Raw genomic sequence first — 57,671 nt, 5'->3', positions numbered from 1 at the left:
TGATGCTGACGGTAGTGACGCGTCACGGTGCCGTGCGCAGCTTCGGCCTCAACGGTCTTGCCGTCAGGGCTCATGAGCACGCTGGTCATCAAACCAAGTGAACCGAAGCCCTGGGCAATCGTGTCGGACTGGACGTCGCCGTCGTAGTTCTTGCAGGCCCAGACGTAGCCGCCTTCCCACTTCATTGCGGCAGCAACCATGTCGTCGATCAAGCGGTGCTCGTACTCAATACCAGCAGCCTCGAACTCTGACTTGAACTCGGTCTCGTACACGTCGGCGAAGATGTCCTTGAACTGACCGTCATAGGCCTTCAGGATGGTGTTCTTCGTTGAGAGGTACACCGGGTAGTTGCGGTTGAGGCCATAGCGCATCGAAGCGCGCGCGAAGTCACGAATCGACTCATCAAGGTTGTACATGCCCATCGCAACTCCGGCGCCCGGAAAGTCGAAGACATCGAACTCCATCGGTGCAGAGCCATCGCTTGGCGTGAAGGTCATCGTCAGCGAGCCGGCACCAGGAACCTTGAAGTCGGTTGCCTTGTACTGGTCGCCGAATGCGTGACGGCCAACAACGATCGGCTTGGTCCAACCCGGCACCAGGCGCGGGATGTTCGAAATGATGATCGGCTCGCGGAAGATGACGCCGCCAAGGATGTTGCGGATCGTGCCGTTTGGCGATTTCCACATCTTCTTCAGACCGAACTCTTCAACGCGGGCCTCATCTGGCGTGATGGTCGCGCACTTCACACCGACGCCGTACTTCAAAATGGCATTGGCAGAGTCGATCGTGACCTGATCATCTGTCGCGTCGCGGTACTCAATGCCCAGGTCGTAGTACTTCAGGTCGACATCGAGGTACTTCAGGATCAGTTCGTCCTTGATGAACTGCCAGATGATGCGAGTCATTTCGTCGCCATCGAGTTCAACGACCGGGTTGGCTACCTTGATCTTGCTCAACGCTTGCTCCTTGTGGGTCGGTGCAATAGAAAGTGTTCCGCCGGATCGCAGCGGTTCAGTGGGCTAGTTGTGACGAGCGATCTCGCAGTCTAGAGATCCCTGACGTCGGCTTGCTTGGTTTTCACTGCCTCATAGGCCTCAACGAGCAGCGCCTGCTCAGCAGCGGTCAACGGGGTTTCCACGATCTTGCGGATACCGCCAGCGCCCAACTGGGCCTCCACGCCGAGATAGGCACCTGAAAGGCCGTACTCGCCATCGACCCATGCGCAGACCGGCATGACGGCACCTGAGTCTTCGTGCACAGCCTTGGCCATACGCGAGGCAGCAGCCGAAGGCGCGTAGTAGGCCGAGCCGGTCTTCAGCAGGGCCACTACCTCGGCTCCGCCATTGCGGGTGCGCACAACGAGCTCTTCGATCTTGTCAGCTGACAACAGGTCGGACAGCGGCTTGCCATCAACGGTGCACGCTGAAGCGACCGGCACCATCGTGTCGCCGTGCGAGCCCAGAGTCAGGGTGGTGACCGATGCGACCGGCACGTTGAGTTCTTCGGCCACGAAGTGGGTGAAGCGTGCAGTGTCCAGCATGCCTGCCTGACCAATGACGCGTGCATACGGAAAGCCAGTGACGATCTGTGCAAGCGCGGTCATCTCATCGAGTGGGTTTGCAACGTTGATGACTACGGTCTCGGGCGCGTGCTTGGCAATGTTCTCGGCTACCTGACGCATGATGCGGGCATTGGTCTCGATGAGATCCATGCGGCTCATGCCCGGCTTGCGAGGAAGCCCCGCGGTGATCACGACAATGTCGGAGCCTGCGATGGCTTCGTAGCCCTCGCCATTGGGTCCGGTGGTCTGTCCGACAACCTTGGTCTCGAATCCTTCGATCCAGCGCGACTGGTTGAGGTCCAGGGCCAAGCCCTCAGCCTTGCCATCCACGACGTCAGTCAGCACGACGGTCTCGAAGATGTCGTACTCCGCGAGCCTCATTGCCGTGGTTGAACCATAGAAACCTGCACCGATGACGGCGACCTTGCCACTGCGAGCCATGAACTGCCTTCCAAGGGGATGGGGGGTCAAATCAAAGGCTCAAGGTACTCCAGCAAATGGGGTGCAACGGCGAGAGATGCAGGCCATGTGATGCAACGCTCACTTGCCGGGTTTCGAGCAGCGGAACGGTGTCCGCTATGGCCGAGTTCGGCGCCACTGCGTGGCAGTTTCGATGAAGCGATCATTGGCCTCGGGAAGCCCCACGCTCACCCGGACTCCCTCGCCGGTGAAGGGTCGAACGGCCAGGCCGACCGATTCGCATGCTTGCGCGAAGTCAGAAGTCAGGTCCAAAAGGCGCAGCCAGATGAAGTTCGACTCGGACTCGGCGGGGGCGAAGCCGGCCGCTTTGAGGCTCGCCTGTACGCGTTCGCGCTCTCCTACGAGAAGGTGGACACGATCAAGTGCTTCGTCTTCGGCGGCAAGGGCGGCGACCGCTGCTGCCTGCGCGACCGAGGAGACCCCGAAGGGGGTCTGCACCTTGCGCAGAGCCTCTGCTACCGGCTCGTGAGCGACGCAGAAGCCAACCCGCAGACCCGCCAGGCCATAGGCCTTGGAGAAGGTGCGCAGGACAGCAACATTGCTTCTTTCCCTGTACAGGTCCAGACCATCGGGGATGCTGCCCGGATTGACGAACTCGCGATAGGCCTCGTCGATGACGATCAGCACGTCAGACGGGACGGCATCCACGAAGTGCTCAAGCGCTTCACGGCCAACTGCAGTGCCCGTCGGATTGTTCGGATTGCAGACGAAGATCAACCTGGTGCTGCCATCGATCGAATTGAGCATGGCATTCAGGTCGTGTCGATCTTCGGAGTCAAGCGCCACTTGCACAGGAGTGGCGCCGCCGATCATCGTCACGATCGGGTAGGACTCAAATGAGCGCCAGGCGAACACCACTGCGTCGCCCGGACCACTGGTGATGTTGACCAGTTGTTGAGTCAGCGCAACGCTGCCCGAGGCCACTGCGAGATGTGAAGTGGGAACCGAAAAACGCGTGGATAACGCTTCAACAAGCTCCGCAGAAGCGAAATCCGGATAGAGCTGCATGGAGCCGGCCGCAGTACGGACTGCTTGGAGCACCGATGGCAGCGGCGGGAATGGGTTCTCATTGCTCGACAGTTTGTGAGGCGTGACGCCTCCGTGCACAGGTGCGGCCTGCCCAGCCTTGTAGGCAGGGATCTGGCTCAGGATTGATCGCAGACGGGGACCTGACTGTGTGCTCACTGGTGAACTATGGCAAAAGAACCTTGCTCGGTGCGCGCGCTGGTCGCACGGGTCCACCGGAGCCCGGCAGGATTGGCCAGCTGTTGAGTTCGGCAAGCCTGGTGAGATGGCGATCCGGATTGACCACGACCGGGTGGCCCACGCTTGCCAGTAGCGGAAGATCATGCACCGAGTCCGTGAAGGCCCAGCTATCCTGAGCAGTCCATTGCTGCTGCGCCATCAGCGCCTGCACTCGACGCGCCTTCTGCAGACCATGCGCAATTGGCGATCCGAGCAGCCCTGTGTACTTGCCGTCTCGAACCTCGGCAATCGTGCCGACCGCTCCAGCAAGACCCAGTTCTGCGGCGATGGCATCTGCAAGGTCCTGTGGGCTTGCGGTGGCCAGGACGACAGGAATACCGCGAAACTGGAATGCCATCACTTCAGCCAACGCAGAGGCAACGAGATGCTCTCGCAAGTGCATGCTCACGAAGGTACGTGCGTGCGAACGAAGCTCAGACTGAGAACGTCCACGCACAAGCTGCAGCATGCGCTTGGCGATGTCCGTTGGCATGCCTTCGCGTTCTCCCCCTTGATGCACGTACACCAGTTGCTTGCCTAGGTGGCGGAGAACGTGAATGGGATTGATGACACCGGCACGACTGAGATACATCCCGAAGTGAAACAGCGAGGAACCGCGGACCAATGTGTTGTCGAGATCAAAGAACGCAGCTGCGACCATGTCTGCACGCTAAGTCCACGTGCACCAAGGCCGGGCATCTTGAGTTCGCCAAAGTTGTTTGTTCGCCAAGGGTTTTCCAACACGTTGCATTACGCATTGCCTCTCATCTTGTCCATCAGGCTTGATAAGGCTATGCGCGTTGCAATCGCTGCCGAGTCCTTCAGTCCTCGAGTCAATGGCGTAGCAAATTCAGTCGTGCAGGTCGCGCGCGAATTGCACAAACGAGCCATTCCCAGTCTGATCATCGCCCCCGACAGCTATCCCACAGATGATTTCGAGGGCATCCCTGTACATCGGGTTCGCTCCTTTGAATTGCCAGGAGCAGAGATCGACATCGCACTGCCGCGCACGCATCACATAGCGAGCGTGCTCGAGGAGTTCGGCGCGACTGTTGTGCACCTTGCGTCACCGATGGCGCTCGGAAGAAAGGTGCTGAACGCCGCACGAATGCTGCACATCCCGAGCGTTGCGATCTTCCAAACCCACATTTCTGGATTCGCAAATCACTACCGACTTGGATCTGTCTCTTTTCTGGCCGACGGGGTGATCCGACGCATTCATCAGCATGCCGATCTCACTCTGGCCCCCTCTCGCGCCTCGGAGTTGTACCTCAAGAGCCTGCAAGTCGACCGCATTCGCCTGTGGGGCCGCGGGGTCGATCTCACTCAGTTCTCGCCCTTGCGGCATGTTCACTCGGCACTTGTGCCGGCGCGCTCGGCAGGAATGCCTCGGGTTGGCTTTGTGGGTCGTTTGGCGCCGGAGAAGAACGTGCATATCTTGGCCGAACTTGCGGCAGCCGGAGAGCTTGAAGTTCTTGTCGTTGGTGACGGGCCAAGTCGCGAAGAGCTCCAACGGCTGATGCCCCGGGCGCAGTTCACGGGGCGCTTGCTCGGTTTGGATCTGGCGGCTGCCTTCGCCAGTCTGGACGTGCTCGTGGCATCCGGCGAGTTGGAGACCTTCTGCCAGGTGATTCAAGAGGCCATGGCCTCAGGAGTGCCAGTTGTCGCCCCGCGCACTGGTGGTCCGCTCGACCTGATCGAGGATGGCCGGACGGGCTTGCTCTACACGCCAGGCAGTCGGGCATCCATGAAGGAGCAGGTCTGTCGACTTCTGGGCGACGAACCCCTTCGCAACGCGATTGTGGAAGCTGCCCAGCAACAGGTCGCTGAACGCAGTTGGCACAAGCTCACGGACGAACTGATCGGGCACTACGCCGACGCATCGATGGCCTACCGCCTGAATGTGGCTGCCTGACATGGCCACCGTCGCGCACTTGGCCAACTTCTACGGACCGCGCAGCGGTGGTCTGCGCACAACCGTGAATGCATTGGCACTTGAGTACGAGCGAATCGGGCACAGCGCGCACATCATCATTCCTTCGGATCGCAGTCACACTTCCACCAAGGGAAATGTCACGACCCATGAGATTCTCAGCCCGCAAATACCAAGCTCGGGTGGCTATCGTCTGATCTGGCGCCTGCGTCGGGTACGCGAGTTGCTGCAGCACATCAATCCCGACGCCATAGAACTCTCTGATCGTACGACGCTCATTCCGATCACGGATTGGGCGCGCAAGCGTGACGTGCAGACAACACTTGTGGCTCACGAGCGCATAGACGGAGTCATCCGAGCCTTTGCTGGCGCACTCAACGACATCGAACTGGCCGATCGCCTCAATCGGCGGGCGGCCAATCGCGTCGATCATCTTGTGTGCACAACCAGGTTCGCTGGCGAAGAGTTCGACCGCTTGGATATCCCGTACACGCGAATACCGCTCGGCGTTGATCTGGCCGCATTCCACCCAAGACGCTGGAGCGGGGTGTGGCGAGATCAGTTCAACGCCCAGATGATCTTGGTTCTTTGCAGCCGACTGAGCAAGGAGAAGCAGCCGGAGTTCGCACTCGATGCACTGAAAGCTCTCTGCGAACTCGGTGTCGATGCGCACCTGGTCATCGCCGGTAGCGGACCTCTCGAGCAGGTGTTGCAACGACGCAGCGAAGCCCTGCCTGCGAGCATGTTGGGCTTCATCACCAATAGAGATGCGCTCGCTCGCGTCCTGGCCAGCGCCGATGTCCTGCTGGCACCCGGGCCGATCGAGACGTTTGGACTGGCCGCGCTGGAGTCACTGGCCAGTGGCACCCCAGTGATATCAAATCAAGCTTCCGCAGTTCCAGAAGTGTGCGGTGTGCTTGGCGGCAGGGCTCTGCCCCTGGATGCCCGAGCGTGGGCCGAGGGCATCTTGGAACTCACTTCACGTGTTGGCATCCGTGAGCTAGCGCGTGAGCGGGCACGTGAATTCACATGGCGACGTTCCGCGGCAAGCATGTTGGCGCTTCAAGGATTGACCACGCGAATCGATGAGTTCGCATGACGACCATCGTTGCCTTGGGCGACAGCATCTCCTTTGGAGTCGGAGATGTGCGCGGTGCGGGCGTTGGCCCGGGTTGGTCTGGACGGCTGGCGACTGCCATCGGCAGTGCTCACCATCAGCGCCTGGCGTGGCCAGGAGCTCGACTGAGCGAGATGGCAAAGAGCCAAGTGGGCGCGACAGTCATCGCAAAGCCCGATATCGCGCTGGTCAGCATCGGCGGCAATGACGCAATCTGTCGAGGCTTTGACGCCACGCAGTTCTCCACTGAACTTCGCAAGTCACTCAGCACTCTGCAAGCCGCGGCCTCAAGTGTGGTCGTGGCCACATTGCCCGATATTTCTCGCACTTGCCAGATACCACGAGTGTTGCGTCCACATCTGCGGCAGCGAATAGAACTACTCAACTGCGCAATCGTTCAGGCCGCACACGACAGCGAGGTCTGCATCCTTGATCGGTGGAACGACGAAGGTGCCTATCTGGCCAGGCATCTGGCTTCAGATCGCGTTCATCCCTCTCCGTGCGGATACCAAGCACTCGCAGAGCAGACTGCCGTCCTGCTTGGCATTCCTGTTATCGGTGCCGCCAAGCAGCCTTCGGTAGAGCAGGCGCGCCCAGGCTGGTGGCTGGCAGCCCATGGAGTGCCGTGGGCGCTGAAGAGATCAGCACGACTCCTACCGACAGTGGTCTCGATGCTGCGACACGATTCGGCGTCCGGCTTCTCGCGCTGACTACGAAGGATTCGGTACCCAGAAGGACATCACTGTGAGGCCGACAGCCAGCACGGCCAAAGTCGCCACGTCAATCTTCTTGCTTCGCACGACCAACCACCCCGCCTCAGAGTCGGAGAGGATCAAGCGCAAGAAGAGCGCAAGGGTGACGAAGGCCGACAGCATGATCGAACCGCGTCGGAAGGAGACGAAGGCGACCACAATCAACGACAGGCCAACGCCGATCAAGACAACGGTGATCGGCCATTGCGTGAGATTGAGTCGCTTGCGACGCCGTGCAGCGATTGGGTGCACAGATGCAAGCGGCTCTTCGCTGTTGGCGGACATCGCGTTCAGCCTAATGTGCCGCGAACTAGTGTTGACCGTTCAACCACTTGCCAGATTGCGATGAGGCTCCTATGACTGTCCTGTTCACTCCATTGACCATTCGCGGCGTCGAGTTTCCCAACCGGGCCTGGCTCGCTCCGATGTGCCAGTACTCAGCGGTGGACGGCATCGTCGGTGATTGGCATCTGGTCACTCTCGGTGCGTACGCCACAGGCAAGGCAGGCCTGGTGATGGCCGAGGCAACCGGAGTGCTTCCGGAGGCTCGGATCAGCCCCGACTGCCCCGGCATCTGGAACCAGGAGCAGGTCACAGCCTGGGCACGCATTGTGGACTTCATTCATTCCCAGGACGTCAAGGCCGGAATTCAACTCGCCCATGCCGGGCGCAAGGCCTCGATGGCTGCATCGTGGAACGGCGGAAAGCACGTCTCCATTGCCGACGGTGGCTGGATCGCCCAGGCTCCATCTGCGGTGGCTTTTCAAGGTTACGAAGTGCCGCATGAGATGACGGTCGATGAGATTCATGCCACTGCTCAGGCCTTTGCCGAGGCTGCCATTCGGGCTGACGCTGCCGGCTTTGACGTGGTGGAGATCCACGCCGCTCACGGCTATTTACTGCATCAGTTCCTCTCACCACTCAGCAATTTCCGCACCGACGAGTACGGCGGAACACTTGCGAACCGAATGCGCTTCCCACTTGCAGTCGCCTCTGCTGTGCGCGAAGCATTTCCGCAGGACAAGCCGGTATTCGTTCGCATCTCGGCAACCGATTGGGTTGACGGTGCATGGGATATTGACCAGAGCGTGCAGTTCGTCAAGGAGCTCGATCAACTCGGCATTGACTTCATTGACACCTCATCTGGCGGCAGTGCAGCGGACGCGGTGATCCCGGATGAAGTGAACTATCAAATCGATCTCGCCGAGCAGGTGCGCAAGCACACCGGAATTCTCACGGGAGCCGTCGGACGCATCACGTCGCCAGAGCAGGCCGAGCACATTCTCGAATCTGGCAAAGCAGACGCGGTCTTCCTGGGCCGTCAGATGCTGCGCGATCCACACTGGCCATTGCGTGCCGCGCACGAATTAGGTGTGCGCGTGCAGTGGTCCAAGCAGATGGGCCGCGGCGCCAGCTGGGTTTCATAGCCGAAGATTGAGCAATGCGCTCAATGCGGGCCCAGCTTCACCTCGCTCACCGAGAATGCCCGGCGTATTGCGCGCAATCGCCATTGCTGCAGCAAGTGAATCCTCTGGTCGATACTGCACACTCACGCAATTGCTGATCAGCTCGACAGCCAATTCGCCTGGGCTCAGCTGCCGAAAACTCAGCGGATCGCCATCAGGTGCACCTGGCTCAACGAAGCGAAGGACCGCCACCAATGTCACATGCAGCGGACCTGACTGGCGATCGATTGCCTCCTTGCGCCAAGCCCCCTGCGTGCGAATGCGCATGTCTCGAGACCAGGTCGAGATGAAACCTGTTGATGGATTGACCAGGACATATTCGTCGCCAAGCACTTCATGCCCTGCCTGACGAGCCGCTACACACAGAGAGGTCTTGCCCGACAGCGACGGCGCCGGCAGCATCACCAGCTGGTCACCGGCACGAATCAATGCGGAGTGAATTGCTACGTCATCCTGCAGATGCGATGCAGCGAAGTGCCCAAGCGATGACTCCAGGTAGGCCTTGCCGATGTCTGACACCAGTTCGAGGTCAAGCGTGATTTCGGGTTCAGTCTCAGTGTCGATCCCCGACTCGAGAAGCCCTCGTGCTGGGAGGTAGTCGATCAGTGAATCCGGGGCCCCGCTTTGCACCAGCACGCGAATGCTGGCGCCATCTTCGGCTATGGCGCGAAACTCCACCGTGGGTTCCGTGGACATCGGTGCTACTTGCCTGCGCCGCCACTGCCGTAGCTCTTTCCGTAGTACGAGCCATAGTTGTAGCCGTATCCATATCCAAGGTGCTTGGACATCCCGACTGCATTGACAACTGCACCGATGAGTGGCGCATTGACACGTCGCATGCTCTCCACCGCAGCCTTCAGTCCGTGGCGGGTGACACTGCCGGCTCGGGCAACGAGCAAAGTTGCGTCGACCATCGACGAGATGACCAAGGCATCGCTCAAGCCAAGGATCGGCGGACTGTCCACGATCACGATGTCGAAGCTGTGGCCGAGAACTTCGATCAGTTCGCGGGCGCCGCCACTCTCGAGCAACTCTGCGGGGTGGTCGGGAATGGGGCCTGAGGGGAGGAGCGAAAGACCATTCACTTCTTCCACATTCGTGATGGCATCGTTCCAGATGTCGCGATTGCCGACCAGTGAGGTGAACCCAGCACCGTTGTTCTTGCCAAAGAACTCGTGCAGACGTGGCCGACGCAGGTCCAGATCCACGAGCAGAACCCGTCGCCCGGTAAGTGCCAGGGCAACGGCGAGGTTGGCCGCCGTTGTGGTCTTGCCATCCTGTGCGTCGGGGCTGGTGATCTGTAGCAGTCGGATGGGGTCATCCACGCGCACATACTGCAAGGCGGTGCGCAGAGTCCGATAGGACTCCGCCTGATTGGTAGCCGGGGCCTCCAGCATCACCAGATGGGTATCAGAAGCCGAACCCCACTCTGCGTCCAGCGGCACGCTGCCCAGGATCGGCAAACCACTTGACGCGTCATCGAAGTCTTCTGCGTTGGCGATGGCGCGATCAAGCACCTGACGAATCACGATGATGCCGAAACCGATCAGCAGGCCAAGCAAGGCTCCAAATCCAGCCGAGCGCCTCGGGGCAGGTGCATACGGCCCCGATGGCGCAACCGCGGAATCAAGGATCGAAACGCGGCCCTGCGCGATGAATGCGGCCTGATCCTGCAAGTTGACGATCTGCTGCTCGTAGGTCCGCACTTGTGTACGCAGGGCGGCGATGTCTTCGTCAGTCTTCTGGGTTGGCTCGGGATTCTTTCGCTGGATCGCTGCGATCTGCGCATTCAAGTCGTTCATCCGGGACTCAATGACGGTGATCGCCGTCTGGTTCCGAGAACTGTCGGCGTCCTTGACGATGTCGCCGAACGCGGATGCATAGGCATTGGCGATGCGTGCAGCATCCTCGGCTGACTGTGCGGTGCCCGTGATCGTGATGTTCGCCGTGCCGCCATAGCTTGCAGATGCCGAGGCCGGGCCAATGTCACCGAGCTTAGCCCGCACGAGTTCGGCTGTCTGACCCGAGTTGAGCACGTCGATGTTGGACTGCATCTCGTAGCTGCTCACCACATTGAATTCAGGGCTAGCACTGGCCAGCGCTTCAAGCGTGACCGTGGCCGAGGCTTGATACATCGGCGTCTCCTGCGCCGCGTAGCCATAGCCGGCCGCGCCACCCAGGATCAGCGTGATCAGCGGGATCCACCACCACCGCCGCAGGGCGAGCAGGAACTGCCCGAAACTCAGGGATTGACCGTCAGTTGCCATGCGCGCACACGTTCTGTTCGCTCTTTTCGTCGGTGGGCAATTCAGGCGACCTCTCGGATGATGATGATGCCAGCACGGCCAGCGCCTGCCGCTGTGAACGAGGCGCCGCCGGTACCCCCACCGCCGCTGCCTGGGTTGACTCCGGCGATTCCCGCGGCGGCATTGGTGCCGCCGGTGCCGCCACCATCGGTTGCCGCACCTGCCGTTGTCGTTCCGTAGCCGCCGCCGCCGCCCGCCACCTTCACGGTGTAGCCGAAGTTCGTGGGCGCGTCGTAGCCAGATCCACCGGTACCGCCAGTGGTGCTGTTGGCGGGCACCCCGCCGGCGCTGCCCTGGCCACCGCCACCGCCACTTGGTCGCTGGTTCGTCGCGCCAACGATGGCGTTTCCACCGGCCTGGGCGCTGGTGACGTCACCGCCAGTAGCCGTTCCCGCAGCCAGGCCAGCAGTCAAGGTTCCGTTGTTGTTGTATCCGCCACCGCCAGAGCCACGAACGGTGATGCCGGGATCTGTGGGAGCGGTCCGACCCCGACCGCCCGTGCCCGGATAGGCCGTGCGCGTGCCAGTGGTGGCGTTGGTCCAAATGGTTGATGTCGAGGGCGTGTTGTTCGCTTTGGTGGTGCCGGTTCCACCGCTGCCACCAACGCCGATCTGGGTGAGCGTGACGGCCTGACCGCCTGGAATCGTCACTCCTGCCGCCGCCGACACATAGACGCCGCCAGCACCACCACCGCCGCCGGCCCTATTGGCATTCAGGCCGCCGGTACCTCCGCCGCCGCCGCCGGCCACCAGGAGGTAGCGGATCTTGCGGCTCTTGCCAGTGATAGGTGTCCAAGTGGTGCTTGCCCCGCCTTGCAGGAACCACCAGGCGGCGAAATTGCCGATCGCGTAGAAGCCCCAGTTGGTGTTGAAGGTGCCGGCATTTGCCACCGCCACGGTGTTGAACGAGGCACCCGCAGCAGCTGCTGGCAGCGCAGTTGCAGTCAGGCCCACCGCCAGTGCGGCCATGCCGGCCCCGCCGACCGCGCCCAGCTGCAGGGCCCGGCGTCGAGAGAAGGCAAAGGCCGGCGGTGCCTCAACCCGAAGGATCATCCCGTGATCCAGCAGCACGTCTGCGGCTCGCCACAGTTCTTCAGGCAGCTCGCGGGGGCCATCCTGCAGCAGGCGCACGACCTCGGCCACCTCATCAGTCAGCCGGTACACCGCATCCGTCGAAAGGCACAGTGTCAGCCACTCCCGGCCGATGCGCTCGGGCTTGACCTGCGGATCCAGCATGAACACCTGGAGTGCGCTCGCAGACATGCGTACCCCTCAACCTCGTGTTCGCAATTGACCCAGGCAGGGCGCAACAGCCCCAACAATACGGCGTGGTGAATAAATCTCAGGCTACCGCGGCCTGAGATTCGCGGCTTTGCTCAGCGCTCACGACACCTCGCGGATGATGATGATGCCAGCAGAGCCAGCGCCGCCAGCAGATGTGCCGCCGTTGCCACCACCGCCACCACCGCCGCTGCCCGGATTCACGCCAGCAGTGCCAGCGGTACCCAGCTTCCCGCCCGTTCCGCCGCCATCGGTGGCAACACCTGACGTGTTGCGGCCATACCCACCGCCACCGCCAGCCACCTTGACGGTGTAGCCAAAGTCGGTCACCGCGTCATAGCCCGTTCCCCCGGAGCCACCTGTGGTGCTGTTTGCTGCGGTGCCGCCACCGCCTCCGGCGCCGCCGCCGCCACCGCCGGGGCGGTTGGTGTTCGAGCCCGCGATGGAGGCGCCACCTGCCTGACCCTGGATGGTCAGATCCTGTCCACTGGCCGTGCTGGCCGAGACCGGGGCGGTCAGGGTGCCGCTGGAGTTGTAACCGCCGCCACCGGAGCCACGCGCAGTAGCAGCGGGATCGGTCGGATTGCTGACGCCGCGACCACCGGTGCCGGGGTACCCAGTGCGCGTGCCAGTGGTGGCGTTGGTCCAGATCGTGGACGTCGAGGCGGTGTTGTTCGCTGCTGTGGTGCCGCTGCCACCACTGCCGCCAGTGCCGATCTGGGTGAGGGTGACCGCTTGCCCGCCGGGGATGGTGACACCCGCCGCCGCAGAGACGTAGACGCCGCCGGCGCCGCCGCCGCCGCCGGAGCGATTGGTGCTGTTGTTGCCGGTGCCACCGCCACCGCCGCCGCCGACCAACAGAAAGCGGATCTTCCGGCTCTTGCCCGTGATGGGAGTCCAGGTGGTCGTGGCCCCGCCCTGCTTGAACCACCATGCAGCGAAGGTGCCAATGGCGTAGAAGCCCCAGTTGGTGTTGAAGGTGCCGGCATTGGCCACGGCCACCGTGTTGAACGAGGCAGCGGCAGCTGCCGCTGGCAGCGCCGTGGCAGTCAGCCCCACCGCCATGGCCGCCATACCTGCACCACCCACAGCACCCAGCTGCAGGACCTTGCGACGCGAGAACACGAAGGCCGGCGGCGCCTCAACTCGCAGGATCATCCCGTGATCCAGCAGCACATTGGCAGCAGGCAGGAGCTCGCCGGGCAGCTCACGCGGGCCGTCCTGCAACAGCCGAACAACCTCGGCCACCTCGTTGGTCATCCGATACACCGCATCGGTGGGCAGGCACAGGGCCAGCCACTCACGGCCCACCCGCTCGATCTTCACTTGCGGGTCAAGCATGAACACCTGGAGGAAGGGGGTGGTCATGCCGCTCCTTCACCTGAATATTCGACAGCACCCAAACAAGGTCTAGATTACAAGAATAGGCTGTGGTGAAGAAATTTCACGAACGGTAGTCGGGAATGGCAGCAATCCCTACGAAATCACGATCACGAGACCTCGCGGATGATGATGATGCCTGCTGAACCGGCGGCGCCCGCTGAAAAGCCATTGTTGTAGCCACCGCCACCGCCACCGCTGCCCGGGTTCACACCTGCAAGCGGCGAAACCGAGGCACTTCCTCCAGTGCCGCCGCCGTCGGTCGCGGTACCTTCGGTGTTGCGGCCAAAGCCACCGCCACCGCCAGCAACCTTGACGGTGTAGCCGAAATCTGTCACCGCGTCGTAGCCCGTTCCGCCGGCGCCACCCGTGGTGCTGTTTGCTGCGGTGCCGCCGGCACCACCAGCGCCGCCGCCGCCGCCGCCAGGGCGGTTGTTGTTGGAGCCGGTGATCGAGGCTCCACCGCCCAGCCCCTGGACTGACAGATCCTGCCCACTTGCCGTGCTAGCCGTGACGCCCGCGGTGAGCGTCCCACTGGAGTTGTAGCCGCCACCGCCGGCGCCACGGGCAGTCGCTGCCGGATCGGTCGGATTGCTGACGCCACGGCCTCCGGTGCCCGGATAGGCCGTTTTTGTGCCAGTGGTGGTGTTGGTCCAGATCGTGGATGTCGAGGCGGTGTTGTTGGCCGCGGTAGTGCCGGTGCCGCCACTGCCACCTACGCCGATCTGCGTGAAGGTCACAGCCTGACCGCCTGGGATCGTGACACCCGCGACTTCTGAGACGTAGACGCCGCCGGCGCCGCCACCTCCGCCGGAGCGGTTCCGATTCTCGTTGCCGGTACCACCACCACCACCGCCACCTACCAGGAGGAAGCGGATCTTGCGGCTCTTGCCGGTGATCGGAGTCCAGGTGGTGGTGGCACCGCCCACCTTGAACCACCACGCAGCAAAGTCGCCGATCGAGTAGAAACCCCAATCCGTGTTGAAGGTGCCAGCGTTGGCCACCGCCACCGTGTTGAACGAGCCGCCAGCCGCCGCCGCGGGCAGAGCAGTGGCCGTCAAGCCGACGGCCATCGCCGCCATTCCAGCGCCGCCGACCGCTCCCATTTGCAAGGCACGCCTGCGCGAGAACACAAACGCCGGCGGCGCCTCAACGCGCAGGATCATCCCGTGATCCAGCAGCACATCGGCAGCCTGAAGCAACTCGGGCGGCAACTCGTGGGGACCGTCCTGCAACAGCCGAACAACCTCGGCAACCTCATCGGTCAACCGATACACCGCCTCGGTCGACAGGCACAGCGCCAACCACTCCCGACCAATGCGCTCGGCCTTGATCCTCGGGTCAAGCATGAACACCTGCATCGGGAGGTGGGTCATGTCCTTACCCCCGTGCCCTCAAGTGAATTCAGATTGCCTGCGTCGTCCTAGGCTCGTTGCATGACACCTCATGCAAGGGGCCTTGACCCTGCGCAAGTGCGTTCACTAGTGAACTGTATTCACTCTCACTTCTCATATCCAGCCAATAAGGATCCCAAATCCATTGAGTTTGCCGAATCAGACGATCCGCAACTGGAATCTGGGTCATTCCTGGAAGCCGTTGAGGCACACCGGGTTGCGACACTCGTGGACGATTGCTCGAGCGCTCTGGGACTTGCCGAGCCGGTGGCGCAGCAACTTCATGCGCTGGCCATAAACGATGCCCTGCTTGCCATGACCTTGGCCAAAGAGACAGTCAAAGCCTGGAGTCTTCTGGAGTCAGCAGGCGTTGCCGCGCTTGCATTCAAGGGAGTCGCACTGAGTGTGCAGTCGACTGGCACGGTCACGGCACGCGGCAATGGTGACGTCGATCTACTTGTCCAGCCAGTTGACGTGCTCAGAGCCGTGAAGGTGCTGACAGCAGGAGGTTGGCAGCTCGCTGAGATTTCGCTTGCCCGTCTTGAACGAGAGTGGCGCAGGATCGCGTGGAGCGGGCGAGAACTCGTCATGACGGGTCCTCGCTCGCAGATTGATCTGCATTGGCAGCTCGCCAAAGAACGCGGTCTGCTGCCAACAGCCGACGAGTTCCTGGCCAGGTCGACTCACATCGAGCTCCTGAACGATCGCATCACAACATTCGCGCCGAGCGACGCACTGCTGGCAGCCTGCTATCACCTCAGCCACGATGGCTTCAGGTCACTGCGGCAGTGCGTGGATGTGATCCGCCTGCTGCGGCTTCAGGAAGAAGTCGTCAACTGGAGCGGCGATGAACGTCGCATGGGCTTGGAGGCGGCCAACTTCGCAGTGCATCTGCTTGGTGGTGTGACAAAGGAGCGACTCGCGGCCATCGGGATCCCGTGGCAGGAAACCCCATACGCGGACCGTCGCTGGGCGCAATTGCAATGTCACCCCGAGTTCGGCTACCACAGACCAGGATTGCCCGGTCTGCTTGATCGGATTGCCGACAACACGCGTTACGGCTCTGCCGCAGTTGAGATCGCCCGTCGAGGTGTTCTGCGCCTTGCCACAGGTTCGGGCACCAATGCCTAGCCGATCGGCATGCTGGGCATTGGCTGCCGTGGGGCCTACCCTTTCCTTGCGATGAGTGGATTTGGAGCTGGAAGCCCGCTGCTGGTCATCACCGTGCTGCTTTTGCTTGGCATTGCTGTCACCGTCTGGGTCGGCAGACTCACCGGCACCTTGGGACCGTGCCTGACCAGCCTGGGCATCCACGTCGCCCTCAGCATGTATCTCTTGTACTCCTTCGGCCTGACTGCGCTGGGCAGTGACGCCGACGCCTATCACCAGCTCGCCGCGGCAGTAGCGGACTCCATTGCTGGCACTGGCAGCAGCGTGAGCTACAGCGAGGGCAAGGAGGGCTGGATACTCGTCTTGGGTGTCCTGTACTACATCTTTGGCACCCACGCCGAGGTCGGCTTGCTCGTCATTTCCACGTTCATGGCCCTGCTACCTGCGATCCTGGCCACCGCTTCGCGCCAACTGGGCTGGGAGTCAAGCGCGAACACCACGGCATGGCTGGCAGTGCTCCTGCCATCACTGATCATCTGGCCCAGCAGCATTCTTCGCGAAGGCCCGTCCATCTTCCTGCTGAGCTTGATGGTGCTGTCGGTCGGCTTCTATCACTCGCGGCGGCTGCTGACCGCAGGCACCCTGCTGCTTGGTGCCACGGCCGGCATGATGTGGATCCGCCCGCCCATTGGGGCCGCTGCCTTGCTCGGCATCGCCATCGGGGTGCTGTTCACATCGCTGCGCAAGACGACCGGCCCACTTGGCATGCTCGTATTTCTGGCCCCGTCGGCCCTCGCCCTGCCCTTTGGCCTGCTGCGTGGCAATCAGTTCGACCTCAGCGCGGCTGGCACCCTGCGCGAGAGCCTGGCCCTGGGTGCCACGACCAGCACCGGCGCAACCGGCCAAGGATTCGACACCTTCGGTGGAGCCATCCGAGGTATGTTTCTGGACCTCCCAGGTGCCACCTTTGGGCCATTCATCTGGGAGGCAGGCGGGCAACCTTGGCAATTGCTGATCGATGGGCTGACCTTCGTCATGCTCGCCGTGCTCTCGTTCTTCGTATTGAAGAATCGCGCTACGCGCAGCGAGGGCCTTGTCCTGATCCTGCCCGCCATCGCAGTGCTGCTCGTGGTCTCCGCAGCATTTGGCAACTACGGCTTCGTTGTTCGACAGCGCAGTCAGGCTGCTGCATTTCTTGTCCCCGTCGCAGCAGCTGGTTGGGTGCTGCGACAGCAGCGGCGCACCACGCTGACGTTCCCTGAACGCTCCCCCGCAGATGAGCGACTCATTGTCTGACCTCTATCCACTAGGGCTCACGACATGAACCGCGTCCTGATTCTCGTGATGGCCACTTCACGAGAGCCCTGGGCTCAGTTTCAACGAGTCCAACTGGAGACCTGGGGCACAGCGTTACCCGCGAACGTGTCTGTGCTGCGCTACTTCAAGACCGGTCCAACACACCCCTGGGCGACGCGGACCTCCTCCTGGCGTGAAGCCCTGCGCTTTGGGCGCCGAGGTCGAATCCAGCGTTTCGCTGACCACGCGTTCAACCGCCGAGCCCGAAGAATGCGCGTCACTGCCACCTTGGATGCGCGCGGCGACCTTGAAGTGCCGGTTCCCGATTTCATTCATTGGAACGGGGTAGCAACGATCGCCGCCTTGAAATGGGTGCTTGCCAATGGGGAGTACGACTTCATCCTGCGCGTCAATAGCAGCGCCTACGTCAATACACCGGCCTTGCTGCAATTCATCGCGACACAGGATGCGAGCGCCGATGTCTACGCTGGATCGATTGAATCGGGCCAGCTCTTCTGGGGCACGGATTTCGCAAATGGCGCAGCCGTGCTGCTGAGTCGCAATCTGGCAATGCGCATCGTTGACCATGCCGACACATGGGACCACCGCTTCACCGATGACGTCTCACTCGGAGTGATGGCAGCGGACCTTGGAACATCCCCGGTTGCAATGCCTGTCATGCGCATCTCGACCTCTGCTGAACTGGAGAACTTGACCGCAGATACTGCTCGGAGTCAGGTGGCAATCCGACTGAAGAGCACCGAACTGCCGCGTGACGAGGAAGCTCGAATGCGCCGGATCCAGCAGTTGCTGCCTGAACCTGCCTGACTAACTGCAGGCCGTGTCGGGATCAATGGTGATCGTCGGGTCGATGACCATGCTCTGCATCAGCACCTGCGGGGCCACGCCGTCAACCACGGGCTGCTGAAACTTGATCTCAATAGTTCGCGTCTGCTTGCGATCGATCGGCAGGTAGACGTACCAGACATCGCGACCGTCCTCTCGGCCCAGATACAGCGAGGCAGGGTCACCATCGATCGTCACCGAATTGAATCTGGCATTCAGTGGCGCAAAGACATACAGCACCGTGCTGGTGGATCCCTTAGCGGCTTTCGGATCATCTGATCGGTCGTAGATGCCGAGCCCGAACGGCAGATTTGTCGGCGAGTCGTTCGTCAGACTCACGCGCAGATTCGAGTCCATGACTGCCGCATCGCAGCTGCCAGGCTGGTAGTCAACGGCGGTCTTCATGAAGGCGTCCATCTTGCTCGCAGCTGAGTTGTTCAACGCCAAAGCGATCACCGGGCCCGGCGCGTTGGGCACATCGCCACCTGCGTTCTTCTCAACGAGCCAAGCCTCTTCCTCAGGTCTGGCACTCCACACGCGCGCATGACCTTGCGAAACTGGACCGCTCAACGCATCAACCAGAGCAACCGGGTCCCAGCCGCCCGACAGCAGGCGCGTGATCATCGCCTGAACCAAGGCCATCGAGACTTCGTCACGCTTGCCGGGATCGCGGTACTGGGAGTAGACGTCTACTGTGAAGAAGCGCTCTGCATTCTCGGCGTTGATTGTCTCTCCGTTGGCGGTGACTGGTCCGGTGACCTGCAGGATCGCCGCGACCACTCGTGGGTCGATGGCGATCACGCCGTTGACAGGAGTGCCTCGGGCAGCCATTCCGTCGGCTGCAAGTCGAGCGACTATTGGGAAGTTCGGGGAATGACTGAAGGTGTTCCAGTTCTTCAGTCGGCTTCCCCAGAGCGCCTTGCTGTCTGCGGAAGCTGACTTGGTCGGGATCGGCACATTCACCAGATCTGCACTCGTGCCGGTGGAAGCAACCTTCACCAGCCCATCATCAGCAGTCACGACTGCGAAGCCACCAGGGAATCCGCCGGAGCCTCGCGCTTCAGCTGGGTTCTGCAGTAGCACCAGCCAAGTCCGCTTGCCATCGGCACCGATGAGCGATGGGCCCCAGGTGACCAACTCGCTGAGCACACGCACAGATCGCCAGGACTGCGATGTCAGGTCGCGCATCTGCACGATCCCATCGGACACCTGCGGCAACAACTGCGAGGTCTGGATCGCCTCGAGGCGATTGGCTGCTGCCTCGAGGACATCTGCAAGGGTCACCAGATCCGGGGCGGCCCGGTTCAATCCCGACAGATCGAAGCGGCCGTCAGCATCACGAAGCCCGGTCGTGACAAATCGCTGACCATAGGGCAGCAGTGGCTCGGCAGCGGTCAACACGTCATTTAGCGACACAGCAAGATCAGACACTCCGCCAGCCGATGCCCCAACAAACGGAACCATCGTCAGCAATCGCCAAGGCAGCGACTGAGTTGACTCAGCCAGCTCCTGGGCCTGCGGGCGCATAGTGGTGAACAGGGTCGGCAGTTGATCCCACTGCTGCGCAATGGCCGCCGACTTCAACGTGGTCGCCGAACTCTGCACGGTGCGTGCCTGCTGATAGGTCGCATTCCAGGAATTCGCCAGCCATGCCACCAGCGCGGCCAGAATCAGGAAGCCCAAGCCCACCCACAGCAGAATGCGCCGCCGCTTGCCGGCCTTGGCGGGAACGTCGGCGCTCATTGCGTGATTCTCGCATCGACCCCCGCTGAACTTGCTAGCTGCACTCAGGCAAGCGTCAGCAACATTGGACTGGGCTAGGAGCTACGACTGGCGTGATCCCTTGAGGATTTGCCTTCCCAGGGCACGGGTTTGGGTTCGAGCCACGCTCAACCCCAAGGATCTGAGACTCTCACGCTCGTACCCGCGTTCGACGAACTGCTGCGCAAGGCCATCTGTACGGCGGCGCGAGATGAGCACGAAGTTGACTCTGCCAGGTGCCACCAGGATGTCGTGGTGCACTCGCAAGGCGAACTCAAGCACCGCACGCTTGATCGGCGGATGCGCCCAATCATCGCCCGCGATGATTCCGCGCGCACTGAGAATGGACCTTGCGAATCTCAAGTCATTCGCCACTGCGTAGTGGTCGTGGTTCGCGTCAACGTACACGGCATCGGCTTGGATCCCCTGCGCACGCAAGTACTCACTTCCGCATTCTGAAGTCGCTCGCAATGGCGAGATTTTCGATCCGAAACCCTGGACAAGAACCGCATTGCGAAAAGTGTTGATCAGGGTGGGTTCGCCTTGGGACAGGCGCAAGTGGTCCTGGCTCCACTCAGTGTCAGGCAGAGCATTTCTCCAATGCTCCGGAGAACCCAGCCAGGTATCAATGCAGATGATCTTGGTTTCGATATTGCGATCGCGCGCTTCGCGCGCCCACGCGAGCGCTGAGGCTCCCTCCCAAGACCCGAATTCAACAAGAACCTTCGGGCGTAGCACTTCAATCACATCGGAGAAGAGTTGGTGTTCGCGAGCTTCAATGACTGGCCACGGCCCGTCATCAGTTGGCGCAGTCGTTTCCCATAAGTCGGCTGGATTCACGCGCGCAGAATATCCAAGCCGCAACAATTCACTGGGTGCGTGACTAGGCGAGACAGTTCCGACTACTGATGCGCGCTCAACCAAGCGAGCACCGATGCGATGCCAGCGGCCAGTGCGACGGGCTGGAGGTCAGGGAACAGTCGGCTGAGCAACTCCGGGTCACTTAGTGAATTGCGAATCTCACCTGCACGCGCCGCCCGATGCTCCTGCTTGAGATGCTTTCCCGTTTGCGCCTCGATTGCCGCAATCACATCGTTGATGCTGACACTTCTCCCGAAGGCCAGATTCACAGGCCGAGGCCATGTCAATCGTTGATCAACTGATCGCACAATCACGTCCACCACCGACGCGACGTGCGTGAAATCGCGAGTCTGATAGCCATCGCTGTGCACTTCCACGGTGCGATCCAGCAGCGCGCTCTGGGCGAAACGCGGGATCGCTGCCGCGTATTGATGGTCGGGTCGCTGCCATGGTCCGTAGACGTTGAACAGGCGAAGTACGAGGACGTCCATCGCGAAGACTTCGCGAAAAGCCAGCGCATATGACTCAGCAGCCATCTTGCTCGCCCCATATGGCGACAAGGGCTGCATCCACATCTCCTCATGCTGTGGCAGCTCAGTGTTGGCGCCATAGACAGATGACGACGAAGTGAAGACCACGTGCGCTCCAGTGTCACGGGCAGCGAGCAATACGTTCAGTGTGCCGGTGGCGTTGACTTCGTGGGTTGCTGCTGGATCAGCTATCGACCGCGCGACTGCGCCTCGCGCTGCAAGGTGCACCACCGCATCAACTCCAGAAACAGCCGAGGCAACTGTGGTGGCGTCAACCACCGAACCCTCGAGCATCTGCACTGGCAGTCCCTCAAGGTTGCTCGTTACGCCAGTCGACAGATCATCCAGCACCGTGACGTCATGCTGGCGCTGGCACAGTTCGCGCACAAGATTGGCACCGATGAATCCCGCGCCGCCGGTCACCAGGATTCTCACAATCGGCCATCATGCCGCCTGCGGCGCGTGACTTGCAGCCGGACTGTCAACACAGACAGCTGCACGTATGACATGCGAGACTTCCCGCAATGTCACTGGCCAGCGTTCTTGATTTGAACAGAGTCAAGCAAGTGAGTTCAGCCCGCTTGGCTCGTCTGCCTCGCAAGCGCGACGCTTTTGCCAATCCGACGATGAATCCAATCACCCCGGTGCAGACCGACGACGTCAATGCACTCCTATCGCGGATACCGCAGGGACAGCACGCCGATTGGGATCTGCAATTTCCAATTGCGCAGGACATCATTGATGCGGTGCAATGCTGCTTCAGCGAGCAGGGGATCTGGCCGATCTCGTTCAGCTACCCCAAGCCACCCCTGTCAATGGCAGCGGCGAAGACCGAGTTGATCAGCGCGATTCGGCCGGGCGCGGCGTACTCCTTCGACGATGAAGATGAGTACCTGCGCACCTACGCCAGCGCACACTTCAGCGTGACGCACCGCAAGGCGGGCTGGGACTGCTTTCGGCACCTGGAGATTCTCGCGGCGGGCTCCCTGCCACTCATGGTCGATGCTCATGACATTCCGCGACATTCGCTTGTCCACTATCCGAAGGCTGCAATGCGAGGAGTACTGGATCATGTCTCCCATTCGGGTGACATCGCACCTGCGTGGGTCGGCATGGCCTTCCGCGAACACTTCACATCGCATCTGACTTCTGAGGCGATGGCTCGCTATCTCTTGGAGGCGAGCGGCCTGCAGGGAGCCGAGCGCGTGCTCTTTGTTGATGCCCAGCTTCCACTCTCACCTGACTACCAGAGCGTGCTTGCTTTGATCGGTCTCAAGCAGCTGCTCGGCGCGAATTGCCAGTCCATGTATCCGGCTTCATACATATATGAGGGCAACGCCTACAGCCGTGACTTGTATGGCCGAGGATTCGGCTATACCTCTGTCGTACCAATGACTTCGCGCTCAAGCCAGGAGCGCCAATCACACAGCCGTTCGTTGAAGCGAGAGCTACGAGCCGGCCGTTTTGACGCAGTGGTGATCGGCAGCATCGCGCGCAACTGCCCACTGGCTCTGCGCATACTCAAGGACTTTCCAGCCGAGCAAACGGTATGGATACACGGCGAGGACGCGCCGCCCAGCGAATCGCAGATGGAATTCCTTCGCAACTCAGGCCCTAAGACCTTCGTGCGGTCAGTACCGGGTGTATAGAGTTCACTCGCAACATCACCGGAGTTGCGCAGCACTTACGTCAGGCGAGAGTTGAGGACGATCGTGAGAACGCTCGTCACTGGTGGCGCCGGCTTCATCGGATCCCATCTGGTTGACCGACTCGTCCAAGACGGGGATTCGGTCGTGATCCTCGATGATCTGTCGACAGGTCGCCACGAGAACATCCGTCAACACGCGAACAATCCAGATGTCGAGTTCGTCAACGGCTCGATCCTGAAAGCCGCTCTGGTCGATGAGGTGGTGCAAGGCGTTGATCGTGTCTTCCACCTGGCCGCCGCGGTCGGTGTCAATCTCATCGTGCAGCGTCCCCTAGAGAGTCTGGCCATCAACGTGCGCGGCAGCGACATCGTGCTGGAGAAGTGCCACAAGTACGGCCGCAAGGTGCTGGTGACCTCCACGAGTGAGATCTACGGCAAGAACACATCCGATGCGCTGGGCGAAGAGGACGACCGAATTCTGGGCTCACCTTTGAAGTCGCGATGGTCCTACAGCGCCGCGAAGTCCATCGAGGAAGTCCTGGCCTATGGCTACTGGGCCGAGAAGGGGCTGCCGACCGTCATCGCCCGGCTGTTCAACACTGTTGGACCTCGCCAAGTTGGGCAGTACGGCATGGTCGTGCCCAGATTCGTTGAGCAGGCACTGCGCAATGCTCCGATCACGGTCTACGGCGACGGCACTCAGAGTCGATGCTTCTGCCACGTCAGCGATGCAGTCCAAGCCCTGATGGGCCTGATGGACAATCGCGACGCTGAGGGCAAGGCCTTCAACGTCGGAAATGCCGATGAGATCAGCATGCTGGGTCTTGCTGAGGCTATTCGCTCCCAATTGCACTCATCCAGTGAGATCTCGCTCATCCCCTACGAGCAGGCATACGAGCATGGCTTCGAGGATATGCAGCGTCGACGGCCCGACACCACGCGCATTCACGAGCTTCTTGGCTGGACACCCACCAAGACTCTTGAAGAGATCATCAGCGATGTCTCCACAGATTTGCGGGCGCGGTCGGTCTAGTGGACGACCTGGCCCCCGCCTTTGCGCTGTTGGCCTTTTTCGGTGCACTTGCCCTGAGCGCTGCACTGGTCTGGTTGAGCATTGCCATTGCTCATCGTTATGACATCGTGGATCACCCAGACGGCGGTCGCAAGGTGCAGGCCTATGCCATCCCCAAGCTCGGCGGCGTCGCCATCGCTATCGCCTTCTCCGCTTCTGCGCTGCTGGTGCTCTCGCGAGGCGATGAGCCCGTCGTACTCGAAGAAGCACTTGGCATTCTGTTGCCCGCGATCGCTGCCGCGGCGATCGGATATGTCGATGACAAACGTGGGCTGAGCCCGGCGATTCGACTGCTGCTGCAAGGGCTTGTCGGATTGTCCATCGCATTTGCTCTGCGCAACACAGTCATGATCACTGACAACCAGTGGATCAATGGCGTGATCGTGATTCTTTGGGTGATGGCGCTGATTAACGGCGTGAACCTGCTCGACAATTCCGATGGGTTAGCCGGGGCAACTGTGCTGGTTTCAGCATTGATCGCATCTGCAGTGGCTGCCGCCTGCGGACAGATTCTCATCGCATTGCTCGGCTTCGCACTGGCTGGAACTGCAGCTGGCTTCCTTGTGTACAACTGGAATCCAGCACGCGTCTACATGGGCGACTCCGGCGCCTATTTTCTTGGCACCTTGCTCGCCGCACTGACTCTGCAGTTGAAGGTTGCCTACGCCGATGTTCCGGTGACTCTTCTCATCCCGATTCTGGTCGCAGCACTGCCACTGCTGGACACCACGTTTGTGATCGTCAGCCGAATGCGCCGAGGGATCCATCCCTTCACTGCCGGTCGCGACCACCTGAGTCATCGCCTGCAAGGCGCCGGCATGAGCGTTCGTTCCTCAGTCTTCACTTTGGAGGCAATCATGCTGGCCGCGGGGATCGGCGCCTTCGCGCTCACTCTTGTCTACCGATGACAGACTGCGCCTATGACAAGGCGCATCCGGGTTATGCGCATCATCGCCCGAATGAATGTCGGGGGCCCGGCTGTCGAGGTGGTCGGCCTGATGCGGCATCTGGATGCCGAGCGCTTCGATCACCAGCTGTACACCGGCTGGTGCGCGCCGGATGAGGCCGACTATCTGCTGACTCAGGCCCCTGACGTGCCCGTGCACCGTGTTGATGGGCTCGGACGAGCCGTGCGACTGGGCGACGACATTCTTGTCGTCAATCGTCTACGAAAGGCCATTCGCGATTTTCGTCCAGACATCATTCACACGCACACTGCGAAAGCCGGTGTCATAGGTCGCACTGCGGCGATGCTCGCTGGAACCAATGCTGCGCTCGTCCACACTTTCCACGGCCACTTGCTGCACGGATACTTCTCACCCAACAAGACAAAGGCAGTCATCGCACTCGAGAAGTATCTTGCAAGCAGATCTTCGAGATTGGTCGCTGTCGGAACACAAGTCCGCGATGACCTCTTGGCCGTCGGCGTGGGAAGCCCCGAGAAGTTCGCTGTCATTCCACCCGGGCTGGACTTCACACCTCGATTCGATGGCACTCGAGTTCGAGCAACGCTGGGGATCCCCGAGGATGCGATTGTTATCGCACTCATTGGTCGCCTGACGGGCATCAAACGTGCCGATCGATTTGCCGAGGCCGTCGCAATTCTTCAGGCGCGAAATCCCGATGCGCCACTCAGGTTCATCGTGGCCGGTGGTGGGGATACGGCCGAAGATCTGAACGCACGCATTGCGGGATCGCAGCTGCCCATCCAGATGCTTGGCTGGAGATCTGATGTGGACGAATTACTGGCAGCCACCGACGTCCTGGTGCTGACCAGCGACAACGAAGGCACGCCTGTGAGCCTGATTCAGGCTGCCCTGTCGGGCAAGCCGGTGGTCGCGACCAACGTCGGCTCGGTCAAGGATGTGGTGATCAACGAGCTCACTGGCCTACTGTGCGAGCCGACAGCCACCAGTGTTGCCAACGCCCTTGAGCGCCTGATCAATGACGCATCGCTGCGCACCTCCTTGGGTGCCAATGCCGCCTCCTGGGCAGAGGGCAAGTTCACCTCAGAGCGACTCGCTGATGATCACGCCCGGCTGTACCTGGAAGCCCTGCACGACAAGAGGGCGTCAACGTGAGCCAGGACCAGAATTCGATTCGCATCGTCGAAGTGGTCAACGGGATCGGCTTTGGAGGAGCGGAGCTCGCGCTCATCCGGCGACTGCGGCATCAGCCAGCCAATGTGCGCACCACAGTGATCTCCACCGACCCCGAACTCAATGAACTCTCCGGCCAGGTGGCCGCTCTGGTGGATCGCTTGATCGAACAGTCACCTGACCGCAATGGATCTGGATCATTGGCAGCCATGGTCGCAGCCGAGCAGCCTGATCTGATCATCATTCACACTCCGCGAGGAGCCTTCACTTTGCTGCGCAGCCCGCTTGCTCGCAGGGTGCCGTGCGTTGTCGTCGTGCATGCGACATTCAGCAGTCCCAATCATGTCCTGCAGCCGATCGTCAGTGCGCTGCTGACCAGCGTCAATCATCGAGCAGCCATGCACATTGCAGTGTCGACTGCGGCCGCTGCTGGATCACAGGCCAAGCGAGCCGGCAATATGCACATCTGCCCCCTGGGCGGAGATCTGGAGCCGGCACCTCCCACAACGGACCTGTGGCCAAGCACCGCGCGCTTGCGACTTCTGGCGCTGAGTCGACTCACGGCATCCAAGAACCTGGCTGCGCTGGTTGAGGCCGCCCACTTGGAAGCAGAAACTGTGCGGGAAAGAGGAGCCTTCCTGGCCATCGTCGGCGACGGGCCAATGCTCGAACTGCTGTCCGAGCTCATCGAGCAGCGTGGACTCTCCGACATCGTGCGCACACATCCGGCGATCGTGCCGGCATCGGCGCTGCTTGCAGAGGCCGACGAGCTCATCGTCAGCTCCACATCTGAAGGCGGTCCGATCACCATCTTCGAAGCGCTGCTTGCCGGCACCCGTGTGACCAGCACGCCTGTCGGCGTCGCGCCTGACGTCCTGGTGGACGACGCGGGACTGCATGTGCTCAATGACGCCTCCACTGCATCACTGCGCATAGGGCTCCGGCTCTCGCTGAAGCGTGATGCAGTTGACCTCAGCGAGCGTCGACAGCGAGCAGAACGCGGCAGCCGTTGGTCGGCGGCGCACTCCGCAGAGCAGTTCTACGCACTGGCACTCAGCGCCCGCATGTGAGCGCTCGTTGCTTGGCGGCGGACCGGCCACCTCACCGCTGCTCGTTACGATGACACTGCGATGAACCTTCCCCAGACTGCGCCGACAATCGTGGTCGGCATCTGCGCCTACAAGAAGGCCGAGGGTCTGCACACGCTGCTCACCGCCCTGGCGGCTCAGGAGACATCCAGACCTTGGCGATTGGTCCTCGTCGACAACGACCCCGAAGGCAGTGCCAAAGAGATCTTCGATCGTCGCCGCGGGGAATTCTCAGTGCCAACGGAGTACATCTACGAGAACGCCGGAAGGCTGGTAGCCGCCCGCAATGCCATTCTCGACAAAGCAGCGCCGCATGAATCCGTGCTGTACATCGATGACGACTGCGCACCGGACTCTGGCTGGCTTGAGGCATTCGCCTGCGCTGCTGAGAAGTTCCCCGATGCGGTGCTTGCTGGTCCGCTCACCGCCACCCTCATGCCCGGTGTCACTCCACCGGAGTGGTCAAGCAACATGTGGTTCTTCAATGTGCAGCCATACAGCGATGGCGACCTTGTCGGCATGGCTGCAGATGGCAATGCCCTACTCCCGCCGAAGCTGATTCACGTGTTCGGGCTGCGCTTTGAACCATATTTCGATGCCGGGCGCGGGCAGGACACGGATCTGTTTCTGCGCTGGAAGGCTCAAGGTGGAGAAATCCGCTGGGTGAGTGGCGGTCATGCCATTGAGTGGATCCCCCAAGATCGCACGACGACCAAATACCTGCGCGCGCGGTCACTGGCTGCCGGCTACGGCTTCACCCGCATCAACCTGTACCGGCGTACCGGGCGAGCAAGGCGGCTTGCCACAACCGGTGTCGACCTTGTCGCTGGAACAGCGAGATACATCGCCGGCGCTGCGCGCAGGGATGCAAATGCGCGCGGCCGTGCCGTGTACGACCTTTCCATTGGCGTTGGCAGTGTGCGGGCCTTTGCCGAACAGGGGCGCGAAATATTCGCACGAAGGGGTCGACGTGGGTGATCGTGGGCTGCAGTCGACTTCGCGCGAAAGAGGGCCGAAGCAATGAACGCTGTCTGTCGAAATTGCGGTTCAACCTCGGTGATTGAGGTCGACCAGGGATTCCTTGCTCCCTTCTTCGCCAAGCGCGTGCACGGGATTGACGTCTCCACCTTCGGACACGACCTGCAAAGCGCTGTCGAAAACACGCCACACTCCTTCAAGCGCACCGTCGGCATCAGAGTGCAGAAGTACTTGCGGAGATTTGCGTCAGCTCGACGTGCGCTCGAGCACCGTTCGTCGATGAAGGTTCCCCTGCAGGTGTGCCAGGACTGCACCTTTGTTGGTCCTCGCCGCGCGTACAGAGCCGAAGAACTCCTGCCCCTGTACGAGGACTACCGATCCGCCACCTACAACGCTGATCGATCGGCATACGAGCCCAACTACTCCGTCATCCAGGACTTGGTTGGCAAGAGTGCTGGCGAAGTCCAATCACGCCTGGACAACATCGCTTCGCTCTTGGCCGACGTGCTGGATCCGACATCGGTGCGAACCGTCATCGACTGGGGAGGTGGCGATGGCCGTTTCGTGCCGCTGGCTCTGCGCAAGAGCAGGGTGCTGATCGTCGAGGTCTCTGATGAACCACTCGTTGACCCCAGTTTTGTTCGGCTTGCCATGGCCCCCGATGGCACCAAGGCCGAGTACATCCAGGTGTGTCACCTACTGGAGCACGTCTCCTCACCGAGAGCGCTGCTCGCGCAAGTGCTGCGTCACGCCAGCGATGAAGCGATCATCTATCTGGAAGTTCCTCTGGACAGAAGCACAGAGGAGATCGTCCGTTTCCAGGAGCAGGATGGCTCGGTTCGCCATGGCATACATGAGCACTTGAACCTGTTCTCCATTGAGTCACTTCGACGATTGGGGACGAGCCAGGGGCTGTCTGAACTCGATGTTCGAGAGGTGGTGCTCGATCTTGGCTGGACGCAGCTCACGGTGCTGTGCGGGCTGTTCCGGTTTCCAGGAGCAACAGGTGCAGGCCCTTCGCCGAGAACCTAGCTTGGCCAGCTAGAGCAATCCCTTTGACTGCATCAGTTCGCCAAGCCTGGTTCGCAGCCGTATCCATGCGGATCGAGCTCAGAGACCTTCAGCAGCCCCAGCGGAATCGGTTGTTAGTTCGGTGGGTCCCGATTCCTTGGCCTTCCTAGTCTTGGCCTTCCAACGAGCCCCCAGTGCCAAGAAGGCCGTGAGCAGAACAAATGGGAGCATCACCCGAGCCGCCTCGAATCCACTGTGCGCCAGCAAAGTGGTGATGATGCCTATGAAGAGGAAGAGCAATCCCAACAAGCTGCGCCTATCGACCTTGAGTGAGAGGAACGCAAGCACGTAGAAGCCCACGATGCTCAGCCGAGTGAATATCTCAACCGTGTAGTAGACAAGCGACGACCCGAAATCCACATCTTGCCAATTGGGATTCGGGGTCAAGATGATCGCCAATCGCTTCGGTGTGAACAGGCTGAGTATCGCGCTCGGGTCCTTCAGAAGGGCTGCTCGAATCTCCGCCGCTGCCTCATTGGAGCAGGTAGCCATCGCCAGACTGTCGAGTTCGCGCCGAGCGAACTCTGGTAGGCAATCACGTCCAATGTGGATCGCCTCATACAGATTCGAGCCGCTAAAAGTCGTGAGCGCGATCGTGTGGAACTGCGTCCATTGCATGATGTGAAAGGGAAGCAGGAGCACAGCGGAGCCCACGAAAAGAATCCAGCGATTGCATTTGAACCAGAAGAGTCCAAATATCAACGCTGGAATGACGATGAGAGAGCCCGTCGGGCGGCTCATGTCCACCAGAAAGAGTGCGAGAACTAGTACGACTATGGGTAGCTTGGAAACCTGTCTGGGCAGTTCCGACAACAAAATCAGGGTGACTATCAGACCTAAGGCGAATGTGATGTCATACAGAGGTCCGGCCCACGAGGATAGATAGATAACGATGCTCAAGGGAGCGAGCATGATCCAGAACAATCGCTCGTTGCCCAGGCGCAGCGCTTCACGATAGAACAGCGCCAGTACCAAGAATGCAACAAGTGCATAGGCCAGACTCGAACTCAGCCACAGGTTCCCGGTCAAGGCGTAGTCGAGTCTTTCAACTGGAACCCAGGGTCTCAGCACGGGGATCCCAGTGAAGAGTTGCGGAAACTCAGGCGGGGCGTAGACCGACATCCACCCTGAATTTGGAGTCTTCGGGGTTGTGGAAATCAGAATCACGCATCCAGCCAGCATGCCGAGCAGCGATAGACCATGCCGTCTTTGCAACTTCGGGAAATACGCTGACATGAGCCGACGAGTAATAGGAGTGGCGTTCAATCGGTTCATTCAGATCAACTCCCGCTCCCGCAGGATCTCCCCTAGCCGAGCGCGAACCCGAATAAGCGAGGGGCTTTTCTTCAGGATTGCCTGACTGGCCATTCGATCAATTTCCTGAGAATCCGCGTTGAGTTCGCCCACCGCTTCAACAAGCTTGTCGATGCTGGCGTGTTGAGCAAGATTGAGCACGGCCGATTCATTTACATAGCCTTGACTGTCCCACCCGTTCCAAATGGGTATGCATCCACCTGCCCAGGCATCAAAGACCTTTTCGGTGACATATCCAGGATGCACGTCATTCTCGAAGCAGATGCAGAAGCGGTAATTGCGCAGCACCTCATCCTTGGTGCTAACTACTCGGCCAGAGAAACTTCCGAAGACATCCACCGGACCGATAGTTTCCAGCGCACTGATGGCAGACAGGCGTTGGTGTTCGCCGTTGTTGATGATCGCGCATGCAAAACCGGGCCTTTGGGATGCATTGCCAATGCGAGGCGCCATGAGTTCCTTGATTGTTACTTCACGCCCAAGCCTGTTCTCCGGACTGCGCTCGACTCGCATGGGCGCCAGGAGTTCAGGCAGGAGCATCCACCACTGAGGAAAGTACAGATTGCCCATCAGTTCCGAATCTGGATCGAACGAGAGGGTGAGATCCCAACCAGCCGAAGGTGGAGGGGGGCGGAAGTTCTCACCTGTGAACCAAACCGACACTCGTGCATCATTGCTTGGCTGCGCTGGGATTGAAGGCAAGCGACCAATGTGAGCCCGCGCGTGCAGTTCACGACGAGCACGCGCGCCTACCCGCTCAACTAAGGATGGCCAAGGAATCACAGTGGAGACGAACTCCAGATCCACTGGGCCGTGATCGCGGCGTTCGACTTGTACGTCTGGAGCAATACCCTCGATAAGAGGGATGAAGAAGTCTTGCGCATCAAATCCATGCCAGAAGTTCCTGAAGCGAGCAGTGACTTTCACCCGCGAATGATAGATGCCTTTGCTGGTCGGTCTGGGTGAAGACGGAAAGCTCGCAATTCGCTTCTATAGTTGCCACGTGTCTCCCTCAGGCAAGCAGACAATTACTGTCGTCTCCTGCCATTTCGGAGATCCGTTCTGGATCAGCCACATGTGCAGGCAACTTGATCGATTCAGCGATGAGCGCCTCGAGCAGATCGTCCTCGTTGACCAGTCACGGAACTCGCGCGAAGCACTGGTCTGTCTCCCGCGCGTATCGCAGGTGCTGAGCTTTCCGGTGGACCAGGAGGAGATGGCACTTGTGGGGCACGATCACCCCGCATCAGTGAATCGCGCGCTGAGATCAATCGACTTCACGACTTCCCACGTGCTGGTGCTGGATTCCGACTGCTTTCCCATCGCCCCTGACTGGCTTGACCATTTGCATGACGTCAGTCTTGCCAGCGATCCCCGCCACGGAGACCTGTCGCATCCGTGTTTCATGCTCTTCCCAGCTGGTATCGCCTCACAATTGGATTTCGCCGAGGATATGCGGAGCAACCACACGGACACCGGCAGGCATGTTGGAGCACAGATTGCGCGCCTGGGACTGGAAGTACGGTTCAATCGACCTCAGGTGGCGTTCAGCGGATACCGCGGGCATTTCATGCTGAATCGACGCATCTATCACCATGGCTCGGCCTCCTTCGCCAGCTCCCCAGACAGTCGACTCAATGGGCAGATTGATCGCACGAATGAAGCGCGGCTGCGTGAACTTGCGGAGTCCGGCAATTTCGAATTGACGCGCAAGGATCTGATGGAGTTCGAATTACAGGGGGCCAGGCGACGACTCACCAGTATGACCGGCAGCCGATGACCGATGACACTCGTAGATCCACAGGCATGCTGAGTGTGGCCTTCGACAGCGAGATCTTCGTTCGTCAACAGCGGGGTGGCATCAGCCGCTACTTCGCAGAGTTGATCGGCGAGTACACAAGGCATGAGGATCTAGGAATCAGAGCTTCGCTGCTCTTCTCACGAAGCAGCAACCAACACCTTCGCGAGTCCGTTCCTTCACTCACCGCGCAGATGCCTGCACTTCGCGCTGTACCGCGCGGAGTTCCACGCATGCTGCATCTAGGAGATGCGTTCAAGGATGCCTTTGTGAACTACCGGGCTTCCAGCGATCAGGGCGGCCACGGCTTCGACTGGGTGCATGCCACCTATTTCCGGCCCAAGAGAGTTGATGTCGCGCGAGGCCAACGACTAGCGGTCACCTTGTACGACATGACTCCTGAGCTGCTTGGGGTCGACATGCAACACGGCCCCCACCGTGGCAAGCACGAGACTCTGGCTCGCGCTGACCTCATCCTGTCGATCTCGCAGGCATCAGCCGACCAACTGGCAGCGCTCATGCCGGCAGCAGCGAGCAAGACAGTGGTCGTTCCACTAGGGGTGTCGGACGTATTCCTGCAAGCTGCGCCACAAGAAGCAGCGGTTGTGGATTTTCCCTACCTGCTCTTTGTCGGTTCCCGGCTGCCCTACAAGCGATTTGACCTCTTGCTGGCGGCACTGGCTCAGCTGCGAGGCCATGGCCTCGATCTTGGGCTCGTGATAGCCGGTGAACCACTGTCCGAGATTGAGGTCAGGCAAGTTGCGCAACAATTGCCAACTGACCGCTTCGCTGAATTCACCCCCAGCGACCCGAAGCTGGCCGGGCTGTACTCGCACGCATCTGCATTCGTCTTTCCCTCGGAGATGGAGGGCTTCGGGCTGCCCCTGCTTGAGGCGATGGCGTGCAACTGTCCGGTCATTGCCTCTGCCATTCCGGTGTTTCACGAGGTAGCAGGGGCCGCCGCCCACTACTTCGAGCCTGGCAACTCTGAACATCTGGCTGAGGTGATTGTGGAGGTGCTGAGCAACGACGATGCTCGCGTGCAGTTGCAATCTCTGGGCAGGCAACTCGCACTGCAGTCCACCTGGCATGCAACTGCGCTTGCCACCGCAAATGCCTATCGCGCGTTCAACTGAGCCGAACTACTGCTTGTTACCTCGCGCCTGGAGTCTGGTCAGGATGCGTCGAGCCCGACCCAGTGACCAAGGCGGGGTTGCCTGGTAAGGATCGATCGGCCAGATCTGAACCGGCAAGCGCGCCAGCTCACCGCGGCTCTGCAAGTCTTCGCAGGCGATGTCTGTGTAGCGGTGAAAGACATTGAATTCATTGAGCACTTTGTCACGGCTTGCCCGAAGCAGCGGAAGGGCATTCACGCTGGTATCGCTGTTGATGAGCTCATCTATGCGCGCGATCGAGCCGCGCAGATCACGAATGTCGATTGCCGAGAATGAGCCCGGATCAAAGTACTCACCTGCATTGGGCGCACCCCAGTAGATCGGATAGGCGAGCGCGAGAAAGGCGTCAAACAGCTTCTCGGTGATGACATTGCTGTCTGATCGATTCTCCAGTACGACGGTGTAGGAGTACGGAGCCAGGCCATCCCATTTCTCAACTATGGGATTGACGCCATTGCCATACCAGTCCAGCGCGTCACCAAAATGCGACTTGAGTTGCTCGACGAAGCGCAGACGCATTCGGTGCTCGGGAGTCAACTGCTGCGTGGAGCAGAACACCGACAGCATTCGGGTCTTAGGCAAGGACTCAAGAGCTCCGAGGTACTCCACCCCACGCTCATGCTGCTGGGTGATGGAACTACCGTGATTGGCGTTGATCATCCACGGCAGGAACGGCAGGCTGAACTCCACGCTGGGCTTGTAGACGTCATGACAGGTGAAGACCCGCGCGAATTGGTCCAGAAACGCAGAACGGTTGTCGTCTTCGGCGTAGTACCCCGGTGGATATGACACTTCAGAGGTGACGAAATAGACCCGCGAGGCGGGCACCTCGCACACTCGATCGTTGTCGTTGACGTCCTCACTGACGAACCAGAAGTCGGCTTGGGTCACTGACGGATCATTGACATGCAGGCGACATCCCGCGAAGGAGTTGTCAGCGCTACCAAGGAACTGCGAGAGATTGGGCGCAAGAGCGCCGCCGCGAGCCGAGATCTTGATGTCGATCATCGATTCAGCTGGCCTTGCGCTTCAGCATTGCTCGCAGTCGATGCGGCACTCGTTTGGACGTTGTGCGATAGGCGGCCAGGACCTTGCGTTCCATTGGCTGCAGGCCAGACGTGATGCTCGCCGAATCCTCCAACTGCGCTTCCACCTGATCGCGCACACCACTGGCCAGAATCTCATCGGTGCTTGCACTGGAGCAGGCAATGACAATCCCTCGGGCGCGAGAGCCAGACGGGGTCTTCTGATGCTCGCAGAGCAAAGTCGGGCGCGAACTCGACACTGGCGTGATTCTGCCGGCGCGTGCGATGGCAATCGACCGCGCGCAAAGATCCCGAGACGCTTCAACGCTCAGCTCAGCGCCAGCGGCCATCGACTCAGCCGGAGCGGCAGGCATGCCCAGCCAGGTGGCCAGGACGGCATCAGTTGGAGTCAGGCCAAGGGCAGCTGCTGATTGGCGCATGGCCGGCAGCAGTGCCTCGACGGGCACGTCTGCTCCATAGAGCGCGGAGACCGTTGAGATTGAGATGGGCAGGCCGAAGACCGGATCGCCATAGACCGGGCCACCGGCCTGAACCATTGCGTCCAGCAGAACTTCGAGTGCTGTCGATTCGGACTCCTGCTGAAAGGCAGCGAATCGCGGACCGATCACCACTGAATTCAGCATCCATGCGGCCTCGGCATATTTGCGGCGAGTGGACCACATGTAGCTCTCCTGCTGGGGATGGCGCCGGTAGGCGATCGTGGCTCGACCCGTGTAGGCGGCAGGTCCGCTGAGCACACAATTCAACTGAACCCACCAGTCGAAGGTGAAGCGCAGTTGCGGCAGCGCTCCATCGAGCACTGAACTGCGGAAGGCAAAGGCTGGCCAGGAGAACTCCGGGCGCGCGAACAGTCGTCCGATGAGTGCTGCTCTGGAGGATCCGGCGGACGGAATCGACACCCCAGCCTGCATGACACCTTGCGGATCCATGTCCTGAATGCCAGCCGCGACACACACTGCCCCTGGTGTGCTGGCGATCGCGACTCGCAGGTCTGCCAGGTGTCCTGGTAGATAACGATCATCATCACCGGGGAAGGTGACCCAATCGCAGTCGAACTGCTCACGAGCGGCATCGATCCACTGCCGCGCATCGGGCACGTTGACCTCCACGCGCAGCGAGTGCACTGGGGTCTGCTGCCGAGCCAGCCACTCGTGAATGACGGCAGGGGTGTTGTCGGATGACGCGTTGTCCACGATCAGCACGGGCGATTGCTCATCGAGTTGCGGCTCCAGACTCGCGAGCAGCTCACTGAGGTAGGCCGAGCGTCCCTTGGTCACGACGATGGTCGCGATCTTCACTCTGTCCACCGATCAATCCCAGACAGGTGGGCCTGACGCTCGAAGGCTGGGTTACGTTCGCGGATGTCGGCGAAGCTGCCCATGTCTGACACTCCGCCTTCCTCCAGGAAGATCACCGCGTCTGCCTTGCGGATGGTGGCCAGCCGGTGCGCGATGGTCACGGTGGTGACCTCGCTGCTCAGGGAGTTCAGCGCCTCGGCAATCAGCGCCTCGGTCTCGGCGTCCAAGGCGCTGGTCGCCTCGTCAAGCACCAGCAGGCGCGGATGGCTGAACAGCGCGCGCGCCAATCCCAATCGCTGACGTTGGCCGCCGCTGAGTCGCACGCCGCGCTCACCGATCACGGTGTCCAGACCATCACGCTGGTCGAGCAGAAAATCCGCAAGCCGTGCCTGTTGCAAGGCCTGCCAGATGCGTCCATCTGCCTCGACTTCAGCCTCCAGTCCAAGTGCGACGTTCTCTCGGACGGTGCCATTGATCATTGCCACGTGCTGCGGCACATAGGCCATGGCACCTGGCCAGCGGGCAATCACTTCAGCGGGTGACATCCCCGAGATCTGCACTGAGCCTTCCTGCGGCTGGAGCACGCCGAGGATGACATCAGCCAATGTCGATTTGCCCGCACCCGTTGAGCCAACAACTGCTATCCGCCCACCCGCAGGAACGGTCAGTGTGATCTTGCTGATTGCCGGGCTGGTGGCTCCCGGGTACACCACGGTCACGTCCTGGATCACGATCCGCGGATCGAAGCCGAGGTACTGCTCGGGCACCATGGTGGGCGACTTCGCGCGCTGGACGTCTGCCCCCGGGGCCGGAGCGGTGTTGAGCTCATCGATCAAGGGCATCAAGGTGGACGAGAAGCCGATGCCCGATCGGATGCTCAGGATCAGTGTGTTGATGCGGAGCATGGAGGGCAGCACTCGGGAACCAGCAGCCACGAACAGCACGATGATGCCGACTGCCTGAGTGGGACCAGAGACTGAGAACTGCCAGGCAACCAGCAGCACTCCGCCGATGACCAGCGAGGTCTCATAGGCGATCTTCGGCAATTGCATCAGGAAGAGTGAATCCCCCGCAGCCTTGCCGGCCACGCGCCACAGTCTGCCGATGGCTTCGGAGTACTGCGCACGTCGGCCAAGGACAAAGACCTCGCGGTAGGCAACCATCGCCTCCTGAAGTCGCTGCTGCCCAAGCACTGAGGTCGAACCAAGCAGGATGCCAAGGCGGCCGGCCCAGGCACTGAGAGATCGGTGAATGCCAAAGCCGATTGCGGCGAAGTACACCGTGGCCACCAGCGTGACGATTGGGTCAATGAGCATCAACGTGATGAACAGCAGGCCCATCAAGGCCAGTTCACTGAGCATCAATGCGATCGAGCCGAGCATCGAGGTGACCAGCGTTGCCACACCAGTGGAAATTGCAAACACCGTCTCTTGGCTTGATCGCTTCTCAATTGCCAGAATCGGCTGCGCAAGCAGACTCTCAGCCAGTCGAGCCGAGACCTCTCCCTGCCGGGACCCAAGGAATACAAAGATTCGACGCATCAGCAGAGCTGAGATCAAGCTCTTGCCCAGCAGGAATAAGGCCGCCAAGCCAGCGACCATCCCGGCCAGTGTGAGGACGTTGACGTCCTCCAGGCCAAGAGCGCTCACCACGCCGGTCAGGCTGCTGGGTACGCCCGAATCCTGGATAGCCGCGGTTGCCAGCACGCCCACCAAGCCCAGGAGCACCACACCAATGATGTCCAAGGTTGAAGCAGCCATTTGGGCTACGACCACGAAGCGATATCGAAGGCGGTCACGTGGTGAGAGCAGGCTCAGCGCGCGCGACACGGCCAGCCGAATGCTGACCCTCAGCGGCAGGTCAGAGTCAGCCATAGGTCAAGACTATCGGCGAGCCTGGTCCGAACCCGGGTCACAACTCCAGGCTGAGCAGCGGACTAATCCTCAAAACGGAACTTTCGATAGCGGGCAGTGAGGCCTGGCAGCCGCTCAGCAAGGGATCGTCGGATGGAATACCACCTGGAGATCGCATAACGACTGCGTCCCTCCCACCGATCTGCGCGAGTGTCGCGATCACTGGTGGGCGGAGCAATGAAGGGTTCACTCCACGTGCCGCTTTCCATCGGCCACCACTTGGGCACATCAGCTGAAAATGTGGCGTCACTGCTGAAGCCTGTGTTGCGGATGAGATTGACATTGGACACCAGACTGATTGGCTGCGTTGCCCACAGATGCGCCTGCCAGGTGAAGTCCCAGGTGAAGTCCGTTGGATGCTGATGCGCCAGGACATCGCGATCCAGGATGCCTGACCAGCGCCGCATGAGTTCCACTCCGCCCAGCTGGGTCAACGCTGACTCGGGCAACCAGGATCGCCAATGCTCAGGGGTCTGCGGACACGCCCGCCAGGTCTTGGCCCACGTTCCCCATCCTTGCGAGGCGGAGAACAGCGAGCGACGATAGCTGGCCTGTGGATGCGAGAGATGTCGCTCAGGAACAGTGTTGAACACCGTGATGTTGCCAACGTGCGGATCGCGCGCTCCGACATCGAACAGGTGGGTTGCCAAGGCCAAGGCCCCCGGGGCCAATTCGACATCGTCCTCCACGATGAAGCCGTAGGCCTCATGCTCAAAGAACCAGTCAAGGGCGCTTCGCACAGCGCTACCGCATCCCACATTGCTGTTGATTCGCCGTTCAATGAGCTCGCAGTCCCATGGCGTTGCATGAATCAGATCCCACACCCGCTCCACACCCTGCTGGTCGGCTGGCACATGCGCGCGGGGTCCGTCTCCGCTGACATAGACCCGACTCGGTCTTTCACGCAGGATCGCGTTGATCGCCTGCTGTGTCTGCTCTGGCCGGTTGAAGACCAGAAGCAGGATAGGCGGCGGCGTACCTAGAGAGTCGACCATGAACTTGCGCGCGAGCTGTCGATTTGTCCTATCCGGCCTTGGGTATCCAGCATCAAATCCGACTTGATCTCGTCGATCGCAGCCAGATACTCACGATGCGTCTGCAGCAGCACTGTGCAATCAACCTGCTGGCTCGTGCTGAGCTCGCGGGTGCGCGGAACATCCAGCCCATCCACCTGCCAGTGATCCACATGCTCGTCGTGATAGATCACCGACGCCCCCAGGCCGCGAAGTGCGCGCGCAACCCCGACCGCTGGGCTCTCGCGCACATCAGCAATATCGGGCTTGTAGGTCACACCTAGCAACAGCACCGTGGCACCGTCGAGGGATTGCCCACTGTTGGCGAACAGTTCAGCAACCCGATGTGCGACATATTCGGGCATGCTGGCGTTGATCTCCTGCGCAAGTTCAACGAAGCGCAGGGACTGTCCCAGTTCAGCGCGCACTCGATGCCCGAGATAGTTCGGGTCAATGGGGATGCAGTGCCCGCCGACACCAGGTCCTGGGCGAAAGGCCTGGAAGCCATGCGGCTTGGTCTCGGCAGCAGCGATGACATCCCAGAAGTCGATGCCCAGCAGGTGACTGACCTTTGACAGTTCATTGACCAGTGCGATGTTCACGTGGCGGTAGGTGTTCTCCAGAAGCTTGGCCATCTCGGCTTCCTTCAGCCCCTTGGTTCGCACGACCCTTGATGTCAGTGACGAGTAGAACGCCTCAGCTCGATCTGCGCAGCCAGCTGTGAACCCGCCCACCACCTTGGGCGTGTTCTCAAAACTCCAGATCGCATTGCCGGGGTCTATCCGCTCCGGGCTGAAGGCGAGGAAGAAGTCTCTGCCCGCGATCAAGCCGCCGCTTTCAAGAATCGGCTTGACGATCTCTTCGGTTGTCCCCGGATACGTCGTGGATTCCAGCACGACCAGTGAGTGGCGCGATGCCTGCAAATGCTCGGCGATGATCGAGGTGGCGCTCTCAACAGCGCTGAGATCCGGTTCGCCTTCAATCGACAAGGGCGTCGGCACACAGATGACGAACACATCAACATCGTTGAGGTCCGCCGAAACCGATGTCGGTGTGAAGCCGCGCAACAGCCAATCGGCTACCTCGCCATCGGACACATCATCGACATGGGAGACGCCCGCGGCCAGACCGGACGAGACTTCAGCATTGATATCGAAAGCAATGACCTCATGTCCGGCATTGATGCAGGCACGAATGAGGGGCAGGCCCACATACCCCAAGCCCAAGACAGCAACTCGTTGCTTGTCCACTGGCCCCCGCTCATAGTTGCTGGATCAGCAAGACTACCGACAGGTCCAAGGATGTCCTTGCCTCACGCCCCTATGATTTCGCAGTGATCAAGCCGCCGGCCAATGCGCGAGCGGAGCGCTACCTGGGCTACGCCCGCCAGATGAGGAACGCGATTATCGGTGCTCCAAGGCCAGGCACGAGCGTGGCCTCCATTCGTCGTGTGCAAATGCTCGAGTCCTTGTTCGATGCGCCTACCCGCTATCTGGAGATCGGCATCTGGAAGGGGCACACCTTCTCCGCAGTGCAGTTCGATCACAAGGACGGCGTGGATCCCAGCCCGCAGTACTTCGCGCGCAGACGCTGTGGCGAGTCGATTCACCGCATGACTTCGGATGCCTTCTTCGCACAGGGCCCCCAATCAAAGCCCTACGACGTGATCTTTCTGGACGGTCTGCACACCTTTGAGCAGACCGCCCGCGATGTGTGGAACTCCATGGCCGCGGCAGGCCCGCGCACGGTCTGGCTCATCGACGATGTCGTGCCAGCAAACGAAGCTCAAGCCGCAGGTTCCATCGAGCAGGCGTTTCAAGTGTCGTCGGCAGCTGGAGCCCCCTCGTATGCGTGGACTGGCGATGTGTATCGCCTGGCCTACGCATTTGAATCGATGAGCGCGGTTTTGGACTACCGGACCATCACGGGATCAGGGCGTGAGCAGATGCTGGTCTGGCTTACCACCGATGATTTGGGCTTGGTGGCAACGCTGGGACGACAGACCTGTACCCACACTCCGGAGGTCAGCTACTCCGAGGCATTCCCCCACGGTCCGAAGCAGCTTCAGCAGGTATTTCGCGCAGCCACCGAACTGGATGCTCTCAGAGCTGTGCAGGCCGCACGATAGAACTGTTTGACGGCGCAGCAGCACTGCCCGTCACACCGTTCGATCAATGCGAGGCTGGTGCCACTGTCATGATCGTGCCCAAGAGATTGGCCTTGCTGACGCGCAGATCAGCCGCAGCCTGCATAGCGTCCTTGCGGCGAGTCCGCCCACGCGCCGCAACCAAGACTGTGCCGTCAGAAACAGAGGCCAACTGGATTGCATCGCTCCATTCGCACACTGGCGGTGCGTTCACAATGACCATCTCGAACTCATTTCTGAGCTCCGCCATCAGCGTGCGAAAGCGTGTCGATTCCAACAGTGCGCCAGGTTCTGGGGTGCGAGGGCCGCAGGTGAGCACCTGCAACAATCCTCGACGCCAGGTCATCAGTGCCTCGGCCACTGGGACCATCCCCGCGATCACATCTGGCAGGCCGACCTCTGGCTCCAGCCCCAAGTAACTGCTCACCTTGGACTCGCGCAGGTCCGCGTCGACGAGCACAACTGAGCGTCCAGCTTGCGCGAAACCGGTGGCCAGGCTGATAGCTGCTGCGGTCTTTCCGGCCCCCTCACGTGCGCTGGTAACCAGCACGATTGCCGGAAAACTCTTGGACGAGTGCAGATCCGCGTGCGCGAGTGCGCGCTGCAAATGCTGTTCGATCTCTGAATGTGGGGTCAAGAGGATGTGACTGTAGGTCGGGGTGGACGAGGAGATCTCCCCCAGATGCTCCCCTGGCACCCACTCTTGAAGTTCTTGCGATGTGCGCAGGGGCCGCCGACCAAACAGGCGTGAGATCCAGGTCTTACGGGCCAGGTCAACCCCGGGACTCTCCCAAGTCTGCTGCTCCTCAGTTGCCGTCGACCCATGTGTGGAGTCCACTGACGCCGGATCGACTGTGGCAACGAACATGAAGGCTCGAGCAAGCTCGGTGGATGCCTGAGCCACCTCGTCAAGGGTCGCGCGATGGTCGTCCTCGCTGTGCAGATCCTCAATGTCATCGGCATGCGGATCCCAGAAAGCGTGCGAACCACGAGCCGCATCCATCTCACTGACCAGCCACATAAGGCGGTCGTGCAGATTCTCAGGCAGCGGCGGGCTACCCAAGGGAAGGAATCCAGCGGCGAGTTGCTGCGTTACCCCGGAGGCGAGTCGTGCGCCCTGGCGCAAGGTAAACGTGCGCGGGCGCGATGCCGGATTCATCCGCGCCAGCCACGCTCGTTGAGAGCGGTCCGCAGTGAGCAGGAGATCAGCGCTCATCAGCAGCGGAGCCGTGATCTGCCGTGAACTGCCGACCGCGCCGACGTGGCCAAGATATGCAGCTGCCTGCGAGCACATGGCATCGCCCACCGCCGCGTAGGTGCCAGCCCAATTGACATAGACCGCGGAGCCCAATTCGCCGACTTCCGCGCGGATGATGCTGGCAGCCAATGGCGAGCGACAGACATTGGCGGAGCAGGCCACCAGCACCTGAAAGGATTCCTGCATACGCAATCTTCGCATTTGGAGGGGACGCGTAGTGCCAAGCCTGCCCCGAAGGCGAACTAACCGAGTAAATCGAGCAGTTCTGCCATCGACGTCAGTGTCAGATTCGCGCCGACCGACCGCATCGCTTCGCGCTCCTGAGCACGAGCTGAGATGCCGATGGTGGCCAGACCTGCTGCGTGACCAGCCTCGATATCCATCCGGGTGTCCCCGATCATCACGCCACCAGTGCAATCAAGCTCAGCAAGACAGGCTTCAGGAATTGCCGCACTCGGCTTGGGTGCAAGACTCTGGGCGCCGACGATCACTTTGAACCAGTCGGCAAGGCCCGCACGCTGCAGGGCCAAATCGGCCAGGTGCTTTGGCTTGTTGGTGGCCACACCAAGTTGCCACCCGCGAGCCTGCAAGATGTTCAAGACCTCGACCACCCCAGGCAGCACGGTCGAGTGAGTGCCCATGACGTCTACCAGCGTCGAACGAAATTCCACCACGGCTTCGTCCAGATCGTGTTCGATTCCTGCATTGGACAGAATCAGAGCAATCGGATGCCCCATGAGAGCGTCCAACTCCGCCATGGACATCTCCGGCAACGACCGTGCTCGCAGGGTGGTGTTGAGCGCAAGCGCGATGTCTGCCACTGAGTCCACCAGGGTGCCATCCAGGTCAAAGAGAGCCGCACGATTGCTTTCAGCTGATCGCAAGAGCTCACGAATGTCCTGGCTCGTCATGGTGTGTTCTCAGACCTCTCGCATCAGTACTCACGACGCTATCGAATAGTGGTCACCCATGACTCACCGTAATCGCCATACCGGGCCTAGACTTTCCGACTGAACTGTTCGCCGCTTGGCCACCACACACATTGGGGATCGCATGTCAGATCGGGAGTCCCGCGCCAGCGGCATGCGCATCTTCGGCAATCTGTTCATTCTCGAACTCGCGAACAATCACTGGGGCAGCCGCGAGCGAGGCCTGCGCATCATTCGTGAATTCGGAGCGATTGTGCGCCACAACAATGTGAAGGCCGCAATCAAGCTGCAATTCCGCGATGTCGACCAGTTCATTCACCCGGAGTTCGCTGGCAGTCAGGATATCCGTTACATCAGTAAGACTGAGCAGACCCGATTGTCCAAGGAGGACCTCGCTGCGCTTGTGGACGAGATCCGCAACGTCGGCTGCATTCCGATGGCAACCCCATTCGACGAGGCAAGTGTGGACCTGTGCGTGGAGTTCGACTTTCCGCTCATCAAGATCGCTTCCTCCGATGTCAACGACTGGCCGCTGCTTGAGGCTGTCGCCGCCACGCGAAAGCCGGTCATCGTCTCAACCGGTGGAGCCTCGGAGCAGAACCTCGATCAGTTGGTCGCCTTCTTCGAGCGGCGCGAGATTCCGCTTGCACTCAACCATTGCGTCTCGCTGTATCCCTCGCAGGATGATGAACTGGAACTGAACCAGATCGACTACCTGCGCTCGCGGTATCCCGATCACGTCATCGGCCTTTCGACTCATGAGTTTCAGGACTGGACTTCGTCGATGCTGATCTCCTACGCCAAGGGCGCACGCACCTGGGAACGGCACATTGACATCGATGCCGATGGCATTCCGGTCTCGCCATACTGCACGCTTCCCGAGCAGGCCGACACCTGGTTCAAGGCATTTCACAAGGCGCAGGAGATGTGCGGCGGTTCGGACACCGAACGGCGGGTGCTGCCCAAGCGCGAGATCGAGTACTTGGACGCGCTGGTGCGCGGCATCTACGCCAAGCGCCCTCTGGAGCCAGGCTACGTGCTGGGCAAGCACTCCTTCGAGGAGGACTTCTACATGGCCATCCCCTTGCGCAAGGGCCAGCTCTCAGTTCGCGAGATCATCAACGGCATCACGCTGACTGCTGGAATCGATGCACACCAGCCACTCACCATTGATCACATCGACGGCCCATATTCGAGCAACCCCACACTGCGCGACCTGATCATGAATCGGGGATTCTGATTGCTTCCGCTCTGGCTGCCGCCGCAGTCACGCATCGCAATTCTGGGAGCCGGCGGCTGGTTTGGCCATACGGCCCGCGCACTGCTTGACCAGACCGTGCCCTTGTTCCTCACAGGTTCACGCGAGCGGCCGGGCATTCAGCTCTGGCACGAACAGACCTTGCGAGAATTCGCCCCGACCATCGTCTTGAACTTCGCCTTCCTCACCCGAGAGCGCGAGTCGACTATGGGCACCCCTGCCTATCAACGGGCCAATGAGACTCTGACTCAGCAATTCCTTCGCTCAATTGAACTGCCAAGTGTTGTGAGTGCAGTGACGATCTCCAGTGGAGCAGCGATCACTGAACCAGAGTCGACCTATGGTCGTTTGAAACGAGCCGAGGAAGAAGCCAGTCTTGCGCTCGCCAACTCCACACGCGCAGTGCTCGTTGGCCGCGCGTACTCGGTCTCTGGCCCATTCGTGCGACGACCTCAGGACTACGCATTCTCTGATCTCATCGAACAGGCGCTGCGCGGCGACATCACTGTGCGTGCCGAGCGCCCCACCTTTCGGCGCTACATCTGCGTGCGCGATTACATCGAGGTCTGCATGCGCACAGCACTACGCGGAGACTCTGGCGTGATCGAGAGTGGAGGCGAGCTTGTGGAGATGCGAGAACTGGCAGAAACGGTTGCAGCCACGCTGAATCCCGATGCCCGCATCAGCTTCGAGCCCTACGTCAGTGATGAGAGCGCCAGTTACGCCTCTGACAACTCCACGTGGATGCGCGCATGTGCTGAACTTGGCGTGATCGAGATGGACTTGGAGAATCAGATCCGCTCTGTGGCGAACTGGCTGGAGACCGATGATCGCTACGATGAAAGTGGCCGCGCTTAAGAGAGGGATCAGTGGACACTCGCAAGTACGCCGATCACTTCACAGGTGTTCTGGCTGAGCTCGGCTACTCCCACTGCTTCCTGCTGCCCGGTGGCGCAACCATGCACCTGGTGGACGCCGCGCGCCAGCAGATGATCACCGTTCCATTCGTGCATGAAGTCTCAGCAGCGATCGCCACGGAGTACTTCAACGAGATCTCAGAAGCCGGGCGCGCGTACTCACTGGTGACCGCCGGCCCAGGCATCACCAATGCCATGACAGGTATTGCCGGCGCATACCTGGAGAGCCGCGATCTGCTGATCGTCGGAGGGCAAGTGAAGTCCGCAGACCTGAAGGCAGAGGGCATGCGACAACGAGGCATTCAGGAGATCGACGGGGTTGCGCTCGTCACACCCATCACCAAGGGTGCGGTGCGCATCGAGAGCCCACTTGCAGACGACGAAGTAGTGGCGCTGGTCTCTCTTGGACTCACCGATCGCCGCGGCCCGATCTTCTTCGAGTTCTGCCTTGATGCCCAAGGCGCGCCCGTGCAGCACACCGAGCCGAAGACTGAAGGGTTCAATGCCGGACCTTCATCAGGCATGGTGAGCAATGCGCACAGTGCAGCCGAACGGATCGCCGCTGAACTGCGGAGCGCGCAACGCCCCCTTGTGCTGATCGGCGGCGGAGTGAGCCACCACGTTGCAAGTCAATTGAGCGATGCACTCGCCTCCATGAACATTCCACTTATGACGACATGGAATGGCTTTGATCGCATTCCCGATTCACACCCGTTGTTCGCTGGAAGGCCCAATACCTGGGGCCAGCGCAGTGCCAACATCCTGCTGTCCCAAGCTGACTTGGTCGTGGCCTTGGGCACTCGTCTGGGCATCCAGCAGACCGGCTTCAACTGGCAGGAGTGGACCAAAGCCCGCGTCGTGCACGTTGATGTTGATCCCCAAGAGTTGAACAAGGCGCATCCACAAGTGGACGTCTCCCTCCAGGCAGATGCCGACACTGTGCTGGAACTCCTGGCAGCTCAAGTGTTCAGCCCGCCAGCCTCATGGTTTGCACACTGCACGGGTGTACGCGCGCAATTGCCATTGATCGATCCCGCCAATGCGCATGGTGCCGGTTTTCTGAGTCCCTACGAGCTTGTCGATCAGCTCTCCAAGGCCATGGCAGTGGGTGACATCCTGATTCCGGCGAGCAGTGGCAGTGGGCAGTTCGTGCCGATGGAAGTCTTCCGCTCCAAGCCAGGACAACGCGTGATCACGAACAAGGGCCTGGCCAGCATGGGATACGGCCTCGCGGCGGCGATTGGCGCTGCCTTGGCCGCTCCGAGCAGGCGAACCGTGCTTGTCGAGGGCGACGGCAGCTTCTCCCAGAACATTCAAGAGCTCGGCACTGTTGCTGTTCACCAGCTCAATTTGAAAGTTGTGCTCTTGGACAACGACGGCTACGCCTCGATTCGTACAACTCAACGCAACTACTTCGGCGGAGCGTATGTCGGCTGCGACACCGCGACCGGACTTGGCTTCCCCGACTGGACCCAGCTCGCGCAGGCATTCGGCATTCCCGTGATCACCCTTGATGCCAATGGCCTCGAGTCGAGCGCTGCGCAAGCACTGTTGGATGCGCCCGGGCCGGCGATCCTGATCGCCAAGGTCGATCCGGAGCAGACCTACTTTCCGAAAGTTGCAAGCCAGGTCGCGCCCGATGGAAGCATGATCTCCAATGCCATCAGCAACATGAGCCCTCCGCTTGATGACGACACTGCCAAGCGCGTCGCACATCTGGAGGTCGGTTCATGAGCCAGCGCCGAGCCCTGGTCACCGGCGGAAGTCGCGGCATTGGGGCCGCCATCGTCCAGGCGCTGCTCGCTGACGACTGGCAAGTGCACGCGCCTGCTCGTGCCGAACTGGATCTTGCAGATCCAGAGTCCGTCACTGCATTCCTGAACCTCAATGCCGAAGTCATCTACGACGGACTGGTGTTGAACGCGGCGATCAATGAGCCCGCTCCGCTTGGCGAACTCACTGCAGAGACTTGGGATCGAACACTGAAGACCAACCTGTCCAGTGCCTTCAGCCTGGCTTCTGCTTTGGCACCCAAGATGGCCGAGCGTGGCTTCGGTCGAATTGCCGCGATCTCATCTGCCTATTCCCAGCGGGCCCGCCCGGGCCGGGCCGCGTACTCCGCCACCAAGGCGGCACTTGATTCGCTCATTCGCAGTCTCGCTGTTGAGTTTGGTGCTCGCGGTGTGCTCGCCAATGGCATTGCGCCGGGTTTCGTCGACACTGAGTTGACCAGGCAGAACAACGACGAAGCGGCCATTGCTCAGCTTGTCAGCCGCATCCCTGTGGGCCGTTTGGCGGCTTCCGAAGAGATCGCGCAGGCAGTGGCGATGCTGATGTCGGCCAAGAACACCTACATCACCGGCCAGACACTCATGGTCGACGGAGGCTTCTCGTGCACGTAGCTGACAGTCTCCAGCCGCTCCACATCAAGTCTCTGCAGTGGGACTACGACGTCCTCTTCGCTGAAACCATTCACTCTGCAGCCGAGCTGGCTGTGGCAGACCAGCATGAGGTGCTCATCGTCTGCGATGAGAATGTCGCCACGCTTCACCACGAAGCACTCGCTCCACTGCTCGCGGCTCATCCCACGTATCTCGTCAAGGCCTCGGAGGAGACGAAGTCGCTGAGCGGTGTCAGCGCGCTCGTGGACTGGCTCATCCAAGAGCGAGCAGTGCGCTCGGCCACTGTGCTCGCTGTCGGCGGCGGCTGCATACAGGATCTGGTGAGCTTCACGGCACATCTGTACTACCGAGGCATCAATTGGATATTCCTGCCGACGACAGTGCTCTCGCAGTCGGACAGCTGCATAGGAGCCAAGAGCGGTATCAATGTGCTGCCCTTCAAGAACCAGTTGGGCGCACTGCACTCACCGCGCAAAGTGGTGATCACTACGGAGTTTCTGAGCACCTTGCCTGATCTCGAGATTGCTTCTGGCTACGGAGAGATCGTGAAGCTCTCCGTCACATCCAGTCACGCATTTCTGGCCCAACTCAGTTCTGCCCTGGGCGACGGTGGCATTCGCAATGCGCATCTTCTTGAACTGACTCGAGCATCGTTGTTGGCCAAGCAGGAGATCATTGAGATCGACGAGTACGAGACTGATCTGCGCCGCATCCTGAACTACGGTCACAGCTTCGGGCACGCACTGGAAGCGATCTCAGGGCACGAGATCCCGCATGGCATGGCGGTTCTGTGGGGCATTGACGTCATCAACTGGCTGGGCGTGCGCTGGGGAGAGACGCAACCGCAACTCGCAGACGAACTCTCAGCCCTGCTGCGCCAGCATTTCGATTATCAGTTGCCCGTGCGCCCTTCTGCACAGGCTCTGCTTGAGCAGCTGAAGCGAGACAAGAAGGTGAGCAATGGCGTCATGCACTTCGCTGTCCTCAAAGCCGAGGGTCAGTTCGTGATGCTTCCACGCTTGCTCGACGATGAACTTGAGCAACTCGTCACTGAATATCTGGCCACGGACTATGTCTTCGCTGGGCATTGATTTCGGGGGCACCTACTTCAAGGCTGCCGTGCTCACTGCCGATGGCCAAGCCCTATCGGTAGTTCGCCGTGCGGTTCCTGCTTTTCTGGACGAGTCCGGGCTCGCTCGAGAAATCGACCCGCAAGCCGCGACCGACAGCCTCACGTCGCTACTGCAGCAAGCACGTGTTCTTGAGCCAAGGCCTGATGCCATCCTCCTCACCGGACAGATGGGTGGCTTGGCCCTCGTAGATGAACAAGGAGATGCCGGAGCACCCTTGATCTCCTGGCAGGACATGCGCGGCACATCGGTCCACGAGTTGGAACGCGCACTCGGCGGGGAGGAACTCACTCGCCTGGGGGACCCATTGCGCATGGGCATGCCCATCGTCACGTTGGCCTCAATGAAGGTCGACCCGATGCTCACGCCCATGAGTCTGATCGGCTTTGCCGCGGGCCAGCTCTGTGGCCGCAAAGCAGAGATCATCCACGCGACCGATGCCGCGTCGTGGGGCATGGTCGATGTCATCCAGGGCGACTGGAGCCCCGCAGCCATTCGCGCGGCCGGGATGTCGATGGACAGGCTTCCAAAGATCTCCCACGGCGTGGTTCCGATTGGGACTTTCGCATTCCAGAACAACGACGTACCGGTGTACTGCGGCGTAGGCGATCAACAGGCCTCACTGCTGGGCGCTGGGCTGCGCCCCGACGTTGTGAGCGTCAATCTGGCTACCGGCTGCCAGGTATCGCTCCTTTCAGATGACCCGCATTCCCCCGCGCAACTGCGCCCCTACTTCGACGGCACCTACCTGCACACCGTGACCCACCTTCCAGCCGGCCGACTTCTGACCGCTGCCGTGCTGAAGACCCGTGGCGCCTTGGAATCAAGCGACTGGCAGTGGGCCGCGCACGAAGGCCTCCGTGCACCAGCGATTGCCCAGGCCGTGTCACAGATTGTTGCGGGGATCACCGAAGCCGTGGATCGGTTGAACGCAAGGGGTCGACCTCTGCTGTTCAGCGGTGGCCTCGTGCAACAGTTCACGCCCCTGCGAGAAGCGCTGCTAGAGCGACTGAACACGACAGGAACAGTGTTCGAGGGTGAGGATGCCTCACTCTCGGGTCTGGCACTGCTCAATCAGAGACTGGTGCACGAGAAGTAGGACGAGCTACCAGGTCTTCCAGGGTGCGTTGCCTGAGTCCCAGAGCTCGTTCAGCATCTTGGACTCCCGGTTGGTGTCCATCGGCTGCCAGAAGCCCCGGTGTCGAAAAGCCGACAACTGGCCGTCGCGCGCGAGGTGGGCAAGTGGCTCCTCCTCTAGCACGCAGTTATCGTCCAGGTACGTCAGCACTTCGGGCTGCATGATGAAGAAGCCCACATTGATCCAGTCATCGAGTTGCGGCTTCTCACTGAAGCTGCGCACGGCTCCACCTTCGTCGACATCCATCACGCCAAAGCGACTCAACGGGCGCACAGTGGTGACCGTTGCGAGTCGGCCCGACTGCGCGTGGAAGGCACGCAGTTCGTCGATGTTGACGTCGGCCAGGCCATCGCCATAGGTGACGAGGAAGGGTTCGTCGTCCAGGTAGCGAGCAGCACGGAACACGCGACCACCGGTCATCGTGTTGTCGCCAGTGAATGCAACGGTGACCTTCCAGTTCGCCTCACTGTGCGCTTCGTGGAAGACAAGGGAATCGCGTCTACCCAACTCAATAGTGAAGTCGTTATTGCGCGCCTCGTAGTTGAGGAAGTACTCCTTGATCATGTCGCTCTTGTAGCCGGTCGCCACGATGAATTCGTCAATGCCGAACTGCGCAAGGTTCTTCATGATGTGCCACAGCACTGGTCGACCACCGACTTCGACCATGGGCTTGGGGCGAAACTCGGTTTCATCGCGCATACGTGTGCCGAGCCCTCCCGCGAGGAGGATCGCCTTCACTCCCGGGCCTTTGACATAAATCGTTATGCTACAACCCACTTATCGCTATGGAGGATCCATCCAGTGCCCGAGCCCTCGGTAGATGCACGCGAAGAGATTCTTACGGCAGTTCGCAACTTCGCTCGCACGGCACTTGAGCAAGAACCTTTCGTTGCCGACCAGACTCCAGTGCCCGTGTCCGGCAAGGTGCTCGACCCCGACGACTTTGCCGCACTCGTAGATTCCAGTCTGGATGGCTGGTTGACCGCAGGCCGCTTCACCGAGGACTTTGAGCGAGCCCTTGCGAGGTACGTAGGAACGCGAGGAGCTGTCTTCGTCAACAGTGGTTCCAGCGCCAACCTTGCTGCGTTGAGCGCACTGACCAGCCCAAAACTGCACAAGCGAGCGCTGCAGCCGGGCGATGAAGTGCTCACCGTTGCGATGGGATTTCCGACAACCATCAATCCCATCATTCAAAATGGATTGCGACCTGTCCTGGTTGACGTGCAACTGGGCACCTACGACGCCAAGCCAGAAATGCTGCGCGAGGCCATCGGACCAAAGACTCGCGCGATCATGATGGCGCACACTCTTGGCAACCCCTTCGACTTGGATGAAGTTCGCGCATTGTGCAAGGAGCACAGTCTCTGGCTGGTCGAGGATTCATGCGACGCACTCGGTTCCAAATATCGCGGCAAGCGAACTGGCAGTTTCGGCGACACCGCAACGTTGAGCTTCTACCCGGCCCACCACATCACCACTGGCGAAGGTGGCGCCGTGCTCGTGAAGTCGCCATTGGTTCAAAGGCAGGTGGAGTCATTTCGCGACTGGGGTCGCGATTGCTATTGCGAGACCGGCTGCGACAACACCTGCTTGAAGCGATTCGAATGGAAGCTGGGTGAGCTTCCGCGAGGTTATGACCACAAGTACATCTACAGCCACATCGGCTACAACCTCAAGGCCACGGACATGCAGGCATCCCTTGGGCTTTCGCAGCTGCAGAAGATCGACACATTCGTGGCACGTAGGCAAGAGAACTTCAACCACCTCACCGCACGGCTCAGTGGGACTGAAGGACTCATACTTCCGCAGGCCACCCCGCATTCGGAGCCATCCTGGTTCGGCTTCCCGATCACCCTTGACCCTGAACTTCCGGTGGATCGCGAAGAACTCCTGCGTTTTCTGGATGCCAGGAAGATCGGCACTCGTTTGATGTTCGCTGGCAACATCACGCGACAACCGGCCTACAAGAATGTCGACTTCAGAATCGTTGGCGACCTCACCAACAGCGACATCGTGATGCGGCGGACGTTCTGGATTGGCGTCTATCCCGGACTGACGATTCCGATGCTCGATTACGTTGCCGACTCAATCCTCGAATTCATCAAGGCTTAGACATGCATTACTTCCTGACCGGACACACGGGATTCAAAGGCGCATGGCTGACGCTGATGCTGACAGAGCTCGGGCATGAGGTTTCCGGCTTTTCCTTGGACCCAATTGAGGGATGCCTTTACGAGGAAGCAGAGCTCGGGCCCTTGTTCTCTCACGACCTACGCGGCGATATTCGTGACCTTGACCAACTGAAGGCCGCATTGCACACCTGCAAGCCTGACGTTCTCGTGCACTTGGCCGCGCAACCTCTGGTGCGCGAGTCCTATCGCCATCCACGACTCACGATGGAGACCAACGTCATCGGCACGATGAACGTGCTTGACGCCGCGTCCCAGTGCCAGCAGCTTCAAGCCCAGATCATCGTGACCACCGACAAGGTCTACCGAAACGTGCATCAGCAGCAGGGTTACCGCGAATCGGATGCTCTGGGTGGTCACGACCCATACAGCGCGTCCAAGGCAATGGCCGACATCCTCACGCAATCGTGGATGACGAGCTTTGCAGGGGCACCGACAGCAATAGCTCGGGCGGGCAATGTCATTGGTGGCGGCGACACAGGCGCCGAACGGCTGGTTCCTGACGTGATGCGCGCCCTGGCAGCCAAACAAGCGCCTGAACTGCGCAATCCTGCCAGTATTCGTCCCTGGCAGCACGTGCTCGACTGCCTATCGGGCTACCTCGCTCTCGTTCCGCACCTGTTGAGCAAGGCCGATGCTGAGGATCGCTTTATCGGCGCATGGAATTTTGGTCCGGACCCCCAAAGCGTTGCGAGCGTCAGCGACGTGACTGCCCAGTTGATCAAGGCCTGGGGAAGCACGCAGCAGTGGAAGGCTGCCGTCGGCAATGAAGATGACACCTTCGCAGAATCCGAGATTCTCGTTCTTGATTCTGACCTCGCGCATCAAGAGCTTGGCTGGGACAACCGACTGGACCTGGCTGAGACAGTCCGCTGGACCGCCGATTGGTACAAGGCCGTCGCTGAGGACACCTCCGCTCTTGAAGTGAGTCAGGCGCAGGTCCGCGAGTTTCTTGTTCGCCAGTAGTAGCTCAACAATTCAACTTTGCAAGATCCAACTCACGCACCCCTTCGCTCAAGCCATGCCCGAATTCGGGCCGCCGCCGAATCAGTGATGACATCTTGCGCGTGATAGCGCTCGTAGATTTCCTGCACCTGTTCGAGACTGGTGATCTGGCATTGGTCGAGAAGGAATTCAATGTCAGGTGTATCGCGGCGGCCCCTGTTCGCGTAGACCTTCATCGCCAAGAGCATCTGCAGGGAGCCCACGTACACGACCATCTCTCCTTCGCGGAAGACCTCATGCCAGTCTTCAAGACCCACTGGTGGGACATACGCCTTGGCTGCGTCATTGATCCAATCTGAAGGCAGCCCTCGTTCGCGCCCGATCTGCGCAGCGATGTCTCGCACTGGACCGTCCGGCAGTAGCAGCGCATCGATGTCTTGCGTAGCTCGCCGATCCGAATTCAACAGCGCAATGGCTGCGCCGCCGACCACTCGTATCCCACCCGCAACCCCAACCGCGTTGAGTCTCCTGGCAAGTTCACGCAGTAGCTCTTCAACATCCTGCGATGTGAATGTGGCTTGCATCAGGCACTCAGCAACTGTGTGGGATCCAGAAATACCCCGTGGCGACGAATTGATCTGGGCGTCGCAAGTCTTGCCCGCGCACGCAGCGATTCCAACTCCTCAATATCCCACGGTTCGTTCAGTGAATAGTGCGGATCATCAAGCCACATTGGCCTAGGGAGTCGATCAAGGCTCATCCAGTAGTCGACCAGCGCAGCTAGGAGCGCGTCGTAGCGCCGGTCTCCGACCGGCAGAGGTCGAGTGACTGCCAAGGCAACACGAACTGCCGGATCCACGCCTGCAAGATCATCCGACGTTTGGATTACTTCGCGCCATGCCCATTCATAGTTATGCGATAAGAGAGCAGCACGCAGCGCGTCAGCAGCCTCAGATACCGGGCGCGCAAGCGTAGGCAGGAGGACAACCCGCTGTCCCAGGGATGCCAGCAGTTGTTCGAGGCGGCTAACGGATGTGTCGTGGCTGCCCGATTCGATCACAGCAATCGCCGGCTGAGTGACGCGCGAGTCCAACGCCAATTGCCGTTGGGAGACGCCTGCTCCACCACGGGCACTTCTGAGGAATGAGGAAGCGGACATGGTGCCCTCCGATACGATTTTTCGTATCATACCAACTCAGCACTCGTCACTCGCGCAAGGAAGTTCTAAACCCGGAGATCTCCAGCCAAGCGCTCGGCGGTATCGACCACATTGGCCAGCAGCATCGCCCGAGTCATCGGCCCAACCCCGCCTGGATTAGGCGAGAAGTAGGCAGCAACGTCCATGACATCTGGATGGATATCGCCAACCAGCCCGGCATCTGTGCGCGTGATACCGACATCCAGGACCGCAGCACCTGGACGAACGAGATCAGGTGTGACCATGTGCGGCACGCCAGCGGCCGCCACGATGATGTCGGCCTGACGCAGATACGAGGCCACATCTCGAGTGCCCGTGTGACACAAAGTCACGGTGGAGTTCTCGGAACGGCGGGTCAGCAGCAGGCCCAATGGCCGGCCAACGGTGATGCCACGACCCACGACGACAACATGAGCGCCCTCAATGGGCACTGAATAGGTTCGCAGCAGCTCAACAATCCCGCGCGGAGTGCACGGCAGCGGAGCCGCAACGCCCAGCACGAGTCGGCCAAGGCTCATGGGGTGCAGGCCGTCGGCGTCCTTCAGTGGGTCCATCAGCTCAAGGACGCGGTTGGCATCAAGGTGCTTGGGCAGCGGAAGCTGCACGATGTACCCAGTCACAGCAGGGTCCAGATTCAGTCGAAGAATCTCCGCCTCGAGCTCTGCCTGGGTAGTCGACGAGGGAAGATCCACGCGCACTGACGCGATGCCAACCTCCTCGCAATCGCGGTGCTTGCCCTTGACATAGGCGTGGCTGCCCGGGTCGTCACCGACGAGGACAGTGCCCAAGCCCGGCGTGATGCCACGGGCGCGCAAGGCGTCCACCCGCACCTTCAGTTCACTCTTGATCCGTGCCGAGGTTGCCTTGCCATCGAGTATCTGCGCAGTCACGGGTGCATTCTGACAGCAGGCCCGAGCGACACCCTGCAGCCCTTCGGCCAGAGCGGAACCGAGCAAGCCTCTTGCCCTCTACCGAACGCGAACCTCTACTCGGCGATTGAGTGGATTGCCCGGCTTGTTGGCTTCGCTGACGGCCAGTCCCTTTTCGCCGCGGGCTCGCTCGTCAATTTGCGCATCAAACACCTCTCCGTTGATGTTCTTGCGCACCTTCTCTGCCCGCGCCTTGCTCAATTTGGCGTTGTAAGCGACCGGTCCTAGCGTGTCGGTGTGTCCGGCAATGAAGGTGTCGCGCAGCCCTAGGGCCAACATGTCATTCTTGAGTTTGGACAAGTCAGATTGTGCCTTCGACTTCAACGCATCCTCCGTGCTGTCGAAATAGACCGTCAGGATCAAGGTGCCGTCTGGATCTGCGGCGCCTGAACCGCGGGCAAGCCTTTGTTCTGCACCCGCTGCGTCAATCCCGACCACTGTGTAGTTGGACAGCTCGCCATTGACGGCAGGCACGATGCAACTGCTGTAGACCGTGAGGCATACCAGTTCATCGCCTCGATAGATCCCGTACGCCTTTTGACCTGCATCTGCCTTCCAGGAGATTGCCACGCGCTCATCCAACGCAATGACGGTGGCCTTGCCGGGCTTGTCCGGCCGCAGACGCGGTCGATCAATCGCTGCCCGCACCGGCGTCACAGCTGGCTTCGGGCCTTCAACAGCGACTTCGATCGTCTGCTTGACTGACGTTCCGTTTGGGCCCTCCGTCGTGACGATCATCGGGATCGTGCCCTTGAAGCCAATCGGAATCAGCAGATCGGCCTTGCCAGCGGCACTGACTTGGGCCTTGACGGGTCCTTGGGGCTGGACGCTCTGAACAACGATTGGCCTAGCGCCATCGCCCTGCAGGTTCAGTGCGGTCTTGGGAAGTGGGTCAGCCACCTTGGGTGCCACCTTGCCAGCGGCGGATCCCGGCGGCGGCGACTGAGAAAGCAGTGTCGACTGCGCGACTACAGTGCTCGTGAGCGGCTGGATCCTCCCCGGGGCTGCCGGAGTGGCACTTGGCGTGATGGCCGGATTCGACGGTGCTGGAGCGACACTCTGGCTACCGCTTCCGCCTCCGCTTGACCCACCAGAGCCACCGGACCCACCAGAACCACCAGAGCCACCACCACTAGAAGCGGCCGTGATGGCGTAGGTGCCCGCGGTGTAGGTCACGGAGTAGTTGCCAGCGACCCCCGTGGTGAACGAACCACCCGAGGGAGTGTTGCTGTAGTCACCAGCAGCAGTTGGCACGGTCACCGACGATGAATATGACGTCCCGCCTGTGCCAGCGAAGGTATAGGTGAAGGACCCGAGCGCATCCGAGCCAACAAGACCCGAAATCGTGGCATCAAAGGTAGGAGTAGCAGCGCCGGAGACCTTGCTCTTGTTGTTCGCCGTCACCGTCACCGCCTTCGGATTGACGGTGAAGCTCTGATCCACATCTGCCGCCGCCGAGTAGGTCGTACCACCAGTGGTGCCACCAGCTTGCGAGGCACGAATCGTGCAAGAGCCCGCAGCAACAATCGTCACCGTGGAACCCGACACTGTGCAGACACCTGTCGTCACCGATGTGAACGACACCGCCAGGCCCGACGAGGCAGTCGCCGACACTGTCACCGCTGCATCACCGAAGATCTTCGTCCCAGGGCCAGTGAAGGAAATCGTCTGAGCCGACGCACCAGGAGCGCTGATCGTGTAGGTGCCTGCGGTGTAGGTCACGGAGTAGTTGCCTGCGACACCGCTGGTGAACGAACCACCCGAAGGTGTGTTGCTGTAGTCACCACCAGCCGACGGCACCGTCGCAGAAGAGGAATATGACGTCCCGCCCGTGCCAGCGAAGGTATAGGTGAAGGAGCCGAGCGCATCCGAGCCAACAAGTCCGCTCACGGTGGCATCAAAAGTCGGATCAGCTGCGCCCGATGTCTTGCTTTTGTTGTTCGCGGTCACCGTCACCGCCTTCGGATTGACGGTGAAGCTCTGATCCACATCTGCCGCCGCCGAGTAGGTCGTACCACCAGTCGTCCCACCAGCCTGGGACGCACGAATCGAACAAGAGCCCGCAGCAACAATCGTCACCGTCGAACCCGACACCGTGCAGACACCCGTGGTCAGCGACGCAAACGACACCGCAAGGCCCGACGTGGCAGTTGCCGTTACCGAAATCGGCGCATCACCGAAGATCTTCGTCCCAGGACCAGTGAAGGAAATCGACTGAGCCGATGGACCTGAAGCTGTCGTGACCGTGTAGGTGCCTGCGGTGTAGGTCACGGAGTAGTTGCCAGCGACACCTGTGGTGAACGAACCACCCGAAGGAGTGTTGCTGTACGTGCCCACGGCGGAAGGCACCGTCGCTGAAGAGGAATATGACGTCCCGCCTGTGCCGGCGAAGGTGTAGGTG

General features: G+C 60.6%; 52 protein-coding genes (2 of these 52 running past the window's edge). 25 read left to right on the top strand and 27 right to left on the bottom strand.

What is annotated here, in order from left to right:
• The 4 genes from Q8M73_05505 to Q8M73_05490 form a co-directional block, all read right to left on the bottom strand.
• Nucleotides 1-956, bottom strand: partial view of an NADP-dependent isocitrate dehydrogenase gene (locus Q8M73_05505; GenBank protein MDP2288005.1) — the 5' portion only. Its footprint begins 259 nt before the window's first position; 956 of the gene's 1,215 nt are visible here — the first part of the coding sequence; its start codon is at nucleotides 954-956; its stop codon lies off the left edge, out of view.
• An 89-nt stretch (nucleotides 957-1,045) separates the two neighbouring features.
• Nucleotides 1,046-2,002, bottom strand: a complete 957-nt coding sequence (gene mdh / locus Q8M73_05500; protein MDP2288004.1) for a malate dehydrogenase — start codon at nucleotides 2,000-2,002, stop codon at nucleotides 1,046-1,048.
• Between the two features lie 135 nt (nucleotides 2,003-2,137).
• On the bottom strand, nucleotides 2,138-3,226 hold the full coding sequence (gene hisC / locus Q8M73_05495) for a histidinol-phosphate transaminase (protein ID MDP2288003.1): 1,089 nt from the start codon (nucleotides 3,224-3,226) through the stop codon (nucleotides 2,138-2,140).
• Nucleotides 3,227-3,233: 7 nt separating this feature from the next.
• Nucleotides 3,234-3,947, bottom strand: coding sequence for an HAD-IB family hydrolase (locus Q8M73_05490; GenBank protein ID MDP2288002.1), 714 nt, complete (start codon nucleotides 3,945-3,947; stop codon nucleotides 3,234-3,236).
• 132 nt (nucleotides 3,948-4,079) lie between these two features.
• On the opposite strand from Q8M73_05490, the gene Q8M73_05485 reads away from it, so the two are divergent.
• The 3 genes from Q8M73_05485 to Q8M73_05475 are packed head-to-tail and all read left to right on the top strand — an operon-like array spanning nucleotide 4,080 to nucleotide 7,046.
• On the top strand, nucleotides 4,080-5,201 hold the full coding sequence (locus tag Q8M73_05485) for a glycosyltransferase family 1 protein (protein ID MDP2288001.1): 1,122 nt from the start codon (nucleotides 4,080-4,082) through the stop codon (nucleotides 5,199-5,201).
• Nucleotide 5,202: 1 nt separating this feature from the next.
• Nucleotides 5,203-6,318 carry a glycosyltransferase gene (locus tag Q8M73_05480; GenBank protein ID MDP2288000.1) on the top strand — a complete coding sequence of 372 codons (1,116 nt, stop codon included), beginning with the start codon at nucleotides 5,203-5,205 and terminating at the stop codon, nucleotides 6,316-6,318.
• Nucleotides 6,315-7,046, top strand: coding sequence for an SGNH/GDSL hydrolase family protein (locus Q8M73_05475; GenBank protein MDP2287999.1), 732 nt, complete (start codon nucleotides 6,315-6,317; stop codon nucleotides 7,044-7,046). Before Q8M73_05480 ends, Q8M73_05475 begins: the two co-directional genes overlap by 4 nt.
• Here the strand turns inward: Q8M73_05475 and Q8M73_05470 are convergent, their stop codons facing one another.
• Nucleotides 7,047-7,373, bottom strand: coding sequence for a DUF3017 domain-containing protein (locus Q8M73_05470; protein MDP2287998.1), 327 nt, complete (start codon nucleotides 7,371-7,373; stop codon nucleotides 7,047-7,049).
• A 71-nt stretch (nucleotides 7,374-7,444) separates the two neighbouring features.
• Here Q8M73_05470 and Q8M73_05465 point away from each other — a divergent pair, with 71 nt between their 5' ends.
• A complete protein-coding gene (locus Q8M73_05465; protein ID MDP2287997.1) occupies nucleotides 7,445-8,515 on the top strand; it encodes an NADH:flavin oxidoreductase/NADH oxidase in 1,071 nt (356 codons plus the stop codon).
• Here the strand turns inward: Q8M73_05465 and Q8M73_05460 are convergent.
• From Q8M73_05460 to Q8M73_05440, 5 genes are all read right to left on the bottom strand, one after another.
• Nucleotides 8,510-9,250: a hypothetical protein gene (locus Q8M73_05460; GenBank protein ID MDP2287996.1), complete on the bottom strand. Its 741-nt coding sequence runs from the start codon at nucleotides 9,248-9,250 to the stop codon at nucleotides 8,510-8,512. The genes Q8M73_05465 and Q8M73_05460 overlap by 6 nt on opposite strands.
• Nucleotides 9,251-9,255: 5 nt before the next feature.
• On the bottom strand, nucleotides 9,256-10,821 hold the full coding sequence (locus Q8M73_05455; GenBank protein MDP2287995.1) for a polysaccharide biosynthesis tyrosine autokinase: 1,566 nt from the start codon (nucleotides 10,819-10,821) through the stop codon (nucleotides 9,256-9,258).
• Nucleotides 10,822-10,862: 41 nt separating this feature from the next.
• Nucleotides 10,863-12,122 carry a hypothetical protein gene (locus tag Q8M73_05450; protein MDP2287994.1) on the bottom strand — a complete coding sequence of 420 codons (1,260 nt, stop codon included), beginning with the start codon at nucleotides 12,120-12,122 and terminating at the stop codon, nucleotides 10,863-10,865.
• Between the two features lie 120 nt (nucleotides 12,123-12,242).
• Nucleotides 12,243-13,508 (bottom strand): hypothetical protein, encoded by a 1,266-nt coding sequence (locus Q8M73_05445; GenBank protein ID MDP2287993.1) that lies wholly within the window; start codon nucleotides 13,506-13,508, stop codon nucleotides 12,243-12,245.
• A gap of 122 nt (nucleotides 13,509-13,630) precedes the next feature.
• Nucleotides 13,631-14,896 (bottom strand): hypothetical protein, encoded by a 1,266-nt coding sequence (locus Q8M73_05440; GenBank protein MDP2287992.1) that lies wholly within the window; start codon nucleotides 14,894-14,896, stop codon nucleotides 13,631-13,633.
• A 60-nt stretch (nucleotides 14,897-14,956) separates the two neighbouring features.
• On the opposite strand from Q8M73_05440, the gene Q8M73_05435 reads away from it, so the two are divergent.
• From Q8M73_05435 to Q8M73_05425, 3 genes are read left to right on the top strand one after another with little or no spacing between them, the layout of a single operon-like run.
• Nucleotides 14,957-16,045, top strand: coding sequence for a nucleotidyltransferase family protein (locus Q8M73_05435; GenBank protein MDP2287991.1), 1,089 nt, complete (start codon nucleotides 14,957-14,959; stop codon nucleotides 16,043-16,045).
• A 51-nt stretch (nucleotides 16,046-16,096) separates the two neighbouring features.
• Complete coding sequence (locus Q8M73_05430) at nucleotides 16,097-17,320, top strand: hypothetical protein (protein ID MDP2287990.1); 1,224 nt, start codon at nucleotides 16,097-16,099, stop codon at nucleotides 17,318-17,320.
• 24 nt (nucleotides 17,321-17,344) lie between these two features.
• A complete protein-coding gene (locus Q8M73_05425) occupies nucleotides 17,345-18,148 on the top strand; it encodes a hypothetical protein (protein MDP2287989.1) in 804 nt (267 codons plus the stop codon).
• On the opposite strand, the gene Q8M73_05420 is transcribed toward Q8M73_05425, so the two are convergent.
• The 3 genes from Q8M73_05420 to Q8M73_05410 form a co-directional block, all read right to left on the bottom strand.
• Entirely contained in the window at nucleotides 18,149-19,909 is a 1,761-nt protein-coding gene (locus tag Q8M73_05420; GenBank protein ID MDP2287988.1) for a DUF4012 domain-containing protein, read from the bottom strand. It abuts the gene before it with no gap.
• Nucleotides 19,910-19,990: 81 nt separating this feature from the next.
• Nucleotides 19,991-20,767, bottom strand: a complete 777-nt coding sequence (locus tag Q8M73_05415; GenBank protein MDP2287987.1) for a class I SAM-dependent methyltransferase — start codon at nucleotides 20,765-20,767, stop codon at nucleotides 19,991-19,993.
• Nucleotides 20,768-20,829: 62 nt separating this feature from the next.
• A complete protein-coding gene (locus Q8M73_05410) occupies nucleotides 20,830-21,753 on the bottom strand; it encodes an NAD-dependent epimerase/dehydratase family protein (GenBank protein ID MDP2287986.1) in 924 nt (307 codons plus the stop codon).
• 131 nt (nucleotides 21,754-21,884) lie between these two features.
• On the opposite strand from Q8M73_05410, the gene Q8M73_05405 reads away from it, so the two are divergent.
• The 7 genes from Q8M73_05405 (at nucleotide 21,885) to Q8M73_05375 (ending at nucleotide 29,235) form a co-directional block, all read left to right on the top strand.
• A complete protein-coding gene (locus tag Q8M73_05405) occupies nucleotides 21,885-22,967 on the top strand; it encodes a hypothetical protein (protein MDP2287985.1) in 1,083 nt (360 codons plus the stop codon).
• 63 nt (nucleotides 22,968-23,030) lie between these two features.
• Nucleotides 23,031-23,999 carry a GDP-mannose 4,6-dehydratase gene (locus Q8M73_05400; GenBank protein ID MDP2287984.1) on the top strand — a complete coding sequence of 323 codons (969 nt, stop codon included), beginning with the start codon at nucleotides 23,031-23,033 and terminating at the stop codon, nucleotides 23,997-23,999.
• Nucleotides 23,999-24,946, top strand: coding sequence for an MraY family glycosyltransferase (locus Q8M73_05395; GenBank protein ID MDP2287983.1), 948 nt, complete (start codon nucleotides 23,999-24,001; stop codon nucleotides 24,944-24,946). The genes Q8M73_05400 and Q8M73_05395 overlap by 1 nt, the downstream gene beginning before the upstream one ends.
• Nucleotides 24,947-24,958: 12 nt before the next feature.
• Nucleotides 24,959-26,119, top strand: coding sequence for a glycosyltransferase (locus tag Q8M73_05390; GenBank protein ID MDP2287982.1), 1,161 nt, complete (start codon nucleotides 24,959-24,961; stop codon nucleotides 26,117-26,119).
• Complete coding sequence (locus Q8M73_05385; GenBank protein ID MDP2287981.1) at nucleotides 26,116-27,207, top strand: glycosyltransferase; 1,092 nt, start codon at nucleotides 26,116-26,118, stop codon at nucleotides 27,205-27,207. Before Q8M73_05390 ends, Q8M73_05385 begins: the two co-directional genes overlap by 4 nt.
• A gap of 60 nt (nucleotides 27,208-27,267) precedes the next feature.
• Nucleotides 27,268-28,203 (top strand): glycosyltransferase family A protein, encoded by a 936-nt coding sequence (locus tag Q8M73_05380; protein ID MDP2287980.1) that lies wholly within the window; start codon nucleotides 27,268-27,270, stop codon nucleotides 28,201-28,203.
• A 42-nt stretch (nucleotides 28,204-28,245) separates the two neighbouring features.
• Nucleotides 28,246-29,235 (top strand): methyltransferase domain-containing protein, encoded by a 990-nt coding sequence (locus Q8M73_05375; GenBank protein ID MDP2287979.1) that lies wholly within the window; start codon nucleotides 28,246-28,248, stop codon nucleotides 29,233-29,235.
• A gap of 78 nt (nucleotides 29,236-29,313) precedes the next feature.
• Here the strand turns inward: Q8M73_05375 and Q8M73_05370 are convergent, their stop codons facing one another.
• Together Q8M73_05370 and Q8M73_05365 are read right to left on the bottom strand one after the other, a co-directional pair.
• On the bottom strand, nucleotides 29,314-30,510 hold the full coding sequence (locus tag Q8M73_05370; protein MDP2287978.1) for a hypothetical protein: 1,197 nt from the start codon (nucleotides 30,508-30,510) through the stop codon (nucleotides 29,314-29,316).
• 39 nt (nucleotides 30,511-30,549) lie between these two features.
• Entirely contained in the window at nucleotides 30,550-31,515 is a 966-nt protein-coding gene (locus Q8M73_05365) for a glycosyltransferase family 10 (protein MDP2287977.1), read from the bottom strand.
• 76 nt (nucleotides 31,516-31,591) lie between these two features.
• Here Q8M73_05365 and Q8M73_05360 point away from each other — a divergent pair, with 76 nt between their 5' ends.
• Nucleotides 31,592-32,368, top strand: a complete 777-nt coding sequence (locus Q8M73_05360) for a hypothetical protein (GenBank protein ID MDP2287976.1) — start codon at nucleotides 31,592-31,594, stop codon at nucleotides 32,366-32,368.
• The gene (locus Q8M73_05355) at nucleotides 32,365-33,522 is read left to right on the top strand and encodes a glycosyltransferase family 1 protein (GenBank protein MDP2287975.1); all 1,158 of its coding nucleotides are present in this window, start codon (nucleotides 32,365-32,367) and stop codon (nucleotides 33,520-33,522) included. The genes Q8M73_05360 and Q8M73_05355 overlap by 4 nt, the downstream gene beginning before the upstream one ends.
• Nucleotides 33,523-33,528: 6 nt before the next feature.
• On the opposite strand, the gene Q8M73_05350 is transcribed toward Q8M73_05355, so the two are convergent.
• The 5 genes from Q8M73_05350 to Q8M73_05330 form a co-directional block, all read right to left on the bottom strand.
• Nucleotides 33,529-34,569, bottom strand: a complete 1,041-nt coding sequence (locus Q8M73_05350) for a hypothetical protein (GenBank protein MDP2287974.1) — start codon at nucleotides 34,567-34,569, stop codon at nucleotides 33,529-33,531.
• A gap of 4 nt (nucleotides 34,570-34,573) precedes the next feature.
• Nucleotides 34,574-35,905, bottom strand: a complete 1,332-nt coding sequence (locus Q8M73_05345; GenBank protein ID MDP2287973.1) for a glycosyltransferase family A protein — start codon at nucleotides 35,903-35,905, stop codon at nucleotides 34,574-34,576.
• Nucleotides 35,902-37,779 (bottom strand): ABC transporter ATP-binding protein, encoded by a 1,878-nt coding sequence (locus tag Q8M73_05340; GenBank protein ID MDP2287972.1) that lies wholly within the window; start codon nucleotides 37,777-37,779, stop codon nucleotides 35,902-35,904. The genes Q8M73_05345 and Q8M73_05340 overlap by 4 nt, the downstream gene beginning before the upstream one ends.
• Nucleotides 37,780-37,841: 62 nt before the next feature.
• A complete protein-coding gene (locus Q8M73_05335) occupies nucleotides 37,842-38,813 on the bottom strand; it encodes a hypothetical protein (protein ID MDP2287971.1) in 972 nt (323 codons plus the stop codon).
• Nucleotides 38,798-40,081, bottom strand: a complete 1,284-nt coding sequence (locus Q8M73_05330; protein ID MDP2287970.1) for a nucleotide sugar dehydrogenase — start codon at nucleotides 40,079-40,081, stop codon at nucleotides 38,798-38,800. The genes Q8M73_05335 and Q8M73_05330 overlap by 16 nt, the downstream gene beginning before the upstream one ends.
• Before the next feature lie 83 nt (nucleotides 40,082-40,164).
• Between Q8M73_05330 and Q8M73_05325 the strand changes: the two genes are divergently transcribed.
• Nucleotides 40,165-40,959 (top strand): class I SAM-dependent methyltransferase, encoded by a 795-nt coding sequence (locus Q8M73_05325; GenBank protein ID MDP2287969.1) that lies wholly within the window; start codon nucleotides 40,165-40,167, stop codon nucleotides 40,957-40,959.
• A 43-nt stretch (nucleotides 40,960-41,002) separates the two neighbouring features.
• On the opposite strand, the gene Q8M73_05320 is transcribed toward Q8M73_05325, so the two are convergent.
• The gene (locus Q8M73_05320; GenBank protein MDP2287968.1) at nucleotides 41,003-42,421 is read right to left on the bottom strand and encodes a polysaccharide biosynthesis tyrosine autokinase; all 1,419 of its coding nucleotides are present in this window, start codon (nucleotides 42,419-42,421) and stop codon (nucleotides 41,003-41,005) included.
• Nucleotides 42,422-42,477: 56 nt separating this feature from the next.
• A complete protein-coding gene (locus Q8M73_05315) occupies nucleotides 42,478-43,146 on the bottom strand; it encodes an HAD family hydrolase (protein ID MDP2287967.1) in 669 nt (222 codons plus the stop codon).
• Nucleotides 43,147-43,288: 142 nt separating this feature from the next.
• Between Q8M73_05315 and Q8M73_05310 the strand changes: the two genes are divergently transcribed.
• The 6 genes from Q8M73_05310 to Q8M73_05285 are packed head-to-tail and all read left to right on the top strand — an operon-like array spanning nucleotide 43,289 to nucleotide 49,970.
• Nucleotides 43,289-44,404, top strand: a complete 1,116-nt coding sequence (locus Q8M73_05310; protein MDP2287966.1) for an N-acetylneuraminate synthase family protein — start codon at nucleotides 43,289-43,291, stop codon at nucleotides 44,402-44,404.
• A complete protein-coding gene (locus Q8M73_05305; protein MDP2287965.1) occupies nucleotides 44,405-45,280 on the top strand; it encodes an NAD(P)-dependent oxidoreductase in 876 nt (291 codons plus the stop codon).
• 11 nt (nucleotides 45,281-45,291) lie between these two features.
• The gene (locus tag Q8M73_05300; GenBank protein ID MDP2287964.1) at nucleotides 45,292-47,073 is read left to right on the top strand and encodes a thiamine pyrophosphate-binding protein; all 1,782 of its coding nucleotides are present in this window, start codon (nucleotides 45,292-45,294) and stop codon (nucleotides 47,071-47,073) included.
• A complete protein-coding gene (locus Q8M73_05295) occupies nucleotides 47,070-47,741 on the top strand; it encodes an SDR family NAD(P)-dependent oxidoreductase (GenBank protein ID MDP2287963.1) in 672 nt (223 codons plus the stop codon). The genes Q8M73_05300 and Q8M73_05295 overlap by 4 nt, the downstream gene beginning before the upstream one ends.
• Nucleotides 47,732-48,832 (top strand): 3-dehydroquinate synthase family protein, encoded by a 1,101-nt coding sequence (locus Q8M73_05290; protein MDP2287962.1) that lies wholly within the window; start codon nucleotides 47,732-47,734, stop codon nucleotides 48,830-48,832. The genes Q8M73_05295 and Q8M73_05290 overlap by 10 nt, the downstream gene beginning before the upstream one ends.
• Nucleotides 48,771-49,970: an FGGY family carbohydrate kinase gene (locus tag Q8M73_05285; protein MDP2287961.1), complete on the top strand. Its 1,200-nt coding sequence runs from the start codon at nucleotides 48,771-48,773 to the stop codon at nucleotides 49,968-49,970. Before Q8M73_05290 ends, Q8M73_05285 begins: the two co-directional genes overlap by 62 nt.
• A gap of 6 nt (nucleotides 49,971-49,976) precedes the next feature.
• Here Q8M73_05285 and rfbF read toward each other — a convergent pair whose 3' ends face one another.
• Complete coding sequence (gene rfbF, locus Q8M73_05280) at nucleotides 49,977-50,747, bottom strand: glucose-1-phosphate cytidylyltransferase (protein ID MDP2287960.1); 771 nt, start codon at nucleotides 50,745-50,747, stop codon at nucleotides 49,977-49,979.
• A 63-nt stretch (nucleotides 50,748-50,810) separates the two neighbouring features.
• Between rfbF and rfbH the strand changes: the two genes are divergently transcribed.
• Together rfbH and rfbG are read left to right on the top strand one after the other, a co-directional pair.
• Nucleotides 50,811-52,121, top strand: a complete 1,311-nt coding sequence (gene rfbH / locus Q8M73_05275) for a lipopolysaccharide biosynthesis protein RfbH (GenBank protein MDP2287959.1) — start codon at nucleotides 50,811-50,813, stop codon at nucleotides 52,119-52,121.
• Nucleotides 52,122-52,123: 2 nt separating this feature from the next.
• Nucleotides 52,124-53,164 (top strand): CDP-glucose 4,6-dehydratase, encoded by a 1,041-nt coding sequence (gene rfbG / locus Q8M73_05270; protein ID MDP2287958.1) that lies wholly within the window; start codon nucleotides 52,124-52,126, stop codon nucleotides 53,162-53,164.
• A 32-nt stretch (nucleotides 53,165-53,196) separates the two neighbouring features.
• On the opposite strand, the gene Q8M73_05265 is transcribed toward rfbG, so the two are convergent.
• From Q8M73_05265 to Q8M73_05250, 4 genes are all read right to left on the bottom strand, one after another.
• Nucleotides 53,197-53,727, bottom strand: coding sequence for a DUF6036 family nucleotidyltransferase (locus Q8M73_05265; GenBank protein ID MDP2287957.1), 531 nt, complete (start codon nucleotides 53,725-53,727; stop codon nucleotides 53,197-53,199).
• Nucleotides 53,727-54,302, bottom strand: a complete 576-nt coding sequence (locus Q8M73_05260; protein MDP2287956.1) for a helix-turn-helix transcriptional regulator — start codon at nucleotides 54,300-54,302, stop codon at nucleotides 53,727-53,729. The genes Q8M73_05265 and Q8M73_05260 overlap by 1 nt, the downstream gene beginning before the upstream one ends.
• Before the next feature lie 65 nt (nucleotides 54,303-54,367).
• Nucleotides 54,368-55,231, bottom strand: a complete 864-nt coding sequence (locus tag Q8M73_05255) for a bifunctional methylenetetrahydrofolate dehydrogenase/methenyltetrahydrofolate cyclohydrolase (protein ID MDP2287955.1) — start codon at nucleotides 55,229-55,231, stop codon at nucleotides 54,368-54,370.
• 78 nt (nucleotides 55,232-55,309) lie between these two features.
• A protein-coding gene (locus tag Q8M73_05250) for an MBG domain-containing protein (GenBank protein ID MDP2287954.1) crosses the window boundary here: on the bottom strand, nucleotides 55,310-57,671 show its 3' portion. 1,277 nt of this gene lie beyond the right edge of the window; 2,362 of the gene's 3,639 nt are visible here — the last part of the coding sequence; the start codon falls outside the window, past its right edge; its stop codon occupies nucleotides 55,310-55,312.

Source organism: Actinomycetota bacterium, assembly GCA_030684515.1.
Lineage (GTDB): Bacteria > Actinomycetota > Actinomycetes > S36-B12 > S36-B12 > UBA11398.
Note: the sequence above shows the minus strand (reverse complement) of the source record. Positions and strands in the feature narration are given on the sequence as shown.

Excerpts from the sequence above, each read along its gene's own strand:
- mdh (MDP2288004.1), bottom strand. The coding sequence starts at position 2,002 with ATGGCTCGCAGTGGCAAGGTCGCCGTCATCGGTGCAGGTTTCTATGGT.
- Q8M73_05490 (MDP2288002.1), bottom strand. The coding sequence starts at position 3,947 with ATGGTCGCAGCTGCGTTCTTTGATCTCGACAACACATTGGTCCGCGGT.
- Q8M73_05485 (MDP2288001.1), top strand. The coding sequence starts at position 4,080 with ATGCGCGTTGCAATCGCTGCCGAGTCCTTCAGTCCTCGAGTCAATGGC.
- Q8M73_05480 (MDP2288000.1), top strand. The coding sequence starts at position 5,203 with ATGGCCACCGTCGCGCACTTGGCCAACTTCTACGGACCGCGCAGCGGT.
- Q8M73_05475 (MDP2287999.1), top strand. The coding sequence starts at position 6,315 with ATGACGACCATCGTTGCCTTGGGCGACAGCATCTCCTTTGGAGTCGGA.
- Q8M73_05470 (MDP2287998.1), bottom strand. The coding sequence starts at position 7,373 with ATGTCCGCCAACAGCGAAGAGCCGCTTGCATCTGTGCACCCAATCGCT.
- Q8M73_05465 (MDP2287997.1), top strand. The coding sequence starts at position 7,445 with ATGACTGTCCTGTTCACTCCATTGACCATTCGCGGCGTCGAGTTTCCC.
- Q8M73_05460 (MDP2287996.1), bottom strand. The coding sequence starts at position 9,250 with ATGTCCACGGAACCCACGGTGGAGTTTCGCGCCATAGCCGAAGATGGC.
- Q8M73_05455 (MDP2287995.1), bottom strand. The coding sequence starts at position 10,821 with ATGGCAACTGACGGTCAATCCCTGAGTTTCGGGCAGTTCCTGCTCGCC.
- Q8M73_05450 (MDP2287994.1), bottom strand. The coding sequence starts at position 12,122 with ATGTCTGCGAGCGCACTCCAGGTGTTCATGCTGGATCCGCAGGTCAAG.
- Q8M73_05445 (MDP2287993.1), bottom strand. The coding sequence starts at position 13,508 with ATGACCACCCCCTTCCTCCAGGTGTTCATGCTTGACCCGCAAGTGAAG.
- Q8M73_05440 (MDP2287992.1), bottom strand. The coding sequence starts at position 14,896 with ATGACCCACCTCCCGATGCAGGTGTTCATGCTTGACCCGAGGATCAAG.
- Q8M73_05435 (MDP2287991.1), top strand. The coding sequence starts at position 14,957 with ATGACACCTCATGCAAGGGGCCTTGACCCTGCGCAAGTGCGTTCACTA.
- Q8M73_05430 (MDP2287990.1), top strand. The coding sequence starts at position 16,097 with ATGAGTGGATTTGGAGCTGGAAGCCCGCTGCTGGTCATCACCGTGCTG.
- Q8M73_05425 (MDP2287989.1), top strand. The coding sequence starts at position 17,345 with ATGAACCGCGTCCTGATTCTCGTGATGGCCACTTCACGAGAGCCCTGG.
- Q8M73_05420 (MDP2287988.1), bottom strand. The coding sequence starts at position 19,909 with ATGAGCGCCGACGTTCCCGCCAAGGCCGGCAAGCGGCGGCGCATTCTG.
- Q8M73_05390 (MDP2287982.1), top strand. The coding sequence starts at position 24,959 with ATGACAAGGCGCATCCGGGTTATGCGCATCATCGCCCGAATGAATGTC.
- Q8M73_05380 (MDP2287980.1), top strand. The coding sequence starts at position 27,268 with ATGAACCTTCCCCAGACTGCGCCGACAATCGTGGTCGGCATCTGCGCC.
- Q8M73_05375 (MDP2287979.1), top strand. The coding sequence starts at position 28,246 with ATGAACGCTGTCTGTCGAAATTGCGGTTCAACCTCGGTGATTGAGGTC.
- Q8M73_05370 (MDP2287978.1), bottom strand. The coding sequence starts at position 30,510 with ATGTCAGCGTATTTCCCGAAGTTGCAAAGACGGCATGGTCTATCGCTG.
- Q8M73_05355 (MDP2287975.1), top strand. The coding sequence starts at position 32,365 with ATGACCGATGACACTCGTAGATCCACAGGCATGCTGAGTGTGGCCTTC.
- Q8M73_05350 (MDP2287974.1), bottom strand. The coding sequence starts at position 34,569 with ATGATCGACATCAAGATCTCGGCTCGCGGCGGCGCTCTTGCGCCCAAT.
- Q8M73_05340 (MDP2287972.1), bottom strand. The coding sequence starts at position 37,779 with ATGGCTGACTCTGACCTGCCGCTGAGGGTCAGCATTCGGCTGGCCGTG.
- Q8M73_05335 (MDP2287971.1), bottom strand. The coding sequence starts at position 38,813 with ATGGTCGACTCTCTAGGTACGCCGCCGCCTATCCTGCTTCTGGTCTTC.
- Q8M73_05320 (MDP2287968.1), bottom strand. The coding sequence starts at position 42,421 with ATGCAGGAATCCTTTCAGGTGCTGGTGGCCTGCTCCGCCAATGTCTGT.
- Q8M73_05315 (MDP2287967.1), bottom strand. The coding sequence starts at position 43,146 with ATGACGAGCCAGGACATTCGTGAGCTCTTGCGATCAGCTGAAAGCAAT.
- Q8M73_05310 (MDP2287966.1), top strand. The coding sequence starts at position 43,289 with ATGTCAGATCGGGAGTCCCGCGCCAGCGGCATGCGCATCTTCGGCAAT.
- Q8M73_05295 (MDP2287963.1), top strand. The coding sequence starts at position 47,070 with ATGAGCCAGCGCCGAGCCCTGGTCACCGGCGGAAGTCGCGGCATTGGG.
- Q8M73_05285 (MDP2287961.1), top strand. The coding sequence starts at position 48,771 with ATGAACTTGAGCAACTCGTCACTGAATATCTGGCCACGGACTATGTCT.
- rfbG (MDP2287958.1), top strand. The coding sequence starts at position 52,124 with ATGCATTACTTCCTGACCGGACACACGGGATTCAAAGGCGCATGGCTG.
- Q8M73_05265 (MDP2287957.1), bottom strand. The coding sequence starts at position 53,727 with ATGCAAGCCACATTCACATCGCAGGATGTTGAAGAGCTACTGCGTGAA.
- Q8M73_05260 (MDP2287956.1), bottom strand. The coding sequence starts at position 54,302 with ATGTCCGCTTCCTCATTCCTCAGAAGTGCCCGTGGTGGAGCAGGCGTC.